56 protein-coding genes, 2 rRNA genes and 2 pseudogenes (1 of these 60 cut by a window edge) are annotated in these 55,642 nt (G+C 70.5%); 32 read left to right on the top strand and 28 right to left on the bottom strand.

Annotation, left to right across the window (positions count from 1 at the left end):
- From ABZY11_RS05590 to hemL, 3 genes are all read right to left on the bottom strand, one after another.
- Positions 1 to 505: the 5' end (the start) of a hypothetical protein gene (locus ABZY11_RS05590; protein ID WP_356477871.1), read on the bottom strand. 746 nt of this gene lie to the left of the window's left edge; 505 of the gene's 1,251 nt are visible here — the first part of the coding sequence; its start codon is at positions 503 to 505; the stop codon falls past the left edge of the window.
- Between the two features lie 401 nt (positions 506 to 906).
- Positions 907 to 1,623 carry a histidine phosphatase family protein gene (locus tag ABZY11_RS05585; protein ID WP_356477870.1) on the bottom strand — a complete coding sequence of 239 codons (717 nt, stop codon included), beginning with the start codon at positions 1,621 to 1,623 and terminating at the stop codon, positions 907 to 909.
- A complete protein-coding gene (gene hemL / locus ABZY11_RS05580) occupies positions 1,620 to 2,927 on the bottom strand; it encodes a glutamate-1-semialdehyde 2,1-aminomutase (RefSeq protein ID WP_356477869.1) in 1,308 nt (435 codons plus the stop codon). Before hemL ends, ABZY11_RS05585 begins: the two co-directional genes overlap by 4 nt.
- Before the next feature lie 138 nt (positions 2,928 to 3,065).
- Here hemL and ABZY11_RS05575 point away from each other — a divergent pair, with 138 nt between their 5' ends.
- The gene (locus tag ABZY11_RS05575; protein WP_356477868.1) at positions 3,066 to 3,656 is read left to right on the top strand and encodes a hypothetical protein; all 591 of its coding nucleotides are present in this window, start codon (positions 3,066 to 3,068) and stop codon (positions 3,654 to 3,656) included.
- A 93-nt stretch (positions 3,657 to 3,749) separates the two neighbouring features.
- Here the strand turns inward: ABZY11_RS05575 and ABZY11_RS05570 are convergent, their stop codons facing one another.
- On the bottom strand, positions 3,750 to 4,307 hold the full coding sequence (locus ABZY11_RS05570) for an NAD(P)H-dependent oxidoreductase (RefSeq protein ID WP_356477867.1): 558 nt from the start codon (positions 4,305 to 4,307) through the stop codon (positions 3,750 to 3,752).
- A gap of 130 nt (positions 4,308 to 4,437) precedes the next feature.
- Here ABZY11_RS05570 and ABZY11_RS05565 point away from each other — a divergent pair, with 130 nt between their 5' ends.
- From ABZY11_RS05565 to ABZY11_RS05550, 4 genes are all read left to right on the top strand, one after another.
- Positions 4,438 to 5,091, top strand: a complete 654-nt coding sequence (locus ABZY11_RS05565) for a TetR/AcrR family transcriptional regulator (RefSeq protein WP_356477866.1) — start codon at positions 4,438 to 4,440, stop codon at positions 5,089 to 5,091.
- A gap of 216 nt (positions 5,092 to 5,307) precedes the next feature.
- Complete coding sequence (locus tag ABZY11_RS05560; protein ID WP_356477865.1) at positions 5,308 to 6,309, top strand: nitroreductase; 1,002 nt, start codon at positions 5,308 to 5,310, stop codon at positions 6,307 to 6,309.
- Positions 6,310 to 6,375: 66 nt separating this feature from the next.
- Positions 6,376 to 7,275, top strand: a complete 900-nt coding sequence (locus ABZY11_RS05555) for a universal stress protein (RefSeq protein WP_356477864.1) — start codon at positions 6,376 to 6,378, stop codon at positions 7,273 to 7,275.
- 88 nt (positions 7,276 to 7,363) lie between these two features.
- Entirely contained in the window at positions 7,364 to 8,509 is a 1,146-nt protein-coding gene (locus ABZY11_RS05550) for a hypothetical protein (RefSeq protein WP_356477863.1), read from the top strand.
- A gap of 92 nt (positions 8,510 to 8,601) precedes the next feature.
- Here the strand turns inward: ABZY11_RS05550 and ABZY11_RS05545 are convergent, their stop codons facing one another.
- Positions 8,602 to 9,174 carry a TIGR03086 family metal-binding protein gene (locus ABZY11_RS05545; RefSeq protein WP_356477862.1) on the bottom strand — a complete coding sequence of 191 codons (573 nt, stop codon included), beginning with the start codon at positions 9,172 to 9,174 and terminating at the stop codon, positions 8,602 to 8,604.
- A gap of 89 nt (positions 9,175 to 9,263) precedes the next feature.
- Between ABZY11_RS05545 and ABZY11_RS05540 the strand changes: the two genes are divergently transcribed.
- Together ABZY11_RS05540 and ABZY11_RS05535 are read left to right on the top strand one after the other, a co-directional pair.
- Positions 9,264 to 10,088 (top strand): helix-turn-helix domain-containing protein, encoded by an 825-nt coding sequence (locus ABZY11_RS05540; RefSeq protein WP_356477861.1) that lies wholly within the window; start codon positions 9,264 to 9,266, stop codon positions 10,086 to 10,088.
- 109 nt (positions 10,089 to 10,197) lie between these two features.
- Positions 10,198 to 10,746: a GNAT family N-acetyltransferase gene (locus tag ABZY11_RS05535; protein ID WP_356477860.1), complete on the top strand. Its 549-nt coding sequence runs from the start codon at positions 10,198 to 10,200 to the stop codon at positions 10,744 to 10,746.
- Positions 10,747 to 10,832: 86 nt separating this feature from the next.
- On the opposite strand, the gene ABZY11_RS05530 is transcribed toward ABZY11_RS05535, so the two are convergent.
- Complete coding sequence (locus tag ABZY11_RS05530; RefSeq protein ID WP_356477859.1) at positions 10,833 to 11,270, bottom strand: GNAT family N-acetyltransferase; 438 nt, start codon at positions 11,268 to 11,270, stop codon at positions 10,833 to 10,835.
- A 150-nt stretch (positions 11,271 to 11,420) separates the two neighbouring features.
- Here ABZY11_RS05530 and ABZY11_RS05525 point away from each other — a divergent pair.
- From ABZY11_RS05525 to ABZY11_RS05515, 3 genes and pseudogenes are all read left to right on the top strand, one after another.
- Positions 11,421 to 11,675: pseudogene (locus ABZY11_RS05525) on the top strand (metallophosphoesterase); the annotation flags it as partial.
- A 217-nt stretch (positions 11,676 to 11,892) separates the two neighbouring features.
- Positions 11,893 to 12,747: an NAD(P)H-binding protein gene (locus ABZY11_RS05520; RefSeq protein ID WP_356477858.1), complete on the top strand. Its 855-nt coding sequence runs from the start codon at positions 11,893 to 11,895 to the stop codon at positions 12,745 to 12,747.
- Between the two features lie 121 nt (positions 12,748 to 12,868).
- Positions 12,869 to 13,612, top strand: a complete 744-nt coding sequence (locus tag ABZY11_RS05515; RefSeq protein ID WP_356477857.1) for a Mut7-C RNAse domain-containing protein — start codon at positions 12,869 to 12,871, stop codon at positions 13,610 to 13,612.
- Positions 13,613 to 13,636: 24 nt separating this feature from the next.
- On the opposite strand, the gene ABZY11_RS05510 is transcribed toward ABZY11_RS05515, so the two are convergent.
- Both ABZY11_RS05510 and ABZY11_RS05505 read right to left on the bottom strand, forming a co-directional pair.
- Positions 13,637 to 14,119 (bottom strand): helix-turn-helix domain-containing protein, encoded by a 483-nt coding sequence (locus ABZY11_RS05510; RefSeq protein WP_356477856.1) that lies wholly within the window; start codon positions 14,117 to 14,119, stop codon positions 13,637 to 13,639.
- 96 nt (positions 14,120 to 14,215) lie between these two features.
- Positions 14,216 to 14,791: a TetR family transcriptional regulator gene (locus ABZY11_RS05505; RefSeq protein ID WP_356477855.1), complete on the bottom strand. Its 576-nt coding sequence runs from the start codon at positions 14,789 to 14,791 to the stop codon at positions 14,216 to 14,218.
- 125 nt (positions 14,792 to 14,916) lie between these two features.
- On the opposite strand from ABZY11_RS05505, the gene ABZY11_RS05500 reads away from it, so the two are divergent.
- A complete protein-coding gene (locus tag ABZY11_RS05500) occupies positions 14,917 to 16,374 on the top strand; it encodes an FAD-dependent monooxygenase (protein WP_356477854.1) in 1,458 nt (485 codons plus the stop codon).
- A gap of 82 nt (positions 16,375 to 16,456) precedes the next feature.
- Here ABZY11_RS05500 and ABZY11_RS05495 read toward each other — a convergent pair whose 3' ends face one another.
- Positions 16,457 to 16,966 (bottom strand): hypothetical protein, encoded by a 510-nt coding sequence (locus tag ABZY11_RS05495; protein ID WP_356477853.1) that lies wholly within the window; start codon positions 16,964 to 16,966, stop codon positions 16,457 to 16,459.
- A gap of 157 nt (positions 16,967 to 17,123) precedes the next feature.
- On the opposite strand from ABZY11_RS05495, the gene ABZY11_RS05490 reads away from it, so the two are divergent.
- Positions 17,124 to 17,459 (top strand): YnfA family protein, encoded by a 336-nt coding sequence (locus ABZY11_RS05490; RefSeq protein ID WP_356477852.1) that lies wholly within the window; start codon positions 17,124 to 17,126, stop codon positions 17,457 to 17,459.
- Between the two features lie 54 nt (positions 17,460 to 17,513).
- On the top strand, positions 17,514 to 18,272 hold the full coding sequence (locus tag ABZY11_RS05485; protein ID WP_356477851.1) for an SDR family oxidoreductase: 759 nt from the start codon (positions 17,514 to 17,516) through the stop codon (positions 18,270 to 18,272).
- Positions 18,273 to 18,474: 202 nt separating this feature from the next.
- On the opposite strand, the gene ABZY11_RS05480 is transcribed toward ABZY11_RS05485, so the two are convergent.
- Complete coding sequence (locus ABZY11_RS05480; protein ID WP_356477850.1) at positions 18,475 to 19,668, bottom strand: RtcB family protein; 1,194 nt, start codon at positions 19,666 to 19,668, stop codon at positions 18,475 to 18,477.
- 170 nt (positions 19,669 to 19,838) lie between these two features.
- Between ABZY11_RS05480 and ABZY11_RS05475 the strand changes: the two genes are divergently transcribed.
- From ABZY11_RS05475 to ABZY11_RS05465, 3 genes are all read left to right on the top strand, one after another.
- A complete protein-coding gene (locus ABZY11_RS05475) occupies positions 19,839 to 20,750 on the top strand; it encodes a DUF3558 domain-containing protein (protein WP_356477849.1) in 912 nt (303 codons plus the stop codon).
- 200 nt (positions 20,751 to 20,950) lie between these two features.
- Positions 20,951 to 21,820 (top strand): DUF3558 family protein, encoded by an 870-nt coding sequence (locus ABZY11_RS05470; protein WP_356477848.1) that lies wholly within the window; start codon positions 20,951 to 20,953, stop codon positions 21,818 to 21,820.
- 224 nt (positions 21,821 to 22,044) lie between these two features.
- Positions 22,045 to 23,508 (top strand): DUF2637 domain-containing protein, encoded by a 1,464-nt coding sequence (locus ABZY11_RS05465; RefSeq protein ID WP_356477847.1) that lies wholly within the window; start codon positions 22,045 to 22,047, stop codon positions 23,506 to 23,508.
- Positions 23,509 to 23,569: 61 nt separating this feature from the next.
- Here ABZY11_RS05465 and lysS read toward each other — a convergent pair whose 3' ends face one another.
- Entirely contained in the window at positions 23,570 to 25,336 is a 1,767-nt protein-coding gene (gene lysS, locus ABZY11_RS05460) for a lysine--tRNA ligase (RefSeq protein WP_356477846.1), read from the bottom strand.
- A gap of 182 nt (positions 25,337 to 25,518) precedes the next feature.
- Here lysS and argS point away from each other — a divergent pair, with 182 nt between their 5' ends.
- Positions 25,519 to 27,300 (top strand): arginine--tRNA ligase, encoded by a 1,782-nt coding sequence (argS, locus tag ABZY11_RS05455; RefSeq protein WP_356477845.1) that lies wholly within the window; start codon positions 25,519 to 25,521, stop codon positions 27,298 to 27,300.
- Between the two features lie 115 nt (positions 27,301 to 27,415).
- Here the strand turns inward: argS and ABZY11_RS05450 are convergent, their stop codons facing one another.
- The gene (locus ABZY11_RS05450) at positions 27,416 to 28,840 is read right to left on the bottom strand and encodes a helix-turn-helix transcriptional regulator (RefSeq protein WP_356477844.1); all 1,425 of its coding nucleotides are present in this window, start codon (positions 28,838 to 28,840) and stop codon (positions 27,416 to 27,418) included.
- Positions 28,841 to 29,152: 312 nt separating this feature from the next.
- Between ABZY11_RS05450 and ABZY11_RS05445 the strand changes: the two genes are divergently transcribed.
- From ABZY11_RS05445 to ABZY11_RS05390, 12 genes and pseudogenes are all read left to right on the top strand, one after another.
- On the top strand, positions 29,153 to 29,884 hold the full coding sequence (locus ABZY11_RS05445) for a DUF4232 domain-containing protein (RefSeq protein ID WP_356477843.1): 732 nt from the start codon (positions 29,153 to 29,155) through the stop codon (positions 29,882 to 29,884).
- Positions 29,885 to 29,956: 72 nt separating this feature from the next.
- Entirely contained in the window at positions 29,957 to 30,688 is a 732-nt protein-coding gene (locus ABZY11_RS05440) for a hypothetical protein (protein WP_356477842.1), read from the top strand.
- Positions 30,689 to 30,714: 26 nt separating this feature from the next.
- Positions 30,715 to 31,179, top strand: a complete 465-nt coding sequence (locus ABZY11_RS05435) for a hypothetical protein (protein ID WP_356477841.1) — start codon at positions 30,715 to 30,717, stop codon at positions 31,177 to 31,179.
- 16 nt (positions 31,180 to 31,195) lie between these two features.
- Complete coding sequence (locus ABZY11_RS05430; RefSeq protein WP_356477840.1) at positions 31,196 to 31,840, top strand: LysE family translocator; 645 nt, start codon at positions 31,196 to 31,198, stop codon at positions 31,838 to 31,840.
- 47 nt (positions 31,841 to 31,887) lie between these two features.
- Positions 31,888 to 32,691: a HEAT repeat domain-containing protein gene (locus tag ABZY11_RS05425; protein WP_356477839.1), complete on the top strand. Its 804-nt coding sequence runs from the start codon at positions 31,888 to 31,890 to the stop codon at positions 32,689 to 32,691.
- A 118-nt stretch (positions 32,692 to 32,809) separates the two neighbouring features.
- Positions 32,810 to 33,605, top strand: a pseudogene (locus tag ABZY11_RS05420) (helix-turn-helix transcriptional regulator).
- A complete protein-coding gene (locus tag ABZY11_RS05415; RefSeq protein ID WP_356477838.1) occupies positions 33,589 to 33,900 on the top strand; it encodes a DUF397 domain-containing protein in 312 nt (103 codons plus the stop codon). Before ABZY11_RS05420 ends, ABZY11_RS05415 begins: the two are co-directional and overlap by 17 nt.
- Before the next feature lie 30 nt (positions 33,901 to 33,930).
- Positions 33,931 to 34,593: a 1,4-alpha-glucan branching protein gene (locus ABZY11_RS05410; protein ID WP_356477837.1), complete on the top strand. Its 663-nt coding sequence runs from the start codon at positions 33,931 to 33,933 to the stop codon at positions 34,591 to 34,593.
- An 88-nt stretch (positions 34,594 to 34,681) separates the two neighbouring features.
- The gene (locus tag ABZY11_RS05405; protein ID WP_356477836.1) at positions 34,682 to 35,473 is read left to right on the top strand and encodes a DUF4253 domain-containing protein; all 792 of its coding nucleotides are present in this window, start codon (positions 34,682 to 34,684) and stop codon (positions 35,471 to 35,473) included.
- Positions 35,474 to 35,603: 130 nt separating this feature from the next.
- Positions 35,604 to 36,002, top strand: a complete 399-nt coding sequence (locus tag ABZY11_RS05400) for a hypothetical protein (protein ID WP_356477835.1) — start codon at positions 35,604 to 35,606, stop codon at positions 36,000 to 36,002.
- A 78-nt stretch (positions 36,003 to 36,080) separates the two neighbouring features.
- A complete protein-coding gene (locus ABZY11_RS05395; protein ID WP_356477834.1) occupies positions 36,081 to 36,650 on the top strand; it encodes a hypothetical protein in 570 nt (189 codons plus the stop codon).
- A 128-nt stretch (positions 36,651 to 36,778) separates the two neighbouring features.
- Positions 36,779 to 38,056 carry a choice-of-anchor A family protein gene (locus ABZY11_RS05390; protein ID WP_356477833.1) on the top strand — a complete coding sequence of 426 codons (1,278 nt, stop codon included), beginning with the start codon at positions 36,779 to 36,781 and terminating at the stop codon, positions 38,054 to 38,056.
- A 51-nt stretch (positions 38,057 to 38,107) separates the two neighbouring features.
- On the opposite strand, the gene hemB is transcribed toward ABZY11_RS05390, so the two are convergent.
- The 6 genes from hemB to ABZY11_RS05360 form a co-directional block, all read right to left on the bottom strand.
- Positions 38,108 to 39,103: a porphobilinogen synthase gene (hemB, locus tag ABZY11_RS05385; RefSeq protein WP_356477832.1), complete on the bottom strand. Its 996-nt coding sequence runs from the start codon at positions 39,101 to 39,103 to the stop codon at positions 38,108 to 38,110.
- A gap of 136 nt (positions 39,104 to 39,239) precedes the next feature.
- Positions 39,240 to 40,910 carry a bifunctional uroporphyrinogen-III C-methyltransferase/uroporphyrinogen-III synthase gene (locus ABZY11_RS05380; protein ID WP_356477831.1) on the bottom strand — a complete coding sequence of 557 codons (1,671 nt, stop codon included), beginning with the start codon at positions 40,908 to 40,910 and terminating at the stop codon, positions 39,240 to 39,242.
- A complete protein-coding gene (gene hemC / locus ABZY11_RS05375; RefSeq protein ID WP_356477830.1) occupies positions 40,907 to 41,893 on the bottom strand; it encodes a hydroxymethylbilane synthase in 987 nt (328 codons plus the stop codon). Before hemC ends, ABZY11_RS05380 begins: the two co-directional genes overlap by 4 nt.
- A complete protein-coding gene (locus ABZY11_RS05370; RefSeq protein WP_356477829.1) occupies positions 41,890 to 43,386 on the bottom strand; it encodes a glutamyl-tRNA reductase in 1,497 nt (498 codons plus the stop codon). The genes hemC and ABZY11_RS05370 overlap by 4 nt, the downstream gene beginning before the upstream one ends.
- Positions 43,383 to 44,150 (bottom strand): redox-sensing transcriptional repressor Rex, encoded by a 768-nt coding sequence (locus ABZY11_RS05365; protein ID WP_356477828.1) that lies wholly within the window; start codon positions 44,148 to 44,150, stop codon positions 43,383 to 43,385. Before ABZY11_RS05365 ends, ABZY11_RS05370 begins: the two co-directional genes overlap by 4 nt.
- Positions 44,151 to 44,422: 272 nt before the next feature.
- Positions 44,423 to 44,698, bottom strand: a complete 276-nt coding sequence (locus ABZY11_RS05360; RefSeq protein ID WP_356477827.1) for a glutaredoxin family protein — start codon at positions 44,696 to 44,698, stop codon at positions 44,423 to 44,425.
- A 147-nt stretch (positions 44,699 to 44,845) separates the two neighbouring features.
- Here ABZY11_RS05360 and ABZY11_RS05355 point away from each other — a divergent pair, with 147 nt between their 5' ends.
- The 3 genes from ABZY11_RS05355 (at position 44,846) to ABZY11_RS05345 (ending at position 48,352) form a co-directional block, all read left to right on the top strand.
- A complete protein-coding gene (locus ABZY11_RS05355) occupies positions 44,846 to 45,799 on the top strand; it encodes an HAD-IB family hydrolase (RefSeq protein ID WP_356477826.1) in 954 nt (317 codons plus the stop codon).
- A gap of 360 nt (positions 45,800 to 46,159) precedes the next feature.
- On the top strand, positions 46,160 to 46,936 hold the full coding sequence (locus ABZY11_RS05350) for an ECF subfamily RNA polymerase sigma factor, BldN family (protein WP_351265330.1): 777 nt from the start codon (positions 46,160 to 46,162) through the stop codon (positions 46,934 to 46,936).
- A 225-nt stretch (positions 46,937 to 47,161) separates the two neighbouring features.
- Complete coding sequence (locus ABZY11_RS05345; RefSeq protein WP_356477825.1) at positions 47,162 to 48,352, top strand: DUF5667 domain-containing protein; 1,191 nt, start codon at positions 47,162 to 47,164, stop codon at positions 48,350 to 48,352.
- Between the two features lie 65 nt (positions 48,353 to 48,417).
- On the opposite strand, the gene ABZY11_RS05340 is transcribed toward ABZY11_RS05345, so the two are convergent.
- From ABZY11_RS05340 to ABZY11_RS05295, 10 genes are all read right to left on the bottom strand, one after another.
- Positions 48,418 to 49,485, bottom strand: a complete 1,068-nt coding sequence (locus ABZY11_RS05340) for a lysophospholipid acyltransferase family protein (protein ID WP_356477824.1) — start codon at positions 49,483 to 49,485, stop codon at positions 48,418 to 48,420.
- Between the two features lie 15 nt (positions 49,486 to 49,500).
- A complete protein-coding gene (locus ABZY11_RS05335) occupies positions 49,501 to 50,595 on the bottom strand; it encodes an NAD-dependent epimerase/dehydratase family protein (RefSeq protein ID WP_356477823.1) in 1,095 nt (364 codons plus the stop codon).
- A gap of 185 nt (positions 50,596 to 50,780) precedes the next feature.
- Entirely contained in the window at positions 50,781 to 50,879 is a 99-nt protein-coding gene (locus ABZY11_RS05330) for an AURKAIP1/COX24 domain-containing protein (RefSeq protein ID WP_003948845.1), read from the bottom strand.
- Positions 50,880 to 50,989: 110 nt separating this feature from the next.
- On the bottom strand, positions 50,990 to 51,202 hold the full coding sequence (locus ABZY11_RS05325; RefSeq protein ID WP_014046653.1) for a helix-turn-helix domain-containing protein: 213 nt from the start codon (positions 51,200 to 51,202) through the stop codon (positions 50,990 to 50,992).
- Between the two features lie 128 nt (positions 51,203 to 51,330).
- Positions 51,331 to 52,146 (bottom strand): phosphatase, encoded by an 816-nt coding sequence (locus ABZY11_RS05320; protein WP_356477822.1) that lies wholly within the window; start codon positions 52,144 to 52,146, stop codon positions 51,331 to 51,333.
- A gap of 122 nt (positions 52,147 to 52,268) precedes the next feature.
- Complete coding sequence (locus tag ABZY11_RS05315) at positions 52,269 to 53,441, bottom strand: acetoin utilization protein AcuC (RefSeq protein ID WP_356477821.1); 1,173 nt, start codon at positions 53,439 to 53,441, stop codon at positions 52,269 to 52,271.
- The gene (locus ABZY11_RS05310; RefSeq protein ID WP_356477820.1) at positions 53,410 to 54,615 is read right to left on the bottom strand and encodes an MFS transporter; all 1,206 of its coding nucleotides are present in this window, start codon (positions 54,613 to 54,615) and stop codon (positions 53,410 to 53,412) included. The genes ABZY11_RS05315 and ABZY11_RS05310 overlap by 32 nt, the downstream gene beginning before the upstream one ends.
- Positions 54,616 to 54,657: 42 nt before the next feature.
- Entirely contained in the window at positions 54,658 to 55,302 is a 645-nt protein-coding gene (locus ABZY11_RS05305) for an HAD family hydrolase (RefSeq protein ID WP_356477819.1), read from the bottom strand.
- Between the two features lie 74 nt (positions 55,303 to 55,376).
- Positions 55,377 to 55,493 (bottom strand): 5S ribosomal RNA (gene rrf, locus ABZY11_RS05300).
- A 76-nt stretch (positions 55,494 to 55,569) separates the two neighbouring features.
- Positions 55,570 to 55,642 (bottom strand): 23S ribosomal RNA (locus tag ABZY11_RS05295); the annotation flags it as partial.

Genomic DNA, 55,642 nt, shown 5'->3' with positions numbered 1-55,642 from the left:
CCTGACGGACGTTCTTCAGCGTCTCCTTGATGTGACCGTCGGTGAGATAACCGATGTCGGAAGCGCCGACCGGGTTGTTGGGCGGCCGGTACATGGACTTCTTCGACTCGGGCAGCAGATAGATCCCGGACAGGAAGAAGGTCATCGCCGCGTCATGATCCTTGGCGAGTTCCAGAAAGCGCGGGAAGAGTCCGTTGCCGACCTCGCCCGCCCCGTCCCAGGAGAAGATCACGAACTGCGGCGGCGTCTGCCCGGGCTCCAGCGGAACCGGCTTGGCGGGCTGGTGCGGCTGCTTTCCGGTGTCCGCGGTGGAACCGTCCCCGATCTTCCGGACGTCCTTCTTCCCGGGCCCGGCCTCCCGGGTGCTTCCGTCGGCCCCTTTCTCCCCCGTGGCCCCCGACCGGTCCGTACCGGAGGAGCCGAAGACGCCGCAGCCCGCCACTCCGACGGCGGCGGCGGCCCCAAGCCCGGCTCCGAGCAGACCCCTTCGGCTGATGTCGCGCATTAGTACCCCATCTGCGGTCGTTTTGCCTTAAGTCCATACAAACTGGCGAAGGCTTAGATGGTGGAATCAACACGGGGGTTCCGCCGATTAACACATAATTCTTTGAGGGACCAGACCCCCAGCCGTTCCCGAACACATGACCTAGCAGGTGGCACGAGGTGGGAGCAGCGCTCAACCACCACCGAAGACAGCAATCGCCGGACGGGCGACCAATCACCGGGCAGGCGAAAAATCACCGCGCGGGTGAAGAATCGCCGGACGGGCGAAAAAATCAAGCCCGTCCGGCGATTGAGGACAAAACATCGACCAGGGACAAACCGGCACCCGGCAACCAGGAACCCCGACGGACCGGGCCCGGGGCCCCCGCACCCCGCCCCGCCTCCGCCGGCCCCGTGGGCCGACTACGCGCCGAACGCCTTCGACTTCCCCTTCACCGGCTTCGCCCCGGCCCGCAGATGCGCCGGCACCAGGTCCCGGGCCGGCTCCGTGTACCCGACCGACACGATCTTGTCGCCCTGGTACGTGAAGCTCGTCAGCGAGGCGAGGATGCACTGCCGCTTGCGCGGGTCGTGCCACAGCCGCCGCCGCTCGACGAAGCTCCGCACGATCCAGATCGGCAGCTGGTGGCTGACGCACACCGCCTCGTGACCGCGCGCCGCGTCGCGCGCGGCGTCCAGCGCGCCCATCATCCGGACGACCTGCTCGATGTACGGCTCGCCCCACGACGGCCGGAACGGGTTCGTCAGGTGCCTCCAGTTGTCCGGCTTGCGCAGCGCGCCGTCACCGACGCCGAAGGTCTTGCCCTCGAAGACGTTGGCCGCCTCGATGAGCCGCTCGTCGGTGGCCAGGTCCAGGCCGTGCGTCTTGGCGATCGGTGTGGCCGTCTCCTGGGCGCGCTCCAGCGGGGAGGCGACGACATGGGTGATGTCACGGCCCGCCAGGTGCTCGGCGACCCGGTCGGCCATCTGCCGGCCGAGCTCGGAGAGGTGGTAGCCGGGGCGGCGCCCGTAGAGCACGCCCTCCGGGTTGTGCACCTCTCCGTGCCGCATCAGATGGACGACGGTGATGTCCTTGTCCTTGCGGCTTCCGTCGTCCTCGCGGCTTCCGTTCTCGCTCATGCGATGGCCTCCGAAGCGGCACGGGCGGCGGCGGGCAGTGCGGCGGCGATGCGCTCGACGGCCTGTGTGTCGTGGGCGGTGGAGACGAACCAGGACTCGAAGGCCGACGGCGGGAGGTAGACGCCCTGCGACAGCAGCGAGTGGAAGAAGGCGGTGAAGCGGAAAGCTTCCTGCCGCTTGGCGTCCTCGTAGTTCCGCACCGGCCGGTCGGTGAAGAAGACGGAGAACATGTTGCTCGCCGCCTGCACGGTGTGCGCCACGCCCTCCTTGGCCAGCGCCTCGCTGACCAGACCGCGGATCTCCGCGGAGACCGCGTCCACCTTGGCGTACGCCGCGTCGTCCAGCAGCCGCAGCTGGGCGAGACCGGCGGCGGTGGCGATGGGGTTCCCGGAGAGGGTGCCCGCCTGGTAGACGGGGCCGGCCGGGGCGAGGTGCGCCATCACGTCCGCCCGCCCGCCGAAGGCCGCGGCCGGGAAGCCGCCGCCCATGACCTTGCCGAAGGTCATCAGGTCGGGCCGCACCCCGTCGACACCGAACCAGCCGGCCTTCGACGTACGGAACCCGGTCATGACCTCGTCGGAGATGTAGAGCGCACCGTTGGCGGCGCAGAGCTCCTTGAGCCCGGCGTTGAAACCGTCCAGCGGCGGCACGACGCCCATGTTGCCCGGCGACGCCTCGGTGATCACACAGGCGATCTCGCCGGGGTGCGCGGCGAACGCCTCGCGGACGGCGTCCAGATCGTTGTACGGCAGCACGATCGTGTCGCCGGCCTGCGCACCGGTGACCCCCGGGGTGTCCGGAAGGCCGAAGGTCGCGACCCCGGAACCGGCGGCGGCGAGCAGCGCGTCGACGTGGCCGTGGTAGCAGCCGGCGAACTTCACCACCTTGGCCCGGCCGGTGAACCCGCGGGCGAGCCGGATCGCGGACATGGTCGCCTCGGTGCCGGAGGACACCAGTCGCACCTGTTCCACGGGCTCGACCCGGGCCACGATCTCCTCGGCGAGCGCGACCTCGCCCTCACCGGGCGTACCGAACGAGGTGCCGCGGGCGACAGCCTCCTGGACTGCGGCGATGACCTCCGGGTGGGAGTGGCCGAGGATCATCGGCCCCCACGAGCACACGAGGTCGACGTACTCACGGCCGTCGGCGTCCGTGAGGTACGGACCGCTGCCGGACACCATGAAGCGGGGCGTACCGCCCACGGCCCGGAAGGCACGGACGGGGGAGTTCACGCCGCCGGGCGTCACGAGGGACGCGCGGTCGAAAAGCGTCTGCGAAACTGGGGCGTCATAGGGAAAGCTCACACAAGCCATGGTGTCAGAGCCACGGACGGTCTTGCGGACAGGTGTTTCACCGCACGCCCGTGGGGGAGGTCACTGACACGATGATCGGGTTGCGCGGCGGGGGCTGTGTCTCCTAAGTAGTAGTCGGGTGGATGAGATATGCATCGCGGTGGCGGAGTGGGCGAAGGGACCGACGATCTGGGGCCCGAGCCTGCCCGGCGGGGTCGGCACCGGCGTGAGGCGGAGCGCGAGCAAGGCATACAGGCCGGTGGGGCGCAAGGTGGCGGAGCCGGAAGCAGGAGTGGTGGCCGGGTGGGGGTGACCTACAAGTACTTCGGTGCCCCCGACGGGGCCACCGCGGCACGCGTGCCCATTTCGATGCGCCCCGAGGAGCTCGGCGGCGACGAGCTGGGCACGGGCGGCATGTTCACCAAGATCAAGCCGGAGACGGTGGCGGCGATGGTCCTCACCGGAATACAGGGCGTACCCCTGCACAGGGTCCCCCCGCTCGAACTGGTCGTGCTGCACCCCGACTACGCGGTGGTCAAGCTTCCGATGACGGTCGTCGACCCGCTGCGCGGCGTCGGCGAGGAGTCGGTGGGGGCCGCGGCGTTCATCTGGTCCACGGTCCCGGACCGCGGGGGCCCGCGCGACGCGTTCAACGTCTACCAGCTCCTGCACGAGTGGCAGGACTTCTCGCACCGGCTGCACGACGCGGGGCATCAGGCGTACTGCCTGGTCTGGCCCTGACCGTCCGGCCCTGGCCCGGGGGCCCCGGCACACGGCTGCGGCGCGGCGTCCTCGGGCGAGGATGCCGCGCCGCAGTCGTCCCGCATGAAGGGGTCAGGCGGCCACGGAAGCGGCCGAGCGCACTTTGCCGACGACGTCGGTGAGCGCGGTGACGACCTCGGTGTCGTCGGCGGGGTGGGTGTCGGCGAAGCGCGTCAGGGAGCCGGGGATGGACAGCTTGACGTCCTCCAGGACCACGGCGCCCGCGATCCCGACGGACTTGCGGGCGTCGTCCTGCGCCCAGACGCCGCCGTACTGGCCGAAGGCGGTGCCGACCACGGCGACCGGCTTGCCGGAGACGGCGCCGGCACCGTACGGACGGGACAGCCAGTCGATGGCGTTCTTCAGGACGGCCGGCATGGTGCCGTTGTACTCGGGCGAGAACAGCAGGAACGCGTCGGCCTGGGCCGCCACCTCACGCAGCCGGGCGGCAGCGGCCGGGACGCCGCCCTCGACGTCGATGTCCTCGTTGTAGAAGGGCACCTCGGCCAGGCCCTCGAAGAGCTCGATCACGGCCCCCTCCGGGGCGTGCTTGGCGGCGGCTTCGGCGAGCTGACGGTTGTGCGAGCCGGCGCGGAGGCTGCCAACGAGCGCGAGGATGCGTACAGACATGGGAACTCCCGGGAGGCGGAGAAACAGGTACAACGAATAAGTCGAATCAAGCGGACCGTGGTCCGTTTAAAGTTGTACCAGCTAAGCGGACCACGGTCCACTTATTCTTTCCGGGCGCTACGCTGAGACCATGACCGGCCCCGATACCCCTCCGCCGAGGAGGCCCGAACCAGGAGAAGCGCGGACGCCCCTCCCGCTCGCCCCGACCGACGGACCCCCGCAACTACGGGCGGACGCGGCCCGCAACCGCACGCTCCTGCTGGACGCCGCGTCCCGGCTCCTGGCCGGGTGCGGGGCGGCGGACCTGACCATGGAGTCGGTGGCCGCTGCGGCGGGGGTGGGCAAGGGAACCGTCTTCCGGCGCTTCGGCGACCGGGCCGGACTCCTGCTCGCGCTCCTGGACCACCGGGAGCGGCAGCTCCAGGCCGCCTTCCTCTCCGGCCCGCCGCCGCTGGGCCCGGACGCCCCCGCGGCGGAACGGCTGCATGCCTTCGGGCCCGCCGTCCTGCGCCACGAACGCGATCACCACCCGCTGATCCTGGCCAGCCGGACCGACCCGCTGCGCAACTACTCCGTCCCGGCGCTCCATCTGCGCATCAACCACATCGCCATGCTGCTGCGGCAGGCGAACGTACCCGGCGATCCGGAACTGCTCGCACACACCCTGCTCGCCTCCGTCGACACCGCCCTCGTCCATCACCTCACCACCGAGCGCGGCATGCCGCTGGAGCGCCTGGAGGAGGCCTGGCACCACCTGGTCAACCGCCTCGGGGCCGTCGCCTAGGGACCGCCCAGGTCGATGCCGAGCACCACGGCACAGCCATCCACCCCGACCGGGCGTCCCCGCCCCCGGCCCCACCTCACGGGATCCCGGAAATCACCGGAAATACAAACTTTGCCGCTAAAGCCTCATCAACACTCATACCGCCCGCTATACCGCCATGGCGGTACTTGATACATGCTGGAGAGACATCGACAGTTCCCGATCCCCGGGGGTCAGATGTCCACCCAGACGCTCACCGACACGGTGGTGACCGGCCTCGTCGCCGACGCCACCGCCGCACCGTCCATGCACAACGCCCAGCCCTGGCTCTTCCGCTACGGCCGCGGCAGCCGCACCCTCGCCCTCCGGGCCGACTTCGAGCGCGCGATGCCGGAGGCCGATCCCTCCACCCGCGCGCTTCACATCGGCTGCGGCGCGGCCCTGCTGAACCTGCGGGTGTCCGCCGCCCACCACGGCCTGGGGGCGGACACCACGCTGCTGCCCAACCCGTCGGATCCGGCGTTCCTGGCCGCCGTACGCCTCGAAAGCCGCCCCGACGCCTCCCGCGGGCAGGCCGACGAAGCGCTCCGCGCTCTCCACCCCGCGATCGCGGACCGGCACACCAGCCGCTACCCGTTCGACGAGCAGGCGGTCCCCGACGACGTCCGCGCACGTCTCGTACGCGCGGCCCGGACCGAGGGCGCGGACCTCGCGTTCCTGACCGCGACCCATCTGGACACCGTGCTCGAACTGATCCGGGACGCCGAGGGATACGACCGCGGCGACCCGGCGCGGGACGCGGAGCAGCGGCACTGGGTCCGGTACACGAAGACCGACGCGCCGGTCGACGGAATCCCCGACTACGCCTTCGGCCCCCGCGATGCCTCCGAGAGAGCGACCAACCGCGATTTCACCGGCACCGCAGCCCTCGCCGACCGGACCCGCGTCCTGTTCGAGAACCGGCCCCAGCTGGCCCTGCTGAGCACCGAGCACGACCACCCGGTGGACTGGCTGCGCGCCGGTCAGGCGCTGGAACGCGTCCTGCTGACCGCGACGCTGGACGCGGTGTCCACCTCGTTCGCGACCCAGCCCCTCGAATGGCCGGACCTGCGCTGGATCCTGCGCGACCCGGTCCACGGCCACGGTCACCCCCAGATGATCATCCGCCTGGGATACGGGCCCACCGGGCCACGGACACCGCGCCGCCCCTTGGACCGGGTACTGACGATCGAACCGTAGGAGCGACCGGAAGAAGCGCCGGAGGAAACCGGCCGGCAGAACCGAGCAGAGAAGGCGGTGGGAGTGATGCGGCTCCCGGTAGTCGTCGGAGTGGACGGATCGGAGGGCAGTCTGCGGGCCCTGGACTGGGCCGCGGCGGAAGCCGCACGCTCCCGGCGCCCCCTGCGCGTCGTGCACGCATCGCTGTGGGAGCACTACGAGGGTCTGCGGCCCACCGCCGACACCGGGCGTCCCGCCGAGCAGATCCTCGCCGAGCATCTCGTCGCCTCGGCCCGGGACCGCGCGCAGGACCTCAGGCCCGAGGTGAGCGTGGTGGCCGACGTACAGCCCGAGGACCCGGTGGCCGCACTCGTACGGGAGAGCCACGAGGCGGCGCTGGTCGTGCTGGGCTCCCGGGGCCGCGGCCGGATCGCGGGAATGCTCCTGGGCTCCGTCGGCCTCGCGCTCGCCGGCCGGTCCCACTGCCCGGTCGTGGTGATTCCGGCGGTGCAGCCGCGCACACCGGCGGAACCCGGCCGTGTCGTCGTCGGGATCAGCGACGCCACCAGCCCGTCGGCCGCCGCCGTCTTCGCCCTGGCCCAGGCCGCATCGCGCCACGGCGAGCTCACCGCCGTACGCGCCTGGCGCCGCCCCGCGCACGAGCTCCTGAGCCATCCGCCCTTCCCGGGCGCCCCCGCTTCCCCGCACCGTCGGCAGGCCGAGGAACACCTCGAAGAGGTCCTGAAGGCGCTGAAGGCTCCGCAGCCGCAGGAGGGGGACGAATCCGGCACCGTCATCCACCGGTCGGTCGCGCGGGGGCCGGCGCACCAAGTACTGATCGAAGCCGCCGAGGACGCCGAACTCCTGGTCGTCGGTGCCCGGCGGAGCAGCGGATGGCACGGACTCCAACTGGGCCCGGTCAACCACGCGGTGCTGCATTACGCGCCCTGCCCGGTCGCCGTCGTCCCGGATACGTACCACGGCTGACCCAGGAACACCCCTTACGGTTCTCCTCGTACCGATGCACTCACGTTCGAGTCGACGCACTCACGTACTGAGGGGGAGGGCCCGTCCCATGGCCGATGCCGCCGCACGCCTTGTCACCACGCTCGCCGCACCGCTGGACCGTGCGCGGGACGCGGCAGACGCCCCGCACCTCCTGTGGTGGCCGGTCGCACCGCCCGCGTCCGGCGGCGGACGGCCGGCAGACGACCGGCGCCTGCTCGTCCAGCGCGGCGACACCGAGCTGGTCGCCGTCGCCCCCGGCACCCCTGGCGCGGCGCCGGTCCGCTTCCCCGCGCCCTGGCCCCGCGGCTTCGGCACCTGCACGGTGGCTCCGGGCAGTGATCTCGCCGTCTTCACCGGGGTGCACGCGGTGCGCGCGGTGGACCCGACGGGGGCGGTGCGCTGGGAGGTCGGGCACGGCTGCTGGGACGGCAGTTGCCGCACGCTGCACACCACGTACGAGGAGTACGCGTCCGATCACAACCATCTGTACGCGGACAGCGGCTCGGCCGTGTTCTCCGCGGACGGGACGCTCGTGTGGGCCCACATCCGCGGCCCCGTCGCCGCGGCCGGTCCCGACCCGGAAGCTCTGGACGAGTGGCTGGTCATCGACGCCGCCGACGGACGGGTGCTCGGCCGGGCGGAGACGGAGACGGTGGCGGCCGGTTCACATCATGTCCCGCATCCCGACCCCGCCCGGATGGGGCTGAGCGTCGGCGAGGGCCAGGACGGGGTGCCGCTGCGCTGGGGCCGGTGGGACGGCGAGAAGCTCTCCGTCGAGCAGTTCTGCAACGACGAACGGATTCTGACGGCGGTGAGCCCCTCGGGCGAACGCTTCCTGACGGTGACTCATTACGAGGAGATGCTCGGCGTGCACCGGGTCGACGACGGTTGCGTACTGTCCGAACTCGACGCCGGGCACGCCGTCCCCCGCCACCCCGAGGCCGATCCCGACGACCGGGACGCCGACGAGACGCTCTGGGACTACGAGTGCGGCTTCCTGGACGAGGAGACCGTCATCGCCGGTACGTCGGAGCGGGACGAGGAGTACGGCGAGCAGCGCCACTGGCTGGTGAGCACGGCCGGGGAGCAGCTGCGGGTGATCGCGCGGATCACGTACCCGTTCCCGATTTCCGGAGCGCCCACGGCACTCGGTGACGGCACCTGGTACACGGTGTCGGAGGCGGGCGACGCACTGCATGTGTGGAGCCGATAGACCACCGGAGCCGGGTGGGACCGGGACCGGGTCGGGGCAGCGGGTCGGGGCGGGACCGGGAGCGCCGGACACCCGCCCCGCAGCCGACGACGTCAGGCGCCGGGCGGCCGCCAGCCGGGATCACGGCCGGTCAGCGCCAGCACCTCCTCGAAGGGGCCGGCCCCGTCCGGCACGGGGTGGGGCTCGCCGAACACCTTCGCCTCCCGGGCCATCGGAGCCATCGCCGCCAGCCCTGGGCCGATCTCGCTCAGCACGGACTCGTCCGGGGTGAACTCCTGGCCGGTGGCCCGCGCCAGGTCCCAGGCGTGGACGGTCAGATCGCCCAGCACCATGTTTCCGACGGTCCTGGCCGGGAGGCCCATGGATCCCGCGGTCCCCTCGTCCGCGCCGGGCACGGCCCAGGCCGCCACCAGCTTTGCCGTCTCCTCGCCGAAGCGGGCCCGCCAGTCCCCGGTGACGACGTCCGGCGCCTCACCGAAGTCGGTCTCCTCCCTGGCCGCCAGGGCCTGGAAGTTGACGATCACTTGGAAGAGGTGGTTGATCAGGGCCCGTACGTCGTACTCCGCGCACGGCGTGGGGGCTTCGAGGCTGTTGTCGTCGATCCCCTCCAGCACGGTCACGGCCGGTCCGACAGCCGTCTCCAGCAACTCGCTGATCTTCGTCATCCCTCGACGATGCACGACGGGGCGGCCCGGCGCTTGAAGAAACGCGACATCGCCCGCACCGGCGGTCCGCGCACCATAGGATCGCCGCCATGGCCGGTCCTCGACGCGACACCCGGGGCATCGTCGGCGCCCCTGAGTTCTTCACCCAGGTACGTTTCCGCCGCCGCGAACCCGCCGCCGAACTGCGGCCCTACCTGGAGCACTACTGGCTCATCGACTGGGACCTGACCGAGCCGTACGTCTCCCACCTGGTGCCGCACCCGTCCGTGAACCTGGTCTTCCAGCGGTACGAGGGCGATGCCGGGCCGGCCCGTACGGGCGACGCCGGGTTCGCGGAGATCTCGGGCATCGGGCTGGAACTCTTCACGCAGAAGCTGGAGGGCCGGGGCCGGGTCTGCGGGGTGCAGTTCCGGCCCGGCGGATTCCGGCCGTTCGCGCCGGACCGGCCGGTCTCGGAATGGACGGGGCGGCGGCTCCCCGCCGACGAGGTGTTCACCCCGCCCGCCCCGCCGTCGGACGTCCTGGGCCCGGCGGACGAGGACGCGCGGGTGGCGGCGCTCGACACGTACCTGCTGGCGCTCGGCCCGGAACCGGACCCGCAGGCCGAGCGAGCGATGGCCCTGGTCGACCTGGTGCGCACGGACCGAACGGTGCGCCGGGTCGACGAACTCGCCCGCATCGAGGGGCTGTCGTCGCGCTCGCTCCAGCGGCTCTTCGCCGCGTACGTCGGCGTCGGCCCCAAGTGGGTCATCCTGCGCTACCGCATCCACGAGGCGCTGGAACGGGCCGAGGCGGACCCGCAGGTGGACTGGGCGGCACTCGCGGCGGAGCTCGGCTACAGCGACCAGGCCCACCTGATCCGGGACTTCACGGCCACGGTCGGCGTACCCCCGACGGCCTTCGCCCCGCACTGATCGCCCTGGCGCCGGCCGCCCTGACGCCCGCCCGGGGCCCGTCCACCGCCGGAACCCGCCAATTGCCGTTCGCCGCCCCGGTGTCAGTGCTGCGTCCTACAGTTCCGGTATGGAACGCACCCCTTCGTCGTCCGTACGGATCGAGCCCTGGTCGGACGCCGACCTGGAGCTGCTCCGCCGTGCCAACGCACCGGAGCTGATGAACCACCTGGGCGGACCCGAGTCGGAGGACCAGCTCATAGCGCGTCACGGGCGCTACGTGGGCCTGAGCGCGGACCGCACGGGCCGGGGCAGGATGTTCCGCATCGCCTTGTCGGACGGGGCCGACGCCGTGGGCACGATCGGTTTCTGGGAGCGGACCTGGCAGGGCCAGGAGGTGTACGAGACGGGGTGGGCCGTGCTCCCCGAATACCAGGGACTGGGCATCGCGACGGCCGCGACGACGGCCGTCGCCGGGCAGGCCCGGGCCGAGCGCAAGCACCGCTTTCTGCACGCCTACCCGTCCGTGGGGAACGCCGCGTCGAACGCGGTGTGCCGCAAGGCGGGCTTCACGCTGATCGGCGAGTGCGACTTCGAGTACCCGCCCGGCCATGCGCTGCTGACGAACGACTGGCGGCTGGACCTCAGGGAGGACGCTGACCTCGACGGAGAACGCTGATCTCGGCGGAGGGCGCTGATCTCGGCGGAGACGCTGTTCCCGGCAGAGGACGCCGGTCTCGGCCGGGTGCCCGAACTCGGCCGCGCTCAGTCCGGATCGAGGGCCTTGTCGAAGTTGAACGCGACGATGTCCATCCGCTCCCGCAGATAGAAGCGGTGGGCGTCGGTGCGGTGCGTGCCCGAGTCCAGGTTGAGATACCGGCAACCCGCCTGCCTGGCCCGCTCTTCGAGATGCCCGAGGAGCCGATGGCCGACGCCCGTGGAGCGGGCGGCTTCGGCGGTCACCAGATCGTCGACGTACAGCTTCCGGATCTGGCTGGTGTTGTCGATGATGCGCCACCCGGCCGCCCCCACGCAGACGCCCTCGCCGTCGTAGGCGGCACTGAACCGCAGGCCTTGGGCGTACCCCTTCTCGTACACCTCCCGGAAGAGTTCCTCGGTGAGGTGCGGGCGGAGCTCACGCAGGACGGGAAGCAGTTCGCCGGCCAGGCGGGCATCGCCGGGTTCGAGATCGATGATCTTCATACCGGAACTGTAGGCCGGGGCAGGAGCTGCGCGCTGCCCCTTGCGCACCCGCTCCATCCATCGATCTAATGCCTGAAGGCCAATAACCCATTAGCGCGAGCAACCCATTGGCTTCACCTTCGATTTCATCGAGTGACGGGGGGCGACCCGATGCTGCTGGCACACATCAGCGATCTGCATCTCGACGGCACCGACCGGGCCACGGACCGGGCCCACCGAGTGGTGACATACCTCAACTCACTGACCAGACAGCCGGATGCGGTCCTGGTCACCGGCGACATCGCGGACCACGGCGCCCCCGACGAGTACGCGGAGGCGGCCCGACTGCTGGCCGGACTGACCGCCCCCGCCCTCCCGTGCCCCGGCAACCACGACGACCGGAGCGCCTACCGCAAGGTCCTGCTGGCCGGCGAACCGGACGACGGGGCGCACCCGACCGCACCCGTCAACCGGCTGTGCCGCAGCCGTACCCGTAGCCGACCCGCGCACCGGATCACGGGCCCGGCCGACGGCCCGCAACGTTCGAAAACGTTTGACGGCCCGCCCCCGCCTCCTGGATATTTATCTGCGCCACACAGCTTATTCGTATCGCAGCCATATCCTCAGAGGGGATTCCTCCACCATGACCACTCTCGTCACCGGATGCCGTGGCCGTATCGGCTCCACACTCGTCTCGCTGCTGCACCGCGACGGCCACGCCGTCCGCGCGTCCTCGCGCACCCCCGAAGACCTCGCAGCCACGGCCACCGCACTGCCCGCCGACGTACCGGTCGTGGCCTGCGATCTCGGCGATCCGGCCACCTTCGGGGCCGCCCTGGACGGCGTCGACTCGGTCTTCCTCTACGCCGATCCGTCCGGCATCGACGCGTTCCTCTCCGCGGCCGAGGCCGCCGGGGTCGGCCACATCGTGCTGCTCTCCTCCAGCTCGGTCCTCGCCCCGGATGCCCAGGACAACCCGATCGCCGCCTCCCACCACGCGGTGGAGCAGGCCCTCATGGCCTCGCCCATCACCACGACGCTGCTCCGGCCGGGCGCCTTCGCGAGCAATGCGTACCAGTGGGCGCAGTCGGTACGGACCCACGGCTCCGTCGACCTCCCCTACCCCAACAGCCACACCAGCCCCATCGACACAACGGACATCGCCGAGGCCGCCGTCGCCGTTCTCACCTACGCCCGGCTGCAGGGCGCGGCGTACCACCTGACCGGCCCCGAATCGCTCACCGCCGCCGAACAGGTCGGCCTGCTGGCGGCCGCGTCCGGGCGCCCCATCACCGTCAACACCGTGACCGGGGCGGCCTGGAAGGAGTCCGTGGCCGCCTTCCTGCCCGAGCCGTTCGCCGACGCGCTGCTCGCGTACTCGGCCGCCTCGGACGGCACCCCGGCCGAGGTGACCGGCGACACCGAGAGGCTGACCGGCCACCCGGCCCGCACCTTCGCCGCCTGGACGGAGGAACACGCCGACGCCTTCCGCCCCTGAGCCCGCGCCGCACCCGACGCACCCGACGCACCCGACGCACCCGACGCACCCGACGCACCCGACGCACCCGACAACCGAAACCCCCTGGCTGACAGACCCCGGCCGATGACATCCTGACGAGGTGAACGGACCGGAGATCCACCTCGAAGTCGCCCCCGAGCTGCGGCTCTTCGTCGCACACGAACGCCGCCGGGGACGCACGGCCGTGATCACCGACGGCTCCTCCACCCTCGGCCATGTCGTGGAGTCGCTGGGCATCCCGCTCACCGAGGCCGGACAGATCCTGGTCGACGGCCGGCCCGTACCGGTCTCGCACATCCCGGGGGCCGGCGAACTGGTCGAGGTGCGCGCCGTGGAACGCCCCCAGCACGTCCCGGGGGCGCCCCTGCGGTTCCTGCTCGACGTCCACCTCGGCACGCTGGCGCGGCGGCTGCGGCTGCTGGGGGTCGACGCGGCGTACGAGAGCGAGGACATCGGCGATCCCGCACTGGCCGCCCGGTCGGCGGACGAGCGGCGCGTACTGCTCTCGCGGGACCGCGGGCTGCTGCACCGGCGGGAGATCTGGGCCGGGGCGTACGTCTACAGCGACCGGCCGGAGGACCAACTCCGCGACGTACTGGAGCGGTTCAATCCGCACCTCGCACCCTGGACCAGGTGCACCGCTTGCAACGGCCCGCTGAAGGTGGCCGACAAGGACATGGTCAGCGACCACCTGGAGCACGGCACCCGGCGCTCGTACGACGTCTTCGCGCAGTGCACGGAGTGCGACCGCGTCTACTGGCGGGGCGCCCACCACTCCCATCTGGAAGCGATCGTCACGAAGGCCCTCCACGAGTTCGCGCCCACGCCCGCGGACGGCGCGTAGCCCCGGGGGCCGCCGTCGGACCCGTCACCCGCCGCCCTCCCGCAACGCCTCGACCTGCGACGCGCTCAGTTCGACCGTCCGCCGCATGTGGGCGATGAGCAGGGCCACTTCGTCGTCGTCGTACGCCTCGAACATCGCCGCCCACGCCCCGTTCAGCCGCTCCCACACCGCGCCGATCTCCGCCATCCGCTCCGGCACGGTCGCGACGAGCACCCGTCGCCGGTCGACGGTGTCACGCCGGCGCGTCACATACCCGCCCCGCTCCAGCCGGTCGACCAGCCGGGTCGCCGATCCCGTGGTGAGCCCGGTCAGCTCCGCGACGCGGCCCGTGGTGACCGGCGCCGCCTCCAGACCGAGCAGGTTGAGGCACTGGAGATCGGTCGGGTGCAGCCGCAGGTGGTCCGCGACGGCCTGGTTGAAAAGCGCGTAGGCGGCCATGTAGCGGCGCGACTCGACGGTCAGCTCGGCCATCAGCGCACTGCGGCGGGGCTGGGACTTCTGCGACATGCGGAGAGTGTACGAAGCAGACAACTCATCCCCCCTTCCCGGAGCCGCCCCACCCCTGCCCGAACACCCGCCCGGTACGGTCCGGCCCGGGTCGGGCTACGGCGCCTCGGCGGTCAGATAGCGCTGGATGGTGGGCGCGAGCCAGGCGATCACTTCCTCGCGCGACATCTCGGCGGCGGGCCCGAACCGCAGCACGTAGCGCGTGAGCGCCATCCCCAGTATCTGCGAGGCGACGAGCACCGCGCGGCGCGGCGCTTCCGCCGGAACGGGGCAGACACCGGCCGTGACCGCGCCGATCTGCTCGGCGAAGACCGCCCTCATCCGCTCCGCGCCCGCTTCGTTGGTGACCCCGACCCTGAGCATGCCCGTGAGCACGTCGTCGCCCTCCCAGCGGTCCAGGAAATGCGCGACGAGGACCGCACCGACGTGCTTGCCCGGCATCGCCCCCAGCTCGGGTATCCGCAGATCGATCACGGAGGCGGCGGCGAACAGACCCTCCTTGTTGCCGAAGTAGCGCATGACCATCGACGGGTCGATGTTCGCGTCGCGGGCGATGGCCCGGATGGTGGCGCGTTCGTACCCGTCGGCGGCGAACCGCTCGCGCGCGGCGTCGAGGATCGCGGCCTTGGTGGCATCCGAGCGGCGGGGCGCGGCGGCGGGCGGCTTTGTCATGCCAACAAATGTAGGCCAACAATCGTTGACATGCCAGCCGCGTCGGGACTACCGTTGCCAACAAGCGTTGACCAACGCTCGTTGGCACGTAGGTGACAGCTGATGAACGGGCCAAGGAGGCAGCCATGACCACCACCCCGAGCACCGCACCCGAGACCGTCGACGTACTCATCGTGGGCGCGGGCCCCACCGGCCTGCTGCTCGCGGGAGATCTCGCCGCCCAGGGCGTCTCCGTCACGCTCGCGGAGCGCCGCCCGCACAGGACGAGCAACATGACGCGCGCCTTCGCCGTGCACGCCCGCACACTCGAACTGCTCGACAGCCGCGGCCTGGCCGACGAGCTGATCAAGACGGGCACTCCCCTCAGCTCCCTGCGCTTCTTCGGCAAGCTCTCGCTCGACCTCTCCCGGCTGCACACCCGCTTCCCCTTCGTGCTGATCACCCCGCAGTACCAGGTGGAGCGCCTGCTGGAGCGCCGGGCCCGCACCGCCGGCGTGCACTTCCGCTACGACACGGAGCTGACCGCGCTCCACCAGGACGCCGGATCGGATTCCGTCACCGCCGAGCTGCGCGAGCCGGACGGCGGCCGGACCGCTCTCGCCGCCCGCTACCTCGTCGGCACCGACGGAATGCGCAGCTCCGTGCGCCAGGCGCTCGGGCTCCCCTTCCCCGGCAAGTCCGTGATCCGGTCGATGGTCCTCGCCGACGTCCGGCTCACCGAGGAGCCCCCCGGCCTCCTGACGGTCAACGGCACGGGGGACGCCTTCGCCTTCATCGCCCCCTTCGGCGACGGCTGGTACCGCGTGATGGGGTGGGACCGCGCGCACCAGGCCGCCGACAGCGACCCGGTCGACCTCGAAGAGCTGCGCGAGATCAGCCGCCTCGCCCTCGGCACCGACTACGGCATGCACGACGCCCGCTGGATCTCCCGCTTCCACAGCGACGAACGTCAGGTGCCGTCGTACCGCACCGGCCGGGTCTTCCTCGCCGGGGACGCCGCCCACGTCCACTCGCCCGCGGGCGGCCAGGGCATGAACACCGGCCTCCAGGACGCCGCCAACCTGTCCTGGAAGCTCGCCGCCGTACTGCGGGGGCACTCGGCCGACCCGGAAGCGCTCCTCGACAGCTATCACGCCGAACGGCACCCGGTCGGCACGAGAGTGCTCCGCTCCAGCGGCGCGCTCGTCCGCCTCGCCATGGCCCGCACCCCGCTCCAGCGGACGGTCAGGACCATCGCCGCCAAGGTGTTGTCCGCGATCCGGCCCGCCTCCGACAAGGCCATCGGCATGGTCTCCGGCATCTCGATCGCCTACCCGGCCCCGCGCGGTGCGCATCCGCTGACCGCGAAGCGCGCCCCCGACCTGAGCCTGCGGGAGGGCCGCCTGCACCAGCTGCTGCGCGACGGCACCTTCGTCCTCGTCACACCCGGCGGCGCCGCCACTCCGGCATCACCGACCCCACTGGTGCACGCCCACTGGCGGGGCGACCGCACCACCACCCTGCTCGTCCGCCCCGACGGCTACATCGCCTGGGCGAGCGACCACGCCGACCCGGCGGCCCTGCGGGCCGCACTCACCCGATGAGCGCGGGGCCCGCATCACCGGCCAGGGATTCAGAACCCGCATCACGGGCCGGGGATTCAGAACCCGCATCACCGGCCGGGGCTCAGAACACGTACTCGTCCCGGGTGGCCGGAGCCAGCACCTCGTGGTCGTCGTTCCTGGGGTTCCGGTCGGTCGCTCCGCCGTTCCACAGCGTGTCGACCCGCACGACGACCTCGTCCGGCCGCCCCGCAAGCCTCAGTTCGAGGGCAAGCCGCCGCTCCTCCGCCCCGTCGGCGCGCAGCTCGTCCGTCCGGCACAGCACGGTCCACCGGTCGGCCTGCAGACAGTTCTGCGGAAGTTTCTGCCGCCAGGCGAGCGCCACCGATGTCCGCACCCGCACGGTCACGCCTGCCAGGTTCGACGGACCGTGGTTCTCGGTCCGCACCCGGACCCTGAGCCCCGCACCCCGCAGCAGGACATACCCGTGGTGCGACACATCGGCCTCGGGCGCAATGGCCACGAAACGCTCAGGGATCCCGGACGCCTCGGGGACCACGGAAGGCGCGACGGCCATGGTGGGCGCAGCGGCCGCGACCCCCGCCCCCAGCACCGCAGTCTCAGCCAGCACCACAGCCGCAGCAAGCACCGCCGTCGAAGTCAGCACCACCGAGACGGCTCGCGCGGCTCTACGTGTCACTACCATGCCCCGAAGATACAGATCGTCCAGAATTATCCGTATTTACCGACCGGTTCGGCGCGCCATTCCCCTCCCATGACACGCTGCCCCCATGTCGATCGCCCGCTCCGTCGCCCTGTTCGTCGTCGCCGCGCTCTTCGAGATCGGGGGCGCCTGGCTGGTCTGGCAGGGCGTACGCGAGCACCGGGGCTGGATCTGGATCGGGGCGGGCGTCCTCGCGCTGGGCGCCTACGGCTTCGTGGCCACGCTCCAGCCGGACGGCGAGTTCGGCCGCATCCTCGCCGCGTACGGCGGTGTCTTCGTCGCCGGCTCGATCGCCTGGGGCATGGTCGCCGACGGCTACCGCCCCGACCGCTGGGACGTGATCGGCGCGCTCATCTGCCTGGCCGGCATGGCCGTGATCATGTACGCCCCCCGCAACCACTGACCCCGCGCCTGCCTATCCTGGCCCCGTACCGATCAGCTGTCCGAGGAGTCCGCCATGGCCGCCACCCCGATCGCCGTCATCACCGGAGCGAGCAGCGGCATCGGCGCCGCGACCGCCCGGCAGCTGGCCGCCGCCGGCTACCGCGTCGTACTGACCGCCCGCCGCAAGGACCGCATCGAGGCGCTCGCCGCCGAGATCAACGACGCGGGCCACCATGCGACGGCCTACGCGCTGGACGTCACCGACCGCGATGCGGTGAACGAGTTCGCCACGGCGTTCCGTACCCTCGCCGTCCTCGTCAACAACGCGGGCGGCGCGCTCGGGGCCGACCCCGTCGCCACCGGCGACCCCGCCGACTGGCGCCAGATGTACGAGACGAATGTCATCGGCACGCTCAACGTCACCCAGGCCCTGCTCCCCGCCCTCACCGGGAGCGGCGACGGCACGGTCGTGATCCTCTCGTCCACCGCGGGCCTCTCCACCTACGAGGGCGGCGGCGGTTACGTGGCCGCCAAGCACGGCGAGCACGTCCTGGCCGAGACCCTCCGCCTGGAGATCGTCGGCACCCCGGTCCGCGTCATCGAGGTCGCCCCCGGCATGGTCAAGACCGAGGAGTTCGCCACCACCCGCTTCCGCGGCGACACCGAGAAGGCTGCCAAGGTGTACGCGGGCGTCGACGCACCCCTCACCGCCGACGACGTGGCCGACACCATCACCTGGGCGGTCACCCGGCCCAGCCACGTCAACATCGACCTCCTGGTGGTCCGCCCCCGCGCCCAGGCCTCCAACTCCAAGGTCCACCGCACCGCCTGAACAGGAACCCGAGCAGGAACCCGAGCAGGAACCGAGCAGGAACCCGAACCGGAACCTGAGCAGGAACCGAACACGAACCCGAACAGGAAGGAGCCCGGGACACACCACCCGCGCCCCGGGCTCCTTCGTCCAACCGTGCGCAAAGACCTCCGGCCGGGCCCTCGATCGAGGCCCAGCCGTACGCGAAGCCCCCGGTCAGGGCTCAGCCCTTCACGCACACGATCTGCTTGAGCTTGGCGACGACCTCCACCAGGTCGCGCTGCTGCTCGATGACTTGCTCGATCGGCTTGTACGCGGCCGGAATCTCGTCCACGACGCCGGAGTCCTTACGGCACTCCACACCCCGCGTCTGGTCCTCCAGGTCGCGCGTCGAGAAGCGCCGCTTCGCGGCGTTCCGGCTCATCTTCCGACCGGCGCCGTGCGAGGCCGAGTTGAACGACTTCTCGTTCCCGAGGCCCTTCACGATGTACGAACCGGTGCCCATCGACCCCGGGATGATCCCGAAGTCCCCGGAACCCGCACGGATCGCACCCTTCCGCGTGACCAGCAGGTCCATGCCCTCGTACCGCTCCTCCGCCACATAGTTGTGGTGGCAGGAGATGACCGGCTCGAAGGTCACCTTGGCCTTCTTGAACTCCTTGCGGACCACGTTCTGGAAGAGCGCCATCATGATGGCGCGGTTGTACTTCGCGTACTCCTGCGCCCAGAACAGGTCGTTCCGGTACGCCGCCATCTGCGGGGTGTCGGCGATGAACACCGCCAGGTCCCGGTCGATCAGATCCTGGTTGTGCGGCAGCTTCTGCGCCTGCCCGATGTGGAAGTCGGCCAGTTCCTTGCCGATGTTCCGCGATCCGGAGTGCAGCATCAGCCAGACCGAACCCGACTCGTCGAGGCAGAACTCGATGAAGTGGTTGCCCGATCCGAGCGTGCCCATCTGCTTCGTGGCACGTTCCTGACGGAACTTGACCGCATCGGCCACCCCGTCGAACCGCCCCCAGAAGTCGTCCCAGCCCGGCGCCCGGAAGCCGTACAGCTGATCCGGCTCCACGGCCTCGTCATGCATGCCGCGGCCCACCGGAATGGCCTGCTCGATCTTCGACCGCAGCCGGGACAGGTCGCCCGGCAGGTCATTGGCCGTCAGGGAGGTCTTCACCGCGGACATTCCGCAGCCGATGTCCACGCCGACCGCCGCCGGACAGACCGCACCGTGCATCGCGATCACCGAACCGACCGTCGCCCCCTTGCCGAAGTGGACATCCGGCATGACGGCGAGACCCTTGATCCAGGGCAGCGTGGCCACATTGCGCAGCTGCTGCATCGCGACGTCCTCGACCGACGCCGGGTCGGCCCACATACGGATGGGGACCTTCGCGCCCGGCACCTCTACATACGACATAGTTCCTCGATTCCCCCGAAAAGCCTGAAAGCGCAAAACCGGTGCCAAGGTCGGCATATAAGTCGGTCGACCGGCATTCACAGCGGCGCGTGCGATACACATTGTGTCCACCGGTCGCCATCGAGCGGCAACCGTTTTTCGCACGAAGGGAGCCCAGGACCGTGCGACGAATGGCCTACGTAACCGGCACCGCGCTACTGGCAGCGTTCGTCGTCGGCTGCAGCGCCGACACCGGAACCGGTGGTTCCGCAGCCGACAACAAGCCCGGCGAGGCAACTGTCGCCGCCGCGGCCCCCGGCAAGTACCGCACCCTTCCCGAGCCTTGCCGCGCCGTCGAGTCGTCCACGCTGAAGGACCTGCTCCCGGGCGCCGCCGAACTCGCCGAGGAGCAGCAGAAGAAGGTGTACGAGGGCACCGCCGCCGTCACCTACGACACCGACCGCCGGGTCGGCTGCCGCTGGAAGTCCGAAGGGCCGCCCTCCTCGCACACGCTGTTCATCGACTTCGAACGCGTCGTGTCCTACGACCCCTCGGTGAGCGACGACGACCGCGCCCGCGAGGTGTACACGAAGAAGGAGACCGCCGCCGATCTGTCCTCGCCCTCCGCGGCCCCCGGCAGCACGAAGAACTCGGAGAACCCGGAGGACACGAAGAAGCAGAAGCCCCCCGCCGCTTCCGACGAAGCTTCCGATGACGCGTCCGACCCCGCCTCCCACGCCCTGACCTCCCCCGCCTCCGACAACGGGAACTCCGACAGCGAGAACACCGACGACGGGAACACAGACGGCGGGAACACCGACGACGGGAGCACAGACGACGGCACCGGCACCCCGGACGAAAGCATTCAGCCGCGCGTCCTCGACGACCTCGGCGACAGCGCATTTCTGGACGATCTGCTCACCCGGGCAGGTTCCACCGCACAGCACCGCACGGTGAGCGTGGTATTCCGCACATCGAACGTCATCGTGACCGTCGAGTACACCGAGCAGCCCGCCGACTCCACCGTGGTCCCCGACAGCAAGGAACTGCAGGAGAAGGCCCAGGCACTGGCCCGGAAGCTGGTCGAGGAGTTCAGCGAATAACCCCGTCCCGGGCCGCCCCGACCCACACCACCCACGACCGCCGGTTCCCCGGCCGAGGCGGCATCCGGTCGCAGTCCGTCGTACCGTGGCCCTCCGGAAAACCCTCCGGAACAGCTTCCGGGACACCCGCCGGAGCACCCGCCGACCGCCCGCCCGACCCCCTGGCAGCCCGACCGCCGCGCCACCCGAGTGAAGGAACCATGCACCGTTCAGCCCCGCGACTCTCCCGCATACTCGCCTGCGCCGCCGTTCCGGTGATGCTCGTCGTCGCCGGCTGCTCGTCGGACTCCGGCGACAAGAAGGAATCGGGCTCGTCCGCGTCGTCCGCATCGCCGAGCGCGAGCAAGAAGGCGGAACCGACCGTCGAGCCCGCGAAGTTCTCCGCACTGCCCGACCCGTGCAAGTCGATCAGCAAGAAGACGGTCACCTCCCTGGTTCCCTCGGCGAAGTCCAAGAACGGCAGGGCCTCCAGCTCCAGTGACACCGCGTACCGCGCCGGCTGCTCCTGGAACGGCCTCGACGACAACGGCGTGAAGGGTTCCCAGTACCGCTGGCTCGACGTCGGCTTCACCCGCTTCGACTCGGACCAGGCCCTGGGCAGCGGCGCCAAGCGCGCACAGCAGGACTTCGAGAAGCAGGTCGCCAAGGCCAAGGCGACCGAGGGCGCCAAGAAGGTCGCCGAAGCGCCCGTCAGCGGCATCGGCGAGCAGGCCACCGGGATCACCTACGACCTCACCAAGACGAAAGAGGACTTCAAGTACGCGACGGTCGTGACCCGTACGGGGAACGTCGTCATCACCCTCACCTACAACGGTGCGGGTTACGCGGGCGCGAAGACCCCCTCCGCCGACGACATCCGCAAGGGCGCCGAGAAGGCGGCCAAGGAAGCGGTGGCCGCTGTCGCCGCCACCGGCACGGCGTCGGACGACCAGTCCGGCTCGACCACGCCGAGCGAGAAGGCCACGGACAAGGCGGGTGCCCCCAAGGCTTCCGACAACGACTCCTCCGACAGCAAGTCGACGGACAGGAAGACCTCCACCCACAAGTCGTCCGTCAGGAAGACGAGCTAGGGCCGGTCCGGCAACGCCCCCGATCCGCCGGACAGGCCGTGGCAACGCCCCTGTCCGGAAGCAGTTCCACGAAGCCCGGTACTCCCCCGAGTACCGGGCTTCGCCCCTCCCCGCGCAACACCCCGCGTCCTCATGTGCCAGGCTGTGCCCGCCAGAAGTCGCAGCACGACGCCAGAACATGACGTCGGATACGGGAAACGGGGAGGGGAACGCGGGTGGCCGCGATGCAGCTGACACGCACCCACCGGATACTCATCGGTCTCGTGGTCGCCGGTGCGGTGCTCATCGCCGCGATCGGGTTCGCGGGTTCGTACGCGGCAGTGCGCGAGCTCGCCCTCCAAAAGGGCTTCGGCGACTTCTCGCTGGTCTTCCCGATCGGCATCGACGCGGGCATCTGTGTCCTGCTCGCCCTGGACCTGCTGCTGACCTGGCTGCGCATCCCGTTCCCGCTGCTGCGCCAGACCGCCTGGCTGCTGACCGCAGCGACGATCGCCTTCAACGGCGCCGCGGCCTGGCCCGACCCGCTCGGCGTCGGCATGCACGCGGTCATCCCGGTGCTGTTCGTGGTCTCCGTCGAGGCCGCCCGGCACGCTGTGGGCCGGATCGCCGACATCACGGCCGACAAGCACATGGAGGGCGTCCGCCTCACCCGCTGGCTGCTCTCCCCCGTACCGACGTTCCGGCTCTGGCGCCGGATGAAGCTCTGGGAGCTCCGGTCGTACGAGCAGGTCATCAAGCTCGAACAGGACCGGCTGATCTACCAGGCCCGCCTCCAGGCCCGCTTCGGCCGCAACTGGCGCCGCAAGGCCCCCGTCGAGTCCCTGATGCCGCTGCGCCTGGCGAAGTACGGAGTCCCGCTGGCCGAGACCGCCCCGGCCGGCCTGGCCGCCTCGGGCATCGAACCGGCCCTGCTGCCCCCCGCCCCCGCCCAGGCCCAGGCCCTGGCCCAGGTCGAATCGGGCGTGCCCCAGCCCGAGTTGCCGTACGCCCAGCAACACGAGCACCACCAACAGCACGAGCACCACCAACAGCAGCACGAACACCACGAGCCGCAGCACCAGCAGTATCAGCAGAACCACCAGTACCAGCGGCACAACCACCCGTCCGACCCCGCCGCTGCCGAGGAATGGCCCCAGGAAGGCCCCGGCTCCCACGAGAGCCCCTGGTTCGCGGCGCCCCAGGTACCGGACGACGCGTACGAGAGCGCCTACAACCCGACGTACGTCGAGGGCCTGGAGCCGACCCCGGTGATGGTCCCCTCGGGCCCCGGCGGCCGCACCCGCCCCCTGGGCAACGTGGGCACGATCGGCGCCGTCCCCGGCCCCCGTACCGCGGAGCACCAGCCGCAGGAACAGCTCCAGCAGAACCACCAGGCCCCGGACCAGGCACAGGCACAGGCACAAGATCAGCCGCAGCTCCACAAACAACCGCAGGAGCCCGAGCCGACCCCGGACCCCGACCCGGCCGAGTGGGCGCAGGAGGACGCGGAGTTCGCCGCGATCGCGTACGAGGTGTTCGCCGCGTTCGTGAACCAGCACAACGACTACCCGAGCGTCGACGCCCTGGACATACACGTCACGGACGGCCACAACGTCAGGCACCCGCGCAGCGCGGCGCTGATCCGCCGCATGATGCCGGAGTTCAAGAACCGCTACCACGCCGAGCTAGAAGCGGACCACATCGCATGAGCCGGAGGGCCGCCATCCGAATCACCGGGTGACGGCCCTCCGTACGGAACATCCCGAACCGCTACGCGCCCAGCAGCCTGCGCACCCGGTCGGCTCCCACGGCCAGCAGCAGCGTGGGCAGCCGCGGCCCCGTGTCCCGGCCGACCAGCAGCCGGTACAGCAGCGCGAAGAACGACCGCTGCGCGACCTTCAGCTCGGGCGTCGGCTTGGCGTCCGGCTCCAGGCCCGCCAGGATCTTCGGCACGCCGTAGACGAGCGTGGTGAGCCCGTCCAGCGACCAGTGCGAGTCCAGCCCCTCCAGGAGCAGCCGCAGCGACTCCCGGCCCTGCTCGTCCAGCGAGCCGAGGAGCTCCTTGTCCGGCTCGTCGCGCACGATGGTGCGGGCCTCGGCCGGAACCTGGTTGGTGATCCAGCTCTCGGCCCGGTCGAGACGGGGCCGGGCCTCGTCCAGCGAGGTCAGCGGGTTCTCCGGGTCCAGCTCGCTCAGGATGCGCAGCGTCTGCTCGTCGTGCCCGGCCGTGATGTCGACGACCGAGGCGAGCGTGCGGTACGGCAGCGGGCGCGGCGTGCGCGGCAGCTCACCCGCGGCCGTGCCGATGGCCCGCGCGTACGCGGCGGCGTCGGCCGGCAGCACCGAGCCGTCGGCGACCTTGCGGGCCAGCGAGTCCCACTCGTCGTAGAGCCGCTGGATCTCCTGGTCGAAGGCGATCTTGAAGGACTGGTTGGGCTTGCGGCGCGCGTACAGCCAGCGCAGCAGCGGCGCCTCCATGATCTTCAGCGCGTCGGCAGGGGTCGGCACGCCGCCCTTGCTGGAGGACATCTTCGCCATGCCGGAGATGCCGACGAAGGCGTACATCGGGCCGATCGGCTGCACACCGTCGAAGATCTCGCGGACGATCTGGCCGCCGACGACGAACGACGAGCCCGGCGAGGAATGGTCAACGCCGCTCGGCTCGAAGATCACGCCCTCGTACGCCCAGCGCATCGGCCAGTCGACCTTCCAGACCAGCTTGCCGCGGTTGAACTCGCTCAGCCGCACGGTCTCGGCGAAGCCGCAGGCCGTGCAGGTGTAGTTCAGCTCGGTGCTGTCGTCGTCGTACGACGTGACGGTCGTGAGGTCCTTCTCGCAGTTGCCGCAGTAGGGCTTGTACGGGAAGTAGCCCGCCGAACCGCCGCTGCCGTCGTCCTCGCTCGCCGCGCCGGAGCCCGCCTCGGCCTCCAGCTCGGCCTCGTCGACCTTCTTCTGCTGCTGCGGCTTCTTGCCGCCCTTGGCACCCGCGGCGGCCGGGTCCTTCTTCGTCCGGTACCGGTCGAGGACGGCGTCGATGTCGGCGCGGTGCTTCATCGCGTGCAGGATCTGCTCGCGGTAGGCGCCCGCCGTGTACTGCTCGGTCTGGCTGATGCCGTCGTACTCGACGCCCAGCTCGTCCAGCGCGGCCGTCATGGCGGCCTTGAAGTGCTCGGCCCAGTTCGGATACGCGGACCCGGCCGGGGCGGGCACCGAGGTCAGCGGCTTGCCGATGTGCTCGGCCCAGGACTCGTCGATGCCCGGGACACCGTTCGGGACCTTGCGGTACCGGTCGTAGTCGTCCCACGAGATCAGGTGCCGGACGGTGTACCCGCGGCGGCGGATCTCGTCGGCGACCAGGTGCGGGGTCATGACCTCGCGGAGGTTGCCCAGGTGGATCGGGCCCGACGGGGAGAGGCCGGACGCGACGACGACCGGTTTGCCAGGCGCACGACGCTCCGATTCGGCGATGACATCGTCCGCGAAGCGGGAGACCCAGTCGGCCTCGGTGCTGCTCTGACTCTGAGCCACGGTCTGCACGTCCTTCTCTCTTGTAGGACTCGTAGGAACACCCTTGTGGGACTCATAGGGGCTCCGCCCATTCTCCCAGGTCCACCGGCGGCGCGAAAACGGCTTACGGCCCGCGCGAAGAAAACGGCTTTACCGCCCGTGGAATACTGGGTGTGATCCCTTGTACTCCTACGGAAACGGCAGCCCGTCCCATGCCTGAGCACGGCTCGGTCAATTCCCTCGCTTCCACGCTCCAGCAGCAGCTGGCGGACGCCCTGACGGCAGCTCTGCCGGATGCGGGCACCGCGGACCCGCTGCTGCGACGAAGCGACCGGGCCGACTTCCAGGCCAACGGCATCCTGGCCCTCGCCAAGAAGCTCAAGGGCAACCCGCGCGAGCTCGCCTCCCAGGTCACGGCCGCGATCCCGGCGGGCGGCCTGATCAAGGAGATCGAGGTCTCCGGCCCCGGCTTCCTCAACGTCACGCTCGCCGACAGGGCGATCGTCGAGACCCTCGCCGCCCGCGCCGCGGACGACGAGGGCCGGCTCGGTGTGCCGTACAACAGCGACGCGGGCACCACGGTCATCGACTACGCGCAGCCGAACGTGGCCAAGGAGATGCACGTCGGCCACCTCCGCTCCGCCGTGATCGGTGACGCGATGGTGCAGATCCTGGAGTTCACCGGCGAGTCCGTGATCCGCAGGCACCACATCGGCGACTGGGGCACCCAGTTCGGCATGCTCATCCAGTACCTGGTCGAGCACCCGGGCGAGCTGACCCACGAGGGCGCCGGCGGCGAGGCGGAAGGCGAGGCCGCCATGTCCTCGCTGAACCGGCTCTACAAGGCCTCGCGCGCGCTCTTCGACTCCGACGAGGAGTTCAAGGCCCGCTCCCGGGACCGCGTCGTGGCCCTCCAGGCCGGTGACGAGGAGACCCTCTCCCTGTGGCAGCGCTTCGTCGACGAGTCGAAGATCTACTTCTACTCCGTCTTCAACAAGCTCGACATGGAGATCCGCGACCCCGACATCGTCGGCGAGTCCGGCTACAACGACATGCTTGAGGAGACCTGCCGCATCCTGGAGGAGTCGGGCGTCGCCGTCCGCTCCGAGGGCGCGCTCTGCGTCTTCTTCGACGACGTGAAGGGCCCGGACGGCAACCCGGCGCCGCTGATCGTCAAGAAGTCGAACGGCGGCTACGGCTACGCGGCGACGGACCTCTCCGCGATCCGCGACCGGGTCCAGAACCTCAAGGCGAACACCCTGCTGTACGTCGTGGACGCCCGGCAGGCCCTGCACTTCAAGATGGTCTTCGAGACGGCCCGCCGGGCCGGCTGGCTGAACGAGGACGTCAAGGCCGTGCACCTCCCCTTCGGCACGGTGCTCGGCAAGGACGGCAAGCCGTTCAAGACCCGTGAGGGCGAGACGGTCCGGCTTCAGGACCTGCTCGACGAGGCGATCGACCGGGCCTCCACCGTCGTGCGCGAGAAGGCGAAGGACCTCAGCGAGGACGAGATCACCGAGCGCGCCACGCAGGTCGGCATCGGCGCCGTGAAGTACGCGGACCTGTCGACGTCGGCCGCCCGCGACTACAAGTTCGACCTGGACCAGATGGTGTCGCTGACCGGCGACACGAGCGTGTACATCCAGTACGCGCACGCCCGGTCCCGGTCCATCAAGCGCAAGGCGGGCGAGCTGAAGTCCCAGCCCCACCCGGAGCTGGAGCTGGCCCCGGCCGAGCGCGCGCTGGCCCTGCACCTGGACCAGTTCGCAGAGGTCGTGGCCGAGGTCGCCGCCGGGTACGAGCCGCACAAGCTGGCCTCGTACCTCTACCAGCTGTCGTCGCTCTTCACGACGTTCTACGACCAGTGCCCGGTACTGAAGCCCGAGGTTCCGGGAGATGTGGCCGAGAACCGCCTCTTCCTCTCGGACCTCACCGCCCGCACCCTGCACCAGGGCATGGCCCTGCTCGGCATCAGGACGCCCGAGCGCCTCTGATCCGGAGTGCCGTCCGGGCCCCGGCCCGGACCCCCGCCCGTACGCATCGGCCCGGTGCGGCGACCGCAGTCACGCGGTCACCGCACCGGGCCGTGCGCGTTCCCCGGTGCGGGCGCTACTGGGCGGTCTTCCACTGGGCGTCTTCGTGCCAGTAGGTGTACAGCGGCCGGGTCTTGATGCCGCTGGTACGGAACGGCTTCCCGCCGTCGTCGATGCGCAGCGTCCCCTCCCGGCCGCCGCTGCTCCACTCCAGCTCCAGGTACCAGCTGACGTCGTGCCCTTCGACGTGTGCGTCGAGGTCGAACACCTCCACATCGGTGGAGGACACCCGGAACGGGAAGTCCTTCGGCGGCACCCGTGTGTCCCCCTGCTGCCCCGCCACCGGGGTGAGGGTCGGCCGGTTGTCGTCGAGGTCCACGTCGAACGACTGCGGCGTGATGCCGCTCCCGCACCCCTCCCCCATCGAGTACGCCGACCACGGCAGCGGCGCCTTCCGGGACAGCGTCCGCACATGCAGTCCCCTCAGCACGACGGCCTCCTCGGACTTCCCCTGCACGGTGATTTCGAGCAGCATGCGACCGCCGTCCACCCCGCCCAGCGCCCGCGCCCAGCTGCGGTAGTCCTGCGGCGGGGGCGGCGGAGGTACATCGTCCGGTCCCTGGTTCAGCACGTAGTGCTGGCCGCAGGGCGAATCCCAGTTGTACGAGCTGATGGTGGCGGTCAGCGGCACACCCCCGCTCTGCTGCCCACCCGCCCCGGCTCCCGAGCCGTGGCCGCCGGACGAGGCCGAGGCGCCACCGGGCGCCGGGGACGAGGCGGTCGCCGTGCCGGACCGTACGGGCCTACCCGACTTCTTCACCCCGTCGGGCGACGCGGTGACGCTCGCGGCGCCGCCGTTCAGGTCGGGCCGGGGCGTGTCCGCGTCCCGGCCGTCCACGGCGGAGGCACTGCTCAGATCGTCGTCCGAGCCCGACATCCTGCCGATGACGATCGAGGTGGGCACGGTCAGCGCGACGACGGCGACGACCGCGAGCAGCACGCGCGCCCGCGAGGAGGACAGGAACCGCCATGGTCGCCTCGCCCCACCGGACGCTGCCACGGGTGCGGGCGCACCGCCGCCACCCTCGCCCACTTCGACATCCCGGCCTCCGGACGAATCCCCGGCCGAAGCCCCGGCCCCGGATTCACGAACCGCATCCGGATCCGCATCGGGAGCCGCATCCCGAACCGCGCCCGGAACCGCGCCATCGGCAACCGTCCCCGGAACCGGCTCCGCAGCAGCGGCCGGGCGCCGCCGCGCCGCGTCCGCCAGGATCCACCGCCGGTGCAGCTCCACCAGCTCGTCCGGTACCGCCCCGCACAGCCGCGCCAGCCGTTCCACCGGGGCGAACTCATTGGGCACGGCCTCACCGTTGCAGTACCGGTGCAGCGTCGACGTGCTGACGTGCAATCTCCCGGCGAGAACCCCGTAGCTGCGCCCCGAGCGGTCCTTCAGTTCCTTCAGCAGGGCCGCGAACTCAACGGCCTCCGGCGTCGCCACTGCGGCGTTCCCCCTCCTGGTCCGTCCCGGAACACCGTTCCAGGGACGTGGAATCTGCCCAGGTCACAGTACGCGCAGGCATTCCAGCATCCCCAATGGGCTGTTCGGCGTTGCGGCCGGAATCTGCCGCCCCGCAATCTGTGACCACACCGCAGCGACCACCGGGACAACGCAGTGCGAATCCACTTCCGCATCGAGCTCGTCGATGCCGTGGCCATCGGAGTGGTGATCGTGTCCACCGCGATCGTCATGGTCCTGATCTGCCACAACTGACCGAACGACATCACCAGCCCACACACGGGGAGTACCACCATGCGCAGCAACCACATCCGCACCACCGCCCTCGCCGCGACCGCCCTCCTGGCCGCCCTCTCGCTCACCGCCTGTGGCGGCAACGACAACGGGAACGACGGCAAGGCAGGCGCGGCGGCTCCGGCGGCGAGCGCCACCGCCACCACCCCCGACACGGGCAAGGACACCAAGGACGCCAAGGACGCCAAGGGGACCAACAGCGGCACGGCCAATGCCCCCGCCGAGAACGTCTCCGCCGCGTCCAAGGGCTCCACCGGCGGCAGCAAGAGCGGGAAGAGCGGCGCCGGCGCCACCGGGAGCGGCAGCAAGTCCCCCGTCACCTGCACCGGCTCGAACACCAAGGTCACCGTCAGCAAGGTGAGCCGCCCCATCAACCACCTGCTGCTCACGGCGACCAACACCGGCTCCGTACCCTGCTACGCGTACCACGCGCCGGCGCTCCGCTTCGACGACGCCCAGGCCGCCTTCCCGGTCCTCCGCGAAAGCATCCCGCAGGCCGTGGTCACCCTTGCGCCGGGCCAGTCCGCCTACGCCTCGATCGGGCTGTCCGGCGAGCCGGACGGACAGGAACTGCACGAGGGCACCCACCTCGGGGTGTACTTCACCGGCAAGAGCAACCAGGGCTCCACGGGCGCCCCCGCCGAGCTGACGCTCCCCGCCGGCACCTACTGGGGCGACAACGGCTTCGTCACCTACTGGCAGAGCGAAATGGACGACGCCCTCATGTACTGATCCGTCGGCAACTCACGTTCCCCCACGGGCAGTCGATCGTAGAATCAGGAGATCGGGCCCGAGGGGGGAAACGTGCGTACGAAGAGCGGTGGCATACCGACGGCATCGCGCAGACACGCTGCTGCGGCCGTCGCCACGGTCGCAGCGCTGATGCTGGTCGCCGGCTGCGGAAAAGCAGGCGGTGGCCATCCGTCGGACAGTGACCAGTCCTCCGCCGCCGTCGCCGCCTCGCCGACCCCCTCCGTGAACCCGTCGTACGGAGAACAGTTCCTGGCCGAGGGTGAGTGCGCGGCACCCGAGCCGGGCAAGGAGGACATCTACCGCGAGGTTCCCTGCAGCGACCCCAAGGCCGTCGCGAAGGTCAGCGACCGGGCCGACATCGGCAGCTCCGAGCCCTTCTCGGCCACCGCCTGTTCGGACCACGCCGACTTCGCGATCGACGTGCCGCTCAGCATCGCGATCCTGGAGAACCTGCCGGCCACGGGCGAGGGCTACGCCTGCATGCGCAACCTGAAGCCCCCGCACCCCGGCGACACGGGCGGGGGCGGCGGCCCCCGGATCGAGGTCGGCGACTGCGTGGACAGCGGAGGGAAATCCGGCGACCCGGTCGTGGAGGCCGCCTGCCGGACCAAGGGCAAGAAGAACGGCGCGACCCACAGGATCACGAAGATCCTCGAAGACACCTACACGGGCGGCTTCAGCGACCCGTGCGAGGGCGAGGCCGACGCGGTGTTCACGGAGAACCCGATCTTCGACACCGACCACGGCCCCAACGACCGCGTCCTCTGCGGCAAGGAGCTCTAGGCGGTTCGGGGAACGAGGAGGCGGCCGTGCGCGAGACGAACGAGCAGCACCACCGGCCCCGGCCGGCCCGCCCGAAGGCTCTGGGAACCGTGCTGCCCGCCCTCGCCCTGGCAGCGGTCCTGCCGCTCCTCGTCGCGCTGTGGGTCGGCGACGGCGTGCAGAAGCTGCTCACCGGCGACCCCGCCACCGTCCACAGCGTCACGCAATGCGTGGAGGGCGGCGGGCAGTTGCCTGCCGCCCACTGCTACGGAACGTGGGCGTTCGCCGACGGCCGCACGGCCTCCGGTGAGATCACCGGCGCAGAGGTGTCCGCCGGTGACACGATCTTCGCGGGCGACGGCTGGGCCTACGACTCCACGTCGCCGCTCCACTGGCGGATATGGACCCCGGTCACGATCTCCGTCGCCGGAGCCGCCGCCCTGGCGGCCTCCTGGCTGCGCTACCGCAGATCCCGCGACGCCCCGGACACGGACACGGCCCCGGCCGACTGACGTAAGCTGGCCTTCCATGGTTATAAGCACCGCGCTGTGGTCCTTCGCCCTGGTTGTAGGGCTTCTCACCCTGACCCCCGGACTCGACACCGCTCTGATCCTGCGGACCTCGGCCCTGGGCCGGCGCAGAAGAGCCTGGGGCGTCGTCCTAGGAATCCAGACCGGCACCCTGCTGTGGGGTGCGCTCACCTCCCTCGGCGTGACCGCGCTCCTCACGGCCTCCCACCTCGCCTACACGACGCTGCGCTGGGCCGGCGCCGCCTACCTGGTCTGGCTGGGCGTCCGCATGCTCCGGGACACCTTCCGGGGACGTCCCGCCTCGGACACGAGCGACTCCGACTCCGTACTGCTCGCCGGTACGGACTCGGTACGCGGCGGCTGGCGGCAGGGAACACTCACCAACCTCCTCAACCCGAAGATGGGCGCCTTCTACGTCGCCGTCCTGCCCCAGTTCATCCCGGCCGGCACAAACCACTTCGCCATGGGCCTCCTGCTCACCACGGTGCACATCCTCATGGGGCTGATGTGGTCGGCCGCCCTCATCGGCTTCGCCCGCGTCCTGCACGGCTGGCTCCGCAAGCCCCGGGCCCGCCGCCTGCTCGACCGGATCACCGGGACCGTCATCGCCGCCTTCGGTATCCGGCTGGCCCTCAGCGACTGAACACCCGTCCCGCCGGGCCCGTCAGGACAGGCACTAGCATCGGCCGCATGGCGATGTTCGTGCACCTGACACCCTCGGCGAACGCGGCACGCGTCCGCCGTTCCGGAATACGGGCCATCAGCCACGGCCGCGACGCATCACTGCCACGGGGCCTCTACTGCTTCCCCGTCCTCCCCTCGTACACCCTCACCCACCAGTGGCTGCGCGAGCTGTCCAGGCGCAGCGGCCCACGCGGACTCGTCGCCGTGCACATCCGCCTGCCGGACGACGAACCCGTCACCGTGGGCCGCTACCACCGCGACCCCGCGACCGTCACGGCCGCCGAAGCCGTACGCCGTGTCGCCGCCCTGCCCGACCCACGCGGCTGGGAAGTGTTCGTCCCCCGGACCGTCACCAGGCGCGAAGTGCACCGCATCCGCGCGGTCAGCCAGGTCACCGGCTGGCGGTACTTCCCCGACTCGAACGGCAAAACGCCCTGCACCTGCTTCGGCTGCCGGGTGCGCGGCGAATACGGCTCGCAGCGCCTGCGGCAACGCCGCCCACACCCGCTCGACGGCCCTCCCCCCGCCGCCCCGGTCCTCATGCGCCAGATCGCCGCGGCGGGCAGCCCCGGAGACCCCGAAAAGCTCATCCAGACCCTCCACTGGTTCGGGATGCGCCGACGCGGACCGGTCGACCAACTGGCCCACCTCGCGGACCATCCGGACCCGAAGGTCCGCAGGGCCCTCGTATGGGCCGTCGAAAAATGGTCGTCCCGTGGCGTCACGGAACTCCTCCACCGCCTGGCCCAGGACCCGGACGCAATGGTCCGGGAGGCCGTCGAGTTCAACGCACCCGATCCCCAGTCCTGACCGAACTCGAACCCGTACAGATTTCTTGTACGGTTCGTGCGCGCGTGACGCGGGCGCACAGGTGGAAGTTCGCACGGTATGCACCCCGGAAAGCGGAAGCGCAAAGAACGCGTCGGCAATGAAACTCGTTGGCAAACTGGTCGCCGTCTTCCGCAGGGCGGCCGGCCTGCCCCAGACCCAACTCGCCGACCTGGTGGGCCATCAGGTGGAGACGATCGCCTCCATCGAGCAGGGCAGACGCGCCCTACTGCCCGACATGGCCGCCAGGTTGGACGAACTGCTGGACACCAAGGGCGCGTTGAAGGAGACAGTGGCGCACATGCCGGAGATCGATCCGATCCCGGCGTGGGCGGGTACTTGGAGCTGGAGCGGGATGCTCTGGCGCTGTGCTGGTACGACAACCAGGCCGTACCGGGTCTCCTCCAGACGGACCGCTACGCCCAAACGGTATTCCGCAACCGGGTCCCGGTCTTCAGCGAGGAAAAGGTGGCGTTCCAGACGGAGGCCCGCCTGGAACGCCAGGAAATCCTTCATCGGCCATCACCCCCGACCATCAGCTTCGTCGTCCGGGAACCGGTCCTGATGCTCCAACTCCTCGACGACGAAGGCCATGCGGAGCAGCTGAACCACCTGCGGACCTGCGCCGCACTCCCCGGCATCTGCCTCCAGGTCCTGCCGCTGAACCACCGCACCCATGCCGGGCTGGACGGCCCCTTCATCCTGCTGGAAACGCCGGACTACCAACGCGTCGCCTACTCCGAGACACAACGCGGCAGCCTGCTCGTCTCCGACCCGACGAGGTCAGCATCCTCGCCCAGAAATATGCGATGCTGCGAGCCCAGGCCCTCAGCCCCGAAGACACCGTGGGCCTGCTGGACCGTCTTGCTGGGAGCAGCAATGAGCACCGCACGTAAGTGGTTCAAGTCCAGCTACAGCGGCGACGAGGGCGGACAGTGCCTCGAAGTCGCCTACGAATGGCGCAAGTCCAGCTACAGCGGCAGCGAAGGCGGAGCCTGCCTCGAAGTCGCTTACGACTGGCAGAAGTCGAGCCACAGCGGCAGCGAGGGCGGGCAGTGCGTCGAGATCGCCGCCCACCCCGCCGCCATCCACATCCGCGACTCCAAGAACCCCGACGGCCCCACCCTCACCGTCGCCCCCACCACCTGGACGGCCTTCGCCGGCTTCGCCGCCGACGGGCAACTCGTCTGAGCCCACGTCCCCAGGAGGAATACCACCGCCATGGCTGTCATCCACCACACCACCATGACGCCCACCAAACTGGAACTCCTCGCCACCTGGCTGCCCGAGCAGCCCTGGTACCGCGGCAAGGGGCAGCAGCCCGAGCTGGCCAGGACCGGCGGATTCCGGCTGGACGACCCGAAGGGCGAGGTCGGGATCGAGTTCATGGCGGTCACCGACACGTCCGGGGCCGAACCGGTCACGTACCAGGTGCCGTTCAGCTACCGCGGCGCACCGCTCGCGGGCGCCGACGAAGCACTCATCGGCACGACCGAGCACGGGGTGCTGGGGCAGCGGTGGGTGTACGACGGAACGCGTGACCCGGTCCTCGTCGCCCAGCTGTTCGCGCTCGTCGTCGGCGAGGCAGTGCCGCAGATGCAGAGCACGAGCGACACTGTCGACCCGTCCGTGACCGGTTGGTTCGCCGAATCGGGCACCACGGCGGAGATCGCCTCCACGACCGCGACCGACGGCCCGCACGGTACGGACCTCGTCGTGGAGACGGCAGCCGACGGACACCGGCTGACCCTCCACATCAACCGCGTTCTTCAGCCCGGCCAGGGCGCCGGGGAGCAGGCGCTCGGCCACGTCACCGCGAACGCGCCGCTGCCCGACGGCAGCACCGCACGCACCGCGTTCGCCGTCGTTCACGCCACTCCGTAGCCGGAGCCGGGCCGAGCCGGGCCGGGCCGGGGCCCACGCCACCGGCCGCGTCGCGCCGTTGTCAGTGGCCGCGTCTAGAGTCGCGGTCATGGCGACGCTCCCGAACCCGCTCCCGTCCCTGGCCACGTCAGGGCTCCAACTCCCGCCCGGCTCACTGGTGGACGACACCATCGACGGCACCTGGCACGAGCCGCTGCTCTGGTGTGCCGACGAGCCCGCGTCCCACGGGACGTGGACCGCAATGCGTACGGCCGGGCGGACGGTCGGGCTGCTTCCCGTGCTGATCGACGGCGGGAGACGCGACCAGTGGCCCGACGCCTGGGACCTGGCCCCGGACCGGACGTCGTACCCCGGCGATCACGACCCCGAGGAAGTGCTCAGCAAGTACTGGGACGACTGCGCACCCGAGGAACTCGACGCCTCCGAGGGCGAATGGCCGGGCCTGGCACCCGTTCCGGCCGCCGAGGGGCCGGACTCCCCCGACGACCTGGCGGCCGAGATCGCGAACGAGTACACCGGCCCGGACGGCTGGTGCCCCGGCTCACGGATCGCGCTCGTACCGGCCCGGCGCAGTGCGGACATACCGGCGGCGATCGGCTGGTCGGGCCCGCTCAACTTCGAGGACGACACGGCCCGACTCAGCGCCGTGCTCCGCTCCTGGGAGGACCGATTCGGCATACGGGTCGTGATGCTGGGCTTCGACACCCTGACCGTCACGGTCGGACGACCGCCCACCACCCTCGACGAGGCTCGGGCGGTGGCCGCCGAGCACTTCGCGTTCTGCCCGGACAACATCGACCAGAACCCGCCGTACGACCTGAACGTCTACGCCGAGAAGAGGGTGCTGCGCCAGGAGATCTGGTCGTTCTGGTGGGACTGACCCGGCGGGCCGCCCCGGCTGGACCGGCCACGGAACGAAGGCCCCCGGTTCCTGGTCCCTAGTCCCCGGTCCTGGCCCCTAGGTACGACAACTCATGTGCCGTACCGGCGCGCCCGGTTGAATCGCACGCATGCCCGACAACGCCAGCGCCAACGTCAACGCCGACATCACCGCCAATACCGACACCGACGTCAACGTCATGGACAGCCGACCCCGGCACACGTGGATCGCCTCGCTGGTCTCCACGGTCGTCACGCTCCCGCTCGCGTTCTTCGCCCTGGTGTACACCATGTTCGCGCCGATGGCCTGCGACTCCTGCTCGGACGCGGCTGCCGACCGCTTCGACGCCAGCTTCGGTCCGGCCTGGACGGTGTCCTGCTTCGGCCTGCTGCTGGCCCTGGTCATCCTGGTCGCGAGCTGGGTGTTCACCCGGCGAAGGCCGCCGGCCGCGATCGCCCTCGCCGTGGCCGCGCCCGCCACGGTGTTCTTCACCTGGGTCGCCTTCATGACCCTGGTCAACTGGCCCTGACCTTCGGGGCGGCAGCCGCACCACCTCGGTGGCGTCCATGTCCATGACCTCGTCGGCCGACCGAGGAGGAGCACCCCCATGAGCCCGACGCCGCCCCCGGACGACGCCGCCCGCGCCGACCACCTCACCCGTCTCACCCGTCTCATCGAGGAGTTCCACGCCCTGCCCGCCACGAGCGACCGCAGACGCGAGATCATCGCGGCGCTCGACGACGACGTGAACAACGACGACGGCGGCGATTCCGCCGCGCTGCCCTTCCTCATCGCGGTCGTCGCCGACCCGCAGGAGTACGACCTCGCCCGGATCGAGGCAGCCACGCTCCTGCGCCTGTGGCCCCCGCACGACCCGGCCGCCCGCCGCACCGCCGGCCGGGCCCTGCTCGACGCCCTGGACGACCCGGAGGAGGACCTCGTCCGCCAGTACGCGGCCCTGACCCTCGGCCCCTACGCCGACGACCCGGCGGTCCACGAGGCCCTGGCCGCCACCGTGCACGCGGACGACGACCCCCTCGTACGCGACAGCGCCCTCGGCGCCATCAAGGACGCGGGCCCGAGCGACACCCGTACCGACGTACTGCGCAAGCTCACCCAGGACGCCGGCCTCGGCCGGACAGCGGCCCGCATCCTCGCGGAGTGGGGCCAGAACTGACGACCGGACAAAGCCCAGTTTCCCAGCACTCCACACATTGGTCTTGACCAATGCCCCGCGATGTGAAGAGTATGGCCCGAAGCCGCCACAGAATCTTTACAAGCACCTCCGCTGGAGTGACACGTCCCATGCGCATAACCGCAACCGCCGCAGCAGCGTCCGCAGTGCTCGGCGGAGCCCTCGTCCTGGGCCTCACGGCCGTCCCGGCCGCACAGGCCACGCCCGCCGCCGATGCGGCGGGCTGCACCACCGACGCCTTCGGGATCGCCGGAAAGTACGGCGAGTTCGTCCTCGGTGACGACGTCCATACCCCCGACGCGGAAGGCGCGGTGGCCGTAGGTGGCAACGCCGACTTCCGCGGCGGCTTCAGCGCCGCCAACGAACTGACGGCCGCCGAGGTCGACGCCCTGCCGGGCCGGGCCTCGCTCGTCGTCCGCGGCGACCTGCTCAACGGCAGTTCGGTCACCGCGGTGATGAAGGGCAACGCGGTCGTCGGCGGCAAGGTCAGCGACCGCGCCCTCGAAATGCACTCCGGCACCTTCAGCAAGAACGCCGGCCTGATCGACTTCGACGCCGAGTTCACCAAGCTCCGGGCCTACTCCGCCGCACTGGCGAAAGAACCGGCGACCACCGGCACCGAAGTGACGCCGGCCGGCAGCAAGCTCACCCTGGAGGGCGGCAACACCACCCGCAACATCTTCAAGGTGACGGCCGATCAGCTGGAGGGGGCCAAGGACATCTACCTCAAGGTCCCCGCAGGCGCCACCGCGGTCGTCAACGTCAGCGGCGAGACCTACGACATGGCCAAGGCCGGCACCACCGGCTTCTTCCTCTCCGGCGGCCAGGACTACGTACTGGACGACAAGCTCCAGAGCGCCGCCGACGGCAAGGTCCGCGCCCGCCTGCTGTGGAACTTCCCCGAGGCCCGCACGGTCACCAAGAGCAGCCGGGCGGCCTGGCCCGGCAGCGTGCTGGCCCCCGGGGCACACCTGGAGCTGGGCACCGGCGCCCCGGTCAACGGCTCGGTGTGGGTCGCCTCCCTGCACGGCTCGGGCGGCGCGGAGACGCACCACTTCCCCTTCACCGGCTGCCTCCCGGAGACCGGCGGGACCCCGCCGCCGGCCACCCCGACCCCGGGCAACACCCCCGGGACCACACCGCCGGTGACCGGTAAGCCCACCGCCTCGGTGACCCCGCCGTCCGGCACCCCGTCCAGCAGCGCGTCCGAGCCCGCCGCACCGGGCACGTCGGCGCCGTCGCAGAGCACGCCGCCCGGCAGCAAGGACGGCGACCTGGCCTCGACGGGCAGCAGCAGCACGGTCCCGCTGGTCATCGGCACCGCCGTGGTGCTCGCCGCGGGCACCGGTCTGGTCGTGGCGGCCCGCCGCCGCTCCAAGCGGTCCTGACGGCCGGGTGCTTGTGGGAACCCCGCGCGTGCGGGGTTCCCACGGGGACCGTCAGCGCCGCAGCCGCTGCGCGACCTCCGTCGCCCAGTACGTCAGGATCATCTGCGCACCCGCGCGCCGGATCCCGGTCAGGCTCTCCATGATCGCCGCGTCCCGGTCGATCCAGCCCTTCTCGGCGGCGGCCTCGATCATCGCGTACTCACCGCTGATCTGGTACGCCGCGACCGGCACGTCCACCGAGTCGGCGAACTTCGCGAGGATGTCCAGGTACGGACCGGCCGGCTTCACCATGACCATGTCGGCGCCCTCCGCGAGGTCGAGCGCCAGCTCGCGCAGCGACTCACGGGTGTTCGCCGGGTCCTGCTGGTACGTCTTGCGGTCGCCCTTGAGCGAGGAGCCGACGGCCTCGCGGAACGGCCCGTAGAACGCCGAGGAGTACTTCGCGGTGTAGGCGAGGATCGAGACGTCCTCGTGGCCCGTCTGGTCGAGCGCGTCCCGGATGACACCGACCTGGCCGTCCATCATGCCGCTCGGGCCCACCACATGGGCGCCCGCGTCGGCCTGGACCTGGGCCATCTCCGCGTACCGCTCCAGCGTCGCGTCGTTGTCGACCCGGCCGTCCTCGGTCAGCACACCGCAGTGGCCGTGATCGGTGTACTCGTCCAGACACAGGTCCGACATGACGACGAGATCGTCACCGACCTCCTCGCGCACCGCACGCAGCCCGGCCTGGAGAATGCCCTCCGGGTCGGTGCCCGCCGTGCCCCGGGCGTCCTTCTTCGCGTCCACGGGGACACCGAAGAGCATGATTCCGGAGACCCCTGCCGACACCGCCTCGACGGCGGCCTTCCGCAGGGTGTCCAGGGTGTGCTGCTGCACGCCGGGCATGGCCGAGATGGCGACCGGGGCGTCGATACCCTCGCGCACGAACGCGGGCAGGATCAGATTCGCCGGGTCGAGCCGTGTCTCGGCGACCATCCGCCGCATCGCCGGGGTCGTCCGCAGCCGCCGGGGGCGGGAGCCAGGGAAGTTTCCGTACACAGTCATCCTTCGAGATTAGACCCGTACACATCACCGTCTTACCGACACCTGTGCCGGAAAAAGACCGCGAAACAGGCCTCGAAACGGGCCGGGGCCCGGCTGCCGAAGCAACCGGGCCCCTCACACACCACGACCGCGCAGGTCAGGTCGTCGTACGACGCCGCCGCGCACCGGGACGCCGCTCGCTCGGCCGCGTCACCGGATCACCGGCCTCCTTCGCCGCCTCCCGGCGCCGCTCACCGAACTCGGCGAGCGCCTCGGCCAGCTTGTGCACCGAAGGCTCCGGGGAGAGCACGTCGACCCGCAGGCCGTGCTCCTCGGCGGTCTTCGCCGTCGCCGGGCCGATACACGCGATGACCGTCACGTTGTGCGGCTTGCCCGCGATGCCGACCAGGTTCCGCACGGTCGACGACGAGGTGAAGAGCACCGCGTCGAAACCGCCGCCCTTGATGGCCTCACGCGTGTCGGCGGGCGGCGGCGAGGCGCGGACCGTGCGGTACGCGGTGACGTCGTCGACCTCCCAGCCCAGCTCGATCAGCCCGGCCACCAGCGTCTCGGTGGCGATGTCGGCACGCGGCAGGAAGACCCGGTCGATCGGGTCGAAAACGGGGTCGTACGGCGGCCAGTCCTCCAGCAGACCGGCGGCGGACTGCTCACCGGACGGCACCAGATCCGGCTTCACACCGAAGTCGACGAGCGCGGCGGCGGTCTGCTCGCCGACGGCCGCGACCTTGATCCCGGCGAAGGCACGGGCGTCGAGCCCGTACTCCTCGAACTTCTCCCGGACGGCCTTCACGGCATTGACGCTGGTGAAGGCGATCCACTCGTAGCGGCCCGTGACCAGGCCCTTGACCGCACGCTCCATCTGCTGGGGCGTACGGGGCGGCTCGACGGCGATCGTCGGAACCTCGTACGGCACTGCACCGTAGGAACGAAGCTGGTCGGAGAGCGACGCGGCCTGCTCCTTCGTACGCGGTACGAGTACCTTCCAGCCGAACAGCGGCTTGGACTCGAACCACGCGAGCTGGTCGCGCTGGGCGGCGGAGCTGCGCTCACCGACCACGGCTATGACAGGCCGGTGCCCCTCGGGCGACGGCAGGACCTTCGCCTGCTTCAGGACCTGGGCGATCGTCCCGAGGGTCGCCGTCCAGGTGCGCTGGCGGGTCGTCGTACCGGCGACCGTCACGGTCAGCGGGGTGTCGGGCTTGCGGCCCGCCGAGACCAGCTCACCGGCGGCCGCGGCCACCGCGTCGAGCGTCGTCGAGATGACGGCAGTGGCATCGCTCGCGCCGACCTCGGTCCAGCAGCGGTCGGAGGCGGTACGGGCATCGACGAACCTGACGTCCGCGCCCTGCGCGTCCCGCAGCGGCACACCGGCGTACGCGGGCACGCCCACGACATTGGCGATGCCCGGCACGACCTCGAAGGGGATACCGGCGGCAGCACAGGCGAGCATCTCGGCACCGGCGTTCCCGTCCAGTCCCGGGTCACCGGAAACGGCACGGACGACCCGCCTGCCGCCCCTCACTGCCTCCATGACAAGATTGGCCGCATCCCTGAGAACGGGAACATCGGCGGCTGCTGACTGCGCGTCAACAACCGTCAGCTCAGGTGTGCTTACGCCTGCCCGCGCATGGCAGCGAACAACGCCGAGGACGTCCGGCTCGGCGACAAGGACGTCCGCGCTCGCAAGCGCCTCGACGGCGCGCAGAGTCAGCAGTCCCGGGTCGCCGGGACCGGCGCCGAGGAAGGTGACGTGCCCTTGTGCGGACAGGGCCGGAAAGTCGGATGCGGCGGGGCCGGTGGGGCTCAAAGTGCTCGCTCCCCCATAAGACCGGCCGCACCCTTGGCAAGCATCTCGGTCGCGAGCTCGCGACCGAGTGCCGCCGCGTCGTCCTGCGACGTGGGGACGGGACCGGTGGTGGACATCTGCACCAGCGAGGAACCGTCGGTGGAACCGACGACACCGCGCAGGCGCAGTTCGTTGACAACCTGCCCGTCGACCAGGAAGTCGGCCAGCGCACCCACAGGTGCGGAGCAACCGGCCTCCAGGGCGGCGAGCAGGGCACGCTCGGCGGTCACGGCGGCCCGGGTGTACGGGTCGTCGAGCTCGGCGAGCGCGGCGGCGAGGTCGGCGCTGCTCGCAGCGCACTCGATCGCCAGTGCTCCCTGGCCGGGAGCGGGCAGGACGGTGTCGACCGACAGGAAGTCGGTCGCCTCACCGGTCCGGCCGAGGCGGCTGAGCCCGGCCGCGGCGAGTACCACCGCGTCCAGCTCACCGCTCCGGACAAATCCGATACGCGTATCGACGTTCCCCCGGATCGGCACGGTCTCGATGTCGAGGCCGTGGTTACGGGCGTACGCGTTGAGCTGCGCCATGCGGCGCGGCGAACCGGTACCGATGCGGGCACCGGACGGCAGCTGCTCGAAGGTCAGCCCGTCCCGCGCCACCAGTACGTCGCGCGGGTCCTCGCGCACCGGCACCGCGGCCAGCACGAGGCCCTCGGGCTGCGCGGTCGGCAGGTCCTTGAGCGAGTGGACGGCGAAGTCCACCTCACCGCGCAGCAGCGCGTCGCGCAGCGCCGCGACGAACACACCGGTGCCGCCGATCTGCGCGAGATGCTCCCGCGAGGTGTCGCCGTACGTGGTGATCTCGACGAGCTCGACGGCGCGCCCGGTCACCTCGCTGACCGCGTCGGCGACGAGGCCGGACTGCGCCATGGCGAGCTTGCTGCGCCGGGTGCCCAGCCTCAGCGGCTTGTCGGCCCCCGCGCCCAGGGTTGAGTTGTCGGTCATGACCGCCCTCGATTCGGGTCGTTCAGGTCTGCCCGGGAGACGGCGGCGACCGTCTGCGGGTCGAGGTCGAAGAGTTCCCGCAGCGCATCGGCGTACCCGGCACCGCCGGGCTCGCTGGCGAGCTGCTTGACCCGCACGGTGGGCGCGTGCAGGAGCTTGTCGACGACGCGGCGCACGGTCTGCGAGATCTCGGCGCGCTGCTTCTCGTCCAGGTCGGGGAGGCGTCCGTCCAGCCGCGCGATCTCGCCCGCGACCACGCCGGCGGCCATCGTGCGCAGGGCGACGACGGTCGGGGTGATGTGGGCGGCGCGCTGGGCGGCGCCGAAGGCGGCGACCTCGTCGGAGACGATGGTGCGCACCTGGTCCACATCGGCGGCCATCGGGGCGTCCGCCGACGCCTCGGCGAGCGACTCGATGTCGACGAGGCGCACACCGTCGAGCCGGGCCGTGCCGCCGTCGATGTCGCGCGGCATGGCGAGGTCGAGCAGCGCCAGGCGCACGGGGCCGGTGCCCTGCGCGGGCACGGTGGCCCGGCGGACGGCCTGGCGCACCGTACCGGCGCTGCCGTTCTCCACCCAGGCGGCGTGCCGGTCGATGTCGGCGGGTGCGGGCACCGCGGGCGCGGCGGCGGGCGTCTCGACGGCGTCGCCGACGTCCAGGCCGAGCGCTTCGGCGACGGCCTCGGCGGTCAGTACGAGACCGGTCGCGCCGGTGCACGAGACGACGACATCGGCACGTGTCAGTTCGTCGCAGACGGCGGCCATCTCCACGGCGCGGGCGGCCACTCCCGTGCCCCCGGGCTGGACCAGGATCTCGACGAGCCGGTCGGCACGGGCCCGGGTCCGGTTGGCGACGACGATCTCGGCGACACCGGTACGGGCCAGGGTGGCGGCGGCGAGCGAGGACATCGAGCCCGCGCCGATCACCAGGGCGCGCTTGCCCCGGGCCCAGTCGGCGACGTCCGCGCCGGCCGCGAGCTGTTCGAGGCCGAAGGTGACGAGCGACTGCCCGGCCCGGTCGATCCCGGTCTCGCTGTGGGCCCGCTTGCCGACCCGCAGGGCCTGCTGGAACAGGTCGTTCAGCAGCCGGCCCGCGGTGTGGAGCTCCTGCCCCAGCGCCAGCGCGTCCTTGATCTGGCCGAGGATCTGGCCCTCGCCGACGACCATCGAGTCCAGCCCGCACGCCACCGAGAAGAGGTGGTGGACGGCCCGGTCCTCGTAGTGCACATAGAGATACGGAGTGAGCTCGTCCAGACCGACGCCGCTGTGCTGGGCGAGGAGCGTGGACAGCTCGGCGACGCCCGCGTGGAACTTGTCCACGTCGGCGTACAGCTCGATGCGGTTGCAGGTGGCCAGCACGGCGGCCTCGACCGCGGGCTCCGCGGCGAGGGTGTCCTGGAGCAGCTTGGCCTGCGTCTCGGCAGCCAGCGAGGCCCGCTCCAGTACGGAGACCGGGGCGCTGCGGTGGCTCAGCCCTACGACAAGAAGACTCATGCGGGCATCACGGCGGGCATCTCCCCGTCGGGTCCCTTCCGGCTGCCGGTGGCCGAGCGCACAGGGGGCGCGGCCGGGTCCGGGCTGCTCTCGGTGGTGTCCTCGCCGGACTTGCGCTGCTCGTGGAAGGCGAGGATCTGAAGCTCGATGGAGAGGTCGACCTTGCGGACGTCGACGCCGTCGGGCACGGACAGCACGGTCGGCGCGAAGTTCAGGATGGAGGTGACGCCCGCGGCGACGAGCCGGTCGCAGACCTGCTGCGCGGCACCGGCCGGGGTCGAGATGACACCGATCGACACGCCGTTGTCGCCGATGATCTTCTCCAGTTCGTCGGCGTGCTGGACGGGAATACCGGCGACCGGCGTTCCGGCCATCGCGGGGTCGGCGTCTATCAGCGCGGCGACCCGGAAACCGCGGGAGGCGAAGCCGCCGTAGTTGGCGAGCGCGGCGCCGAGGTTACCGATACCGACGATCACGACCGGCCAGTCCTGGGTGAGCCCGAGTTCGCGCGAGATCTGGTAGACGAGATACTCGACGTCGTACCCGACCCCGCGCGTCCCGTACGAGCCGAGGTAGCTGAAGTCCTTGCGCAGCTTGGCGGAGTTGACCCCCGCCGCCGCGGCGAGCTCCTCCGACGAGACCGTGGGTACCGATCGCTCGGAGAGCGCGGTCAGTGCGCGCAGGTACAGCGGAAGTCGGGCGACGGTGGCCTCGGGAATTCCTCGGCTACGGGTCGCCGGTCGGTGAGTTCGGCCAGTTGCCACGGTGCTCCTGCGGGATGAGCGGGGCTGCAGGCGGCCGTATTTCCCAAGACCGCCCCGTCGAATGCAGGCTATGTCTTTGTGAACACGTGCACAAAGATAGTGTCCGTTTTGTCCGGTCAAAGTGACCGGGGTCACGCACATTCGTCGTGCGATCCCGGAACCAAGGATCGCATCAGCCCGTTGCAGGCCCGAAGGGGGCAAAGCGGCACACACTCCTCACAACCACTCCCCCGAGAGCACTCAAAACGCCCACGATGGTAACCGGCTTTCGCTCATGAACGCAGTGCCTGTCGCAGCCTCGCGGGGTCCACCCGCCAGAACGTGTGCTGTTCGTCATCGATCAGCACCACCGGAATCTGCTCCCAGTACTCCCGGTACAGCTCCTCGTCCCGGGTGATGTCCTTCTCCTCCCAGGACGCGCCGGTCTCCTCGCACACTTCCCGCACCACCTGCCGCGCGTCGTCACAGAGGTGACATCCGGGCTTCCCGACCAGGGTCACCACACGTTCCGCGGGCTTCTTCTTCGTACGTCGCAACAAGGCACTCATGCCTTCATTCTGCGCCGGGAGGGGAGCTGCTCCGCCCTTGATCCGGTACGCCCGGAATCACCCGTTTAACAGATCGGCAGCAGAGAGTTCACGCCGCGGCATCCCGGCAGGTCGGGAAGGGCCTGACCGACTGGCTATGCTCACGACATGGCCGCTCTTGGATGGCTCACACCCCGTAGGCGCCCCGCGACAGCACGGAGCGTGCTGGCCGGCGAGGCAGCAGCTGAGGCAGCGCGGAAGTCCACCCTCCCCGACGATCAGTCCCCCGGCACCGAGCAGGGCGCCCCCGCGAAGGCGGAGGCCGAGGAGGCACCCTTTCCCGTCGTCGGCGACGACCGGGCCGCCGCCTTCTTCGACCTGGACAACACCGTCATGCAGGGCGCGGCGATCTTCCACTTCGGCCGCGGCCTGTACAAGCGGAAGTTCTTCCAGCGCCGCGAGCTGACCCGGTTCGCCTGGCAGCAGGCCTGGTTCAGGCTGGCGGGCGTCGAGGACCCGGAGCACATGCAGGACGCCCGCGACAGCGCCCTGTCCATCGTCAAGGGCCACCGGGTCTCGGAGCTGATGTCCATCGGCGAGGAGATCTACGACGAGTACATGGCCGACCGCATCTGGCCCGGCACCCGGGCCCTCGCCCAGGCCCACCTCGACGCCGGACAGCGCGTCTGGCTGGTCACCGCGGCCCCGGTGGAGACCGCCACGATCATCGCCCGCCGCCTCGGCCTGACCGGCGCGCTCGGCACGGTCGCCGAGTCCGTCGGCGGCGTCTACACCGGCCGCCTGGTCGGCGAGCCACTGCACGGCCCCGCGAAGGCCGAGGCGGTCCGCGCCCTGGCCGCCGCCGAGGGCCTGGATCTCGACCGCTGCGCGGCGTACAGCGATTCGCACAACGACATCCCGATGCTGTCCCTGGTCGGGCACCCGTACGCGATCAACCCGGACGCCAAGCTCCGCAAGCACGCCCGCGCGCGCGACTGGCGGCTGCGGGACTACCGGACCGGCCGCAAGGCGGCCAAGGTCGGCATCCCGGCCGCGGCCGGCGTGGGCGCGATCGCGGGCGGCACCGCGGCCGCCGTCGCCCTGCACCGCCGCCGCCGCTGACGCGCAACCCGCCACGTCCGGCCCCTCCGGGGGCCGGGTGAGCCACGCCCGGCTCCGCGGCCGATCGGAACCCCTTACCCACCGACCGCTCCGGCCAGTCGCGTTGCTCGCACACGACCACAACCCGTCGCCCCGGCAGACAGATCTCGAAGTAATTCGATCAACAAACGGTCACGATGTGCTACTTAATGCGTCGTTTAGTCGCTACAGAAGCGACGTAATCGGTGATTTTGGCAACTGGGTGTAGCACTGCCTGTACGAAGCGTTATTCTCCTCAGACGCATTCCGGAACCCACCTCTCACTACGACGAGTGACGGTTTCGCACTGCACGTGATGGAAGCTCTGCCTCTGGGAGTCCCGTGTACCCACACGTCGGGGTTGACGCCTCGGGCCTGGCTACGCTGCGCGCAACGGTCGCCGACCGCTTGCGCGGCTTCGTCCCCACCGCGTACGCCGTACCCGCATTTGCCACCCCTGCACCTGCCGGCCCTTGCTATGCCCTGGCCGAACGCAGTGCGGCGGTCGGAAGACGCAGCAACCGCGGCGCAACAACCACGTCCACCGTTCGTCGGCCGACCGCCGACAGCGACAGCGCGCGCATGATGGATCTCGTCGAGCGCGCACAGGCCGGCGAGGCCGACGCCTTCGGCCGCCTCTACGACCAGTACAGCGACACCGTCTACCGCTACATCTACTACCGCGTGGGCGGCAAGGCGACGGCGGAGGACCTCACCAGTGAGACCTTCCTGCGCGCCCTGCGCCGCATCTCCACGTTCACCTGGCAGGGCCGCGACTTCGGCGCCTGGCTGGTCACCATCGCCCGCAACCTGGTCGCCGACCACTTCAAGTCCAGCCGCTTCCGGCTGGAAGTGACCACCGGCGAGATGCTCGACGCCAACGAGGTCGAGCGAAGTCCCGAGGACTCCGTCCTGGAGTCCCTCTCCAACGCCGCACTCCTCCAGGCCGTGCGCCGACTCAACCCCCAGCAGCAGGAGTGCGTGACCCTGCGGTTCCTGCAGGGTCTCTCGGTCGCCGAGACCGCCCGGGTCATGGGCAAGAACGAGGGTGCGATCAAGACCCTTCAGTACCGCGCCGTCCGCACTCTGGCCCGGCTCCTCCCGGACGATGCCCGCTGACCCCACCCCCGGCCGAATCACTCTCGGCGACACGTTCATCACGCACTGGTCCGATCATCCTTCGTGCGTAACCCATGTGCCGCGCGCCTCGTTGTGCCGGTTGCAGGCTCCCTGTCGTCACCCCATGTCCGCCGACACTCACTCATTCGTGTGGAAGCGCTCAAGGTGTGCAACCTTCCGGACCCCCAGGGGAGTCGACCGTCATGACGAGAGGAGGTGCCGCCAGTGATCGCAAACGTTTCGGCACACCGGCGGGCGAACGCCTTCGCCCAGGCCCTGGAGGAGCAGTCCCTCCGCGGTGCTGCGGCCGCACAGCCCGAGGAACCGGCCGAACCGGCCGACCACGGACCGCTGTTGGCCCTGGCGAACGGCCTCGGTGAGGTACCGCGGCCGGAGTTGGATCCCGAGGTCAAGATGGTGCAGCGAGCCCAGCTCGTCGCCGCCATGCAGGCCATGTTCACCGAGGGCGGTGCGTCCGCGGGCCCTACGGTGCCCGAACAGCGCGCCAAGGGAGCCCACCGGGCCTCCCCGCTCCGGAAGTTGCGTCCGCGTTCACGCTGGACGAAGGGCCTCGCGGCCGGCGGACTCACCGTCGGTGTGGCGGCGGGAGCCTTCGGCGGGGTGGCCGCTGCCAGTTCCGACGCCCTGCCGGGTGATTCGCTGTACGGGCTCAAGCGCGGCATGGAGGACATCCACCTCGGCATGGCCAGCGGCGACGCCGACCGCGGCGAGGCCTACCTCGACCAGGCGTCGACCCGGCTCAGCGAGGCCCGCCGGCTGATGGAGCGCGCCCGCTCCGGCGACCTGGACCACGAACAGCTCGGCGAGGTCAGGCGCACGCTCAAAGGCATGACGCACGACGCCGGCGAGGGCCACCGCCTGCTCCACTCCGCCTACCAGCAGAACGGCGCCATCGGCCCCATCCAGACCCTGGACTCCTTCTCCCGCTCGCACCGCGAGAGCTGGAGCAGCCTCCGCGACCGGCTGCCCGTGCAGCTGACGGACGTCCGCGACCAGGTGAGCTCGGTCTTCGACGCCATAGACGAAGAGGTCCAGCCGCTCCAGTCACTGCTGCCCCGCACCCCGGACGGCAGCGGCGGCGCACAGCAGCAGGACACCGCGGAACAGGGCACGGAACCCTCGCGTACCGCCCCCTCGGCGCCCGCGTCACCGGAAGCCTCGCAGGGCCGTACGGGCAACAGCGCCTCGCCCCACCCGTCGGGATCGGACAGCGCCTCGTCCGACGGCCTGATCAGCGGCGGCACGGACGGCCTCCTCGGCACCCCGCCCCCGGGCACCGTCCCGTCCACCGAGGGCCGGGCCAGCACCCCGCCCACCCCGGACGTGACCCTCCCGCCGCTCCTCCCCGGCCTGCTCCCCGGCCTGGGGATCAACGGCGAGGACCTGCACGACTAGGTCGTGTCCGGCGGATGGCGGACGGGCTCGCCGAGCCCGTCCGCCATCCGCACACCGGCACGCCCTCAGAAGAACACCGACCTCCGCTGCACCAGCAGCTTGTACAGCGTGTGCTGAATCTGTTCCCGCACCTGATCCGTCAGGTTGAACATCAGCATCGGATCCTCCGCCGCCTCCATGGGATAGCCGCTCGTGGAGATCGGCTCCCCGAACTGGATCGTCCACTTCGTCGGCAGCGGCACCGCCCCGAGCGGCCCGAGCCAGGGAAACGTCGGCGTGATCGGGAAGTACGGAAAGCCCAGCAGCCGCGCCAGCGTCTTCGAGTTGCCGATCATCGGGTAGATCTCCTCCGCCCCCACGATCGAGCACGGAATGATCGGCACCCCGGCCCGCAGCGCCGTGGACACGAAGCCGCCCCGCCCGAAGCGCTGCAACTTGTACCGCTCCCCGAACGGCTTGCCGATGCCCTTGAATCCCTCCGGCATCACCCCGACGACCTCACCCCGCCGCAGCAGCCGCTCCGCGTCCTCCGCACAGGCCAGCGTGTGACCGGCCTTGCGGGCCAGCTCGTTCACCACCGGCAGCACGAACACGAGATCGGCGGCGAGCAGCCGCAGATGACGGCCCGCCGGATGGTTGTCGTGCACCGCGACCTGGAGCATCAGCCCGTCGAGCGGCAGCGTCCCCGAGTGGTTGGACACGATCAACGCCCCGCCCTCGGCGGGGATGTTCTCGATGCCCTTCACCTCGACCCGGAAGTACTTCTCGTACACCGGCCGGAGCATCGACATCAGGACCTGATCGGTCAGCTCCTCGTCGTACCCGAACTCGTCGACGTCGTACTCACCCGTGACCCGCCGGCGCAGGAACGCGAGCCCGCCGGCGATCCGCCGGTCCCAGCCGCCGCGCTCGTCCGGCTCCGGGGGCTGCCCGGCCCACTGGGGCTCCTCCTGCGGATTCGAGGCGTCCTGCTGCCCCGGAAGGGCGCTCACAGCCGCGGTCCCCACTACGGAGGCCGCCGCGGGCCCCTGGCCCCGGCCGCCGCCCGCTATGGGCCGGCGCCGTGCGGGGCGCGCTGAACCGCCCGTCCGCGAACGGTCGTCGTCGAACGGAATGACCTTGGCATCCGCCATCGTCGGTGCGCTCCTCTACCTGGCGCTGGGGGCCGGCTCGGTGTCGTCGGCCCCGGTGGTCCCCGGAACATCGCCGTCCGCCCCGGCGAACGGCACGGCGGCCAGTCTGTCGACCGCCCTGCCCACCACCTCGGGCGGCAGCAGCCCCGGCCCCTGACTGCGCGCGAACTCCGCGAACGTCTCCGCGGTACTGAACCGGGGGTGGAAACCGAGGGTCTCGCGCATCTGGACGGTGGAGACCACCCGGCCGTGGGTGAGAAGCCGGATCTGCTCCGGCGAGAAGTCCGTCATGCCGACCGTACGGAGCGCCTGGCCGACCCAGGTGACCGCGGGCAGCAGCAACGGCACCGTCGGCCGCCCCAGCCGCCGCGAGCACTGCGAGAGCAGCAGCACCCCGTCCCCGGCGATGTTGAACGTGCCGCTGTTCAGCGTCCCGCGCCCCGGCTCGCCCGACGCGACACCCAATACGTCGACGACATCGTCCTCGTGCACGAACTGGAGCCTCGGGTCGTACCCGAACACCGTCGGCAGCACCGGCAGCGACAGATAGTCGGCGAGCGGCGAATCGGCGTGGGGCCCCAGGATGTTCGCGAACCTGAGCACGCACACGGCGACATCCGGTCTGCGGCGCGCGAAGCCCCGTACGTACCCCTCGACCTCCACCACGTCCTTGGCGAAGCCCCCGCTGGGCAGTGACTTGGGCGGGGTGGTCTCGGTGAAGACCGCCGGATCGCGCGGCGCCGACCCGTACACGTTGGTACTGGACTTGACCACCAGCCGCCGCACGCTCGGCGCCTTCTGACAGGCACCGAGCAGCTGCATGGTGCCGATGACGTTGGTCTCCTTGACCGTCGTCCGGCCGCCCGTGCCGACCGCCTTGGCCGAGACGTCCAGATGCACCACCGTGTCGACGGAGTGCTCGGCGAGGACTCTGGCGATCGCGGGCTGGCGGATGTCCGCCGTCACGAAATCGGCGTCGCCCAACCCGTGTCCGGGCGCGACCGCGTCGACGGCGATCACCCGGTCCACTCCCGGATCACGCTGGATGCGCCGCACGAAGCGGCCCCCCAGCTGCCGGGCCGCTCCCGTGACCAGCACGACCTTCCCCAAGATCAGCGCCTTCCGTCGAAAGGTTTCCCCTGGCCGTCACCGTAGCGGGTGGATGTTGCCGTGTGACGACCGCGCGGCGGCCTTCCCCCAAGTCTTTGGCCCGAATGCGGGCTGACGCCCCACAACGCACCGCAGCCCTCCCGCCGGACCGGCGGGAGGGCTGCGGATTCACGAACCGCGTTCGCCTACTTCTTGTTGCGACGCTGAACGCGCGTGCGCTTGAGCAGCTTGCGGTGCTTCTTCTTGGCCATCCGCTTGCGCCGCTTCTTGATAACAGAGCCCACGACTACCCTCGCTCACTTCTTCTTCACTGGTGCGGGGCGTCTGGGCCCACACGACCTACGTCGGCCTAGCCTACCCGCCAGCGCGTGAGGGGCGTAATCCGAGGTGAACCTCAGGCGGACTCCACCCCCACAAAGGACTCGCGGAGATACTCGTGAACCGCTTGCTCCGGAACCCGGAAGGACCTGCCCACCCGGATCGCCGGCAGATGACCGCTGTGCACCAAGCGGTACACGGTCATCTTCGACACTCTCATGACCGAGGCGACTTCCGCCACGGTCAGAAACTTGACCTCGTTGAGAGGCCTCTCGCTGCCAGCAGCCATGACCCACCTGTACCTTCCGCACGAGACGCGCACCGGCTTCCCCTCCGGTGACTCTTCGTCGTTGTGCGCTCACTCCCCAGGTTAGGGGCGGGTGATGCGAGTGGGGAAGAGGGGAGACGATCGGCCGTCTACCATGACAGAAACGCCCGATTGAGCACATAACGCGTCAGCGGCCGGTAGTACGCGGACGGCACGGCGTCATCGAGCGGCACGGCGACCGCCACCCGGCCCTCGGCCTCCCCGACGAACAGCGCGGGATCATCCGTATCGGCGAGACCGATCGCCTCAATGCCCAGCTGACCTGCCCCGCAGACCCAGCCGTGGTCCCCGACGACCAGTTCCGGCAACCGCCCACGACCCTCCGCGACCGCCTCCAGAACGACCCTGACCGGCAGCGGGGAATGGGTATGTGCGCCGGTGCCACCACCGGGAGACCACACGCCGGGTTCGCGCACCATCGCGACTCCTCGTACGTAGTCGAGGCTGCATGTACGTACGCCGAACCGGGTCGTTATGTCGATACATCTCCCCTGCGCGGGGGTGAGTACGGAGCACCCGGCCGCCGACATGGCGTCTGCCAGCGCTGCGTAGAAACCGAGCAGCCGGTGCGGATGACCGGTCCCGAACAGCACGGGCGCCCGCCGGGCCGCGGCATGCGACAGCCGTTCGGCGAAAGCGTCCAGGCCCGCCAGGGTCCGCTCCGGATCGATCACATCAGGCCCCGAGACATGAGCAGGATCATCCGAAACACCGCACTTCTCGGCCATCAGACGAAGCAGATCGTGCTCCTCCCAGCCCCGTCCGGGATCGAGGCCGAGCGTCACCCGCGGGTCCCGGGCCGCGAAGAGCCGATAACTCCGCAGACTCACCTCCCGCGAGGTGGCCACGGGCCCGGCCAGCCGGGCCGCCAGCAGATGCGCACGCAGCGCTCCGGTGCTCAACACCCCACCGATGCTCCCCCAATCACCCGGACGGGGGGCCGGAAGCCCGGTTACGCCCCACAGTTGGCGTAACCATTACGCGCCACCGCACGGAAACGGCCACACCGCGACCGCCCCCGCCCGGATCACGTCAACAGACCCCGCAACGGAAACGCCGCCCGCCGCGTCGCCAGCACCGCCTGGTCCAGCCGGTCCGCGGGGTCGTACCCCTCCTCCCACGACTTCCAGGAAGGCGTACGACCGTCCGTCATCCGGGCCGGCCCCAACTGCCGGGTCCGGGCGTAGACCTCATCCCGCCACGACGACGGAATCACCGACTCCGGGTCCACCGGCGCATGCGCGGCGATCCCCACCAGATGTGTCCAGGACCGCGGCACCACATCGACCACCGCGTACCCGCCCCCGCCGAGGGCCACCCAGCGCCCGCCCTCCACATACTCATGGGCGAGATCGTGACAGGCCGACATCACCGCGCGCTGCGCGTCCAGCGACACCGCGAGATGGGCGAGCGGATCCTCGAAGTGCGTATCGGCCCCGTGCTGGCTCACCAGCACCTGCGGCCGGAAGTCCGCCAGCAACTCCGGCACCACCGCATGGAACGCCCGCAGCCACCCCGCGTCCCCCGTACCGGCCGGCAGCGCCACATTCACCGCACTGCCCTCACCCGCCCCCGAGCCGGTCTCCTCTGGCCAGCCGGTCTGCGGGAAGAGCGTCCGCGGGTGCTCGTGCAGCGATACGGTCAGGACCCGCGGGTCCTCCCAGAAGGCCGCCTGCACCCCGTCACCGTGGTGCACATCCACATCGACGTACGCGACCCGCTCAGCACCCAGCTCCAGCATTCTCGCGATCGCGAGCGCCGGATCGTTGTAGACGCAGAACCCCGCCGCACCGCCCGGCATGGCATGGTGCAGCCCGCCCGTGAAGTTCACGGCATGCGCGGTGTCCCCGCGCCACACCGCCTCGGCCGCCGCCACCGACTGCCCGGCGATCAGCGCCGACGCCTCGTGCATCCCCGCGAACGCCGGATCGTCCACCGTCCCGAGCCCGTACTTCTGATCGGCGTGCTTCGGATCCGCCGAGGCGGCGCGCACCGCGGCCACGTAGTCCTCGCGGTGCACCAGCCGCAGCGTGGAGTCCCCGGCGGGCTTGGCCGCGACCACGTCCACCGCGCCGTCGAGCCCGAACGCCCGGACCAGCCCCATGGTCAGGGCGAGCCTGACGGGGTCCATGGGATGGCTTTCCCCGAAGTCGTATCCCGTTACTGCGTCATCCCACATCAACTGTGCGCGGCCGCTCATGCCCGCCACCGTATCGGGCGGGTTCCGCCCCGAACGACTTGGCGTACACCAGCGTCGCGAGCACCAGCACCATCGGTACGAGCATCGCCCCCCGGTAGCTCCAGGCGTCCCCGAGCGCCCCCACCAAAGGTGACCCCACCAGGAATCCCACGTAATTGAAGACATTCAGTCGCGCGACGGCCGTATCGCTCGCCCCGGGGAACATCCGCCCGGCGGCGGCGAACGTCTGCGGCACGATCACGCAGAGCCCGAGCCCCAGCATGGTGAACCCGAGCATCCCGGTCCACGCCCCACCGGCCAGCGCCACCACCACGAACCCCGCAGCGGCCAGCACGCTCCCGCACCGCACCACGGTCACCGCCCCGAACCGCCGCACCCCGAAGTCCCCCACGGCCCGCCCCAGCAGAGTCGTCACCATGTAGACGTTGTACGGAACGGTCGACAGCTGCTCCGAGCTGCCCAGCACGTCCTGCAGATACTTGGCACTCCAGTTGGAGACCGTCGAGTCCCCGATGTACGCGAAGCTCATCACCAGACAGAGCGGCATCAGCAACTTGAAGGAGACCGAGGCCGCACCCTTGCCCTGCTCCTCCCCCGGGTCCGCCTCCGCCGACGTGCCTTCCGCGTACCACCGGCTCCCGATGAACGCGACCGGCAGCAGCACCACGACCGCCGGCAGGTAGGAGACCATCAGCGACAGATCCCAGTGCGCCCCGGCCCACGCCATGGACGCTCCGGCGATCCCGCCCAGGCTGTACGCGGCATGGAACCCGAGCATGATGGATCGCCCGTACGCCCGCTGGAGGCTGACCCCCATCATGTTCATGGAGGCGTCGAGCGCCCCGACGGCGAGCCCGAACACGCCGAGCGCCAGGGCGGCCTGCCACAGCGCGTTCCCGGCCCCGGTACCGAGCAGCGCAAGCATCACGACGGGCTGAGCCCACCTCAGCACGACCCCGGGCCGCACCCGCGCGACCACCTTCTCGGTGAGCACGCTGCCCACCCCGGCCAGGATGGGCACCGCGGCCAGGAAGACGGGCAGCAGCCCGTCGGATATCCCGTACCGGTCCTGGATGGCGGGAATCCGCGTCACCAACAGAGCGAAGGTGACTCCCTGTACGAAGAAACTCAGCGTGAGGGAGGCCCTGCCGTGCCGCAAGCGAGCATCTGTCATGGCCGCGAGCGTAAGGGCAGTCTCTACCCGTGGGTAGATGGATCAGGCGAGCAATTCCCGGAGTTGGCCCATGTCGGAGAAGTGCCCGGTCACCCCGGCGAGCCGGTCCGCCGGCATCATCGACGTAAACCCGTACACATCCATCCCCGCGGCCCTGGCCGCCTCCACCCCGAGCGGGCTGTCCTCGATGACGACGCACCGCTCGGGAGCGACTCCCATCCGCTCGGCGGCGAGCAGGAACAGATCGGGCGCCGGCTTCCCCTGCGCCACGTCGTCCGCGCTGAAGATCCACTCCTCCTCGAACCACTGGTCGAGCCCGGTCTTGCGGTGCCCGACCCGGATCCGCTCATGACTGCTGGAGGACGCAACACAGTACGGAACCCCGTCGGCGACGAGCTTCCCCAGCACGTCCTCGACGCCGGCCACCGATTCCAGCTCCTGCTCGAACCCGGCGAAGATCCGCGAGTGAAGCGTCTCGTCGAAGTCCGCGGGCAGCTTCTCCCCGGTACGTTCCTCGACCAGATCGTGCACCCGGTGCACGGCGGCCCCCATGTAGTCCCGAAGGCTCTCCTGGTACGAGGTGGGGTGACCGAGCTCCGTGAGGTACTCGGCCAGGATGGTGTTGGAGATCGGCTCGCTGTCCACGAGCACACCGTCGTTGTCGAAGATGACCAGTTCGTAGCGCATGGTTCGAGACTAGACGTTCGTGAACGCAGAAAAGCCCCGTGTCCCTGCGGACACGGGGCTTCCCCGTAAAAGGAGTTCGGCGGCGTCCTACTCTCCCACAGGGTCCCCCCTGCAGTACCATCGGCGCTGAAAGGCTTAGCTTCCGGGTTCGGAATGTAACCGGGCGTTTCCCTAACGCAATGACCACCGAAACACTATGAAATAAACAACACCGGAACAACACGGCCGTTCGTTATTTCAGAACTAACACAGTGGACGCGAGCAACTGAGGACAAGCCCTCGGCCTATTAGTACCAGTCAGCTCCACCCGTTACCGGGCTTCCACATCTGGCCTATCAAC

The organism is Streptomyces sp. NPDC006510, assembly GCF_040611955.1.
Taxonomy (GTDB): Bacteria; Actinomycetota; Actinomycetes; order Streptomycetales; family Streptomycetaceae; genus Streptomyces.
Note: the sequence above shows the minus strand (reverse complement) of the source record. Positions and strands in the feature narration are given on the sequence as shown.

Excerpts from the sequence above, each read along its gene's own strand:
- ABZY11_RS05470 (WP_356477848.1), top strand. The coding sequence starts at position 20,951 with ATGCACCGTTCAGCCCCGCGACTCTCCCGCATACTCGCCTGCGCCGCC.
- ABZY11_RS05340 (WP_356477824.1), bottom strand. The coding sequence starts at position 49,485 with ATGGCGGATGCCAAGGTCATTCCGTTCGACGACGACCGTTCGCGGACG.
- ABZY11_RS05565 (WP_356477866.1), top strand. The coding sequence starts at position 4,438 with ATGACCGGCCCCGATACCCCTCCGCCGAGGAGGCCCGAACCAGGAGAA.
- ABZY11_RS05585 (WP_356477870.1), bottom strand. The coding sequence starts at position 1,623 with ATGAGCGAGAACGGAAGCCGCGAGGACGACGGAAGCCGCAAGGACAAG.
- ABZY11_RS05485 (WP_356477851.1), top strand. The coding sequence starts at position 17,514 with ATGGCCGCCACCCCGATCGCCGTCATCACCGGAGCGAGCAGCGGCATC.
- ABZY11_RS05400 (WP_356477835.1), top strand. The coding sequence starts at position 35,604 with ATGCCCGACAACGCCAGCGCCAACGTCAACGCCGACATCACCGCCAAT.
- ABZY11_RS05475 (WP_356477849.1), top strand. The coding sequence starts at position 19,839 with ATGGCCTACGTAACCGGCACCGCGCTACTGGCAGCGTTCGTCGTCGGC.
- ABZY11_RS05410 (WP_356477837.1), top strand. The coding sequence starts at position 33,931 with ATGGCTGTCATCCACCACACCACCATGACGCCCACCAAACTGGAACTC.
- ABZY11_RS05560 (WP_356477865.1), top strand. The coding sequence starts at position 5,308 with ATGTCCACCCAGACGCTCACCGACACGGTGGTGACCGGCCTCGTCGCC.
- ABZY11_RS05305 (WP_356477819.1), bottom strand. The coding sequence starts at position 55,302 with ATGCGCTACGAACTGGTCATCTTCGACAACGACGGTGTGCTCGTGGAC.
- ABZY11_RS05510 (WP_356477856.1), bottom strand. The coding sequence starts at position 14,119 with ATGTCGCAGAAGTCCCAGCCCCGCCGCAGTGCGCTGATGGCCGAGCTG.
- ABZY11_RS05325 (WP_014046653.1), bottom strand. The coding sequence starts at position 51,202 with ATGGCTGCTGGCAGCGAGAGGCCTCTCAACGAGGTCAAGTTTCTGACC.
- hemB (WP_356477832.1), bottom strand. The coding sequence starts at position 39,103 with ATGACTGTGTACGGAAACTTCCCTGGCTCCCGCCCCCGGCGGCTGCGG.
- ABZY11_RS05545 (WP_356477862.1), bottom strand. The coding sequence starts at position 9,174 with ATGACGAAGATCAGCGAGTTGCTGGAGACGGCTGTCGGACCGGCCGTG.
- ABZY11_RS05500 (WP_356477854.1), top strand. The coding sequence starts at position 14,917 with ATGACCACCACCCCGAGCACCGCACCCGAGACCGTCGACGTACTCATC.
- ABZY11_RS05370 (WP_356477829.1), bottom strand. The coding sequence starts at position 43,386 with ATGAGTCTTCTTGTCGTAGGGCTGAGCCACCGCAGCGCCCCGGTCTCC.
- ABZY11_RS05535 (WP_356477860.1), top strand. The coding sequence starts at position 10,198 with ATGGAACGCACCCCTTCGTCGTCCGTACGGATCGAGCCCTGGTCGGAC.
- ABZY11_RS05530 (WP_356477859.1), bottom strand. The coding sequence starts at position 11,270 with ATGAAGATCATCGATCTCGAACCCGGCGATGCCCGCCTGGCCGGCGAA.
- ABZY11_RS05490 (WP_356477852.1), top strand. The coding sequence starts at position 17,124 with ATGTCGATCGCCCGCTCCGTCGCCCTGTTCGTCGTCGCCGCGCTCTTC.
- ABZY11_RS05540 (WP_356477861.1), top strand. The coding sequence starts at position 9,264 with ATGGCCGGTCCTCGACGCGACACCCGGGGCATCGTCGGCGCCCCTGAG.
- ABZY11_RS05520 (WP_356477858.1), top strand. The coding sequence starts at position 11,893 with ATGACCACTCTCGTCACCGGATGCCGTGGCCGTATCGGCTCCACACTC.
- ABZY11_RS05430 (WP_356477840.1), top strand. The coding sequence starts at position 31,196 with ATGGTTATAAGCACCGCGCTGTGGTCCTTCGCCCTGGTTGTAGGGCTT.
- ABZY11_RS05555 (WP_356477864.1), top strand. The coding sequence starts at position 6,376 with ATGCGGCTCCCGGTAGTCGTCGGAGTGGACGGATCGGAGGGCAGTCTG.
- ABZY11_RS05480 (WP_356477850.1), bottom strand. The coding sequence starts at position 19,668 with ATGTCGTATGTAGAGGTGCCGGGCGCGAAGGTCCCCATCCGTATGTGG.
- ABZY11_RS05570 (WP_356477867.1), bottom strand. The coding sequence starts at position 4,307 with ATGTCTGTACGCATCCTCGCGCTCGTTGGCAGCCTCCGCGCCGGCTCG.
- ABZY11_RS05550 (WP_356477863.1), top strand. The coding sequence starts at position 7,364 with ATGGCCGATGCCGCCGCACGCCTTGTCACCACGCTCGCCGCACCGCTG.
- ABZY11_RS05415 (WP_356477838.1), top strand. The coding sequence starts at position 33,589 with ATGAGCACCGCACGTAAGTGGTTCAAGTCCAGCTACAGCGGCGACGAG.
- ABZY11_RS05355 (WP_356477826.1), top strand. The coding sequence starts at position 44,846 with ATGGCCGCTCTTGGATGGCTCACACCCCGTAGGCGCCCCGCGACAGCA.
- ABZY11_RS05445 (WP_356477843.1), top strand. The coding sequence starts at position 29,153 with ATGCGCAGCAACCACATCCGCACCACCGCCCTCGCCGCGACCGCCCTC.
- argS (WP_356477845.1), top strand. The coding sequence starts at position 25,519 with ATGCCTGAGCACGGCTCGGTCAATTCCCTCGCTTCCACGCTCCAGCAG.
- ABZY11_RS05315 (WP_356477821.1), bottom strand. The coding sequence starts at position 53,441 with ATGAGCGGCCGCGCACAGTTGATGTGGGATGACGCAGTAACGGGATAC.
- ABZY11_RS05405 (WP_356477836.1), top strand. The coding sequence starts at position 34,682 with ATGGCGACGCTCCCGAACCCGCTCCCGTCCCTGGCCACGTCAGGGCTC.
- ABZY11_RS05465 (WP_356477847.1), top strand. The coding sequence starts at position 22,045 with ATGCAGCTGACACGCACCCACCGGATACTCATCGGTCTCGTGGTCGCC.
- hemC (WP_356477830.1), bottom strand. The coding sequence starts at position 41,893 with ATGACCGACAACTCAACCCTGGGCGCGGGGGCCGACAAGCCGCTGAGG.
- ABZY11_RS05390 (WP_356477833.1), top strand. The coding sequence starts at position 36,779 with ATGCGCATAACCGCAACCGCCGCAGCAGCGTCCGCAGTGCTCGGCGGA.
- ABZY11_RS05425 (WP_356477839.1), top strand. The coding sequence starts at position 31,888 with ATGGCGATGTTCGTGCACCTGACACCCTCGGCGAACGCGGCACGCGTC.
- ABZY11_RS05505 (WP_356477855.1), bottom strand. The coding sequence starts at position 14,791 with ATGACAAAGCCGCCCGCCGCCGCGCCCCGCCGCTCGGATGCCACCAAG.
- ABZY11_RS05310 (WP_356477820.1), bottom strand. The coding sequence starts at position 54,615 with ATGACAGATGCTCGCTTGCGGCACGGCAGGGCCTCCCTCACGCTGAGT.
- ABZY11_RS05575 (WP_356477868.1), top strand. The coding sequence starts at position 3,066 with ATGCATCGCGGTGGCGGAGTGGGCGAAGGGACCGACGATCTGGGGCCC.
- ABZY11_RS05395 (WP_356477834.1), top strand. The coding sequence starts at position 36,081 with ATGAGCCCGACGCCGCCCCCGGACGACGCCGCCCGCGCCGACCACCTC.
- ABZY11_RS05360 (WP_356477827.1), bottom strand. The coding sequence starts at position 44,698 with ATGAGTGCCTTGTTGCGACGTACGAAGAAGAAGCCCGCGGAACGTGTG.